The organism is Epilithonimonas zeae (assembly GCF_023278365.1).
Lineage (GTDB): Bacteria > Bacteroidota > Bacteroidia > Flavobacteriales > Weeksellaceae > Epilithonimonas > Epilithonimonas zeae_A.
Genome location: NZ_CP075338.1, coordinates 3,863,077 through 3,920,747 on the forward strand (window position 1 = coordinate 3,863,077; position 57,671 = coordinate 3,920,747).

A 57,671-nucleotide genomic window follows, 5' to 3' on the forward strand; every position below is an offset into this window, starting at 1 on the left:
TAAAATAGAGAATAACGATTTACAAATTAGCAAGCGTATTTGATTTGACATTTTAGTTCGGCATTAGATTTGGGCAGCTTTATCCGCCCTCCGTTCCCGCTATTTTTATTTTTTGATAAAAAATAAAAATGAGCTCCACTCAGGTCGGGCTGCGTGCAATTCAGTGTAAAATCATAAGTTAAAATCAGTGAAATAGAAATATGAAAATAGAAAAAATACAAGTTTTAAGAGGTCCCAATATTTGGAGCATTACAAGAAAAAAACTCATTCAGATGCGTTTGGATTTGGAGGAAACAGAGCATCAGCCGACCAACAAAATTGAAGGTTTCCGGGAAAGGATAGAGCAATTGTTACCATCATTGTATTCTCACAGATGTTCTGAAGGAACCGAAGGCGGATTTTTCAAACGTGTAGAAATGGGAACCTGGATGGGACACGTGATCGAGCATATAGCGTTGGAAATCCAGACATTGGCAGGAATGGATGTCGGTTTTGGAAGAACCAGAGAAACCAAAACACCTGGAACTTACAATGTTGTTTTCAATTATATCGAAGAAAGAGCCGGCGTTTTCGCTGCGGAAGAAGCAGTGAAAATTGCAGAAAGTCTCATCGCAGGAACCGATTATGATATTAATTCTTGTATTCAGACTTTAAAAGAAATCCGAGAAAGAGAACGATTAGGTCCATCTACAGGAAGTATTGTTGAGGAAGCGGCGTCCAGAAGAATTCCTTGGATTAGATTGGGTAAAAATTCTTTAGTTCAATTGGGTTATGGAATTAATCAACAACGTTTTCAGGCCACGATTACAGGAAACACGAGCAGTATAGCCGTAGATATCGCCTGTAACAAAGAACTCACAAAAAAAATGCTGGAAGATGCTGCAATTCCTGTTCCTTCCGGAGGTCTGGTGACAGATGAGGAGGGTTTGCAGGCGGTTATCAGAAAAATAGGTTATCCGTTAGTTCTGAAACCTTTGGATGGCAATCACGGAAAAGGTGCATCCATCAATGTTAAAGATTATGAAACGGCTGTTATCGGTTTGGAGCACGCTCAGAAATATTCCAGAAAAGTTATTGTAGAAAAATATATTACAGGTTTTGATTTTCGGGTTTTAGTCATTAATCACAAAATGGTTGCGGCGGCGAGAAGGGTTCCTGCTCACGTTGTCGGTGATGGCGAACTGAATCTTCAGGAATTAATCGACAAAGAAAATCTTGATCCTAGAAGAGGTTACGGACACGAAAATGTTTTAACCGAAATTGATGTTGATAAAGACACCAACGAACTTCTTGAAAAACTCAATTATACATTAGAAACCGTTCCACAAAAAGGAGAAATCGTCTATCTGAAATCAACAGCAAATCTTTCTACAGGAGGAACATCGATTGATGTGACCGATATGATTCATCCGGAAAATATACAAATGGCAGAACGTGTTTCCAGAATTATTGGATTGGACGTTTGCGGGATCGATATTATGGCGGAAAATTTAACGCAACCTTTGAAAGAAAGTGGCGGCGCCATTTTGGAAGTGAATGCTGCACCCGGATTCAGGATGCATTTGGCTCCAAGTGAAGGGTTGCCAAGAAACGTTGCGGCTCCGGTTGTTGATATGCTTTATCCACCGGGAAAAGAATTCAGAATTCCGATTATTGCGGTGACTGGAACTAATGGTAAAACTACAACGACTAGACTTCTTGCTCACATTGTTAAAAACAATGGTAAGAGAGTAGGGTTTACAACTTCAGACGGTATTTATATTCAAAATACGTTACTTGAAAAAGGTGACACCACTGGACCAATGTCTGCAGAATTTATCCTGAAAGACCCAACGGTAGAATTTGCTGTTCTGGAAACTGCCAGAGGTGGAATTCTCCGTTCCGGATTAGGTTTTGGAACTTGTGATGTTGGCGTTTTAACCAATATTAAAGAAGATCATCTTGGAATCAGTGATATTCATAATCTCAAGGATCTGACAAGGGTAAAACGTGTGGTTCTGGATAGCGTGAAAAAAGATGGCTGGTGTATTTTGAATGCAGATGATGAATATTCTATGCGATTAGCTGGCGATTTACATTCCAAAGTGGCACTTTTCAGTTTGGATGAAAATAATCCTCATATCAAGAAATTTGCGAAAGAAGGAAAAATTACCTGCGTTTACGAAGAAGGTTTTGTAACCATCAAAAAAGGCGAATGGAAAATCCGAATAGAAAGGGTCAAGAATATCCCAATTACAATGGAAGGGAAAGCGAAGTTTATGATTGCGAATGTTTTAGCTGCGTCATTAGCCGCTTACGTTTACGGTTTCGAAATTCCGAATATTGCTTTAGCTTTGACGACGTTCATTCCAAGTGCGCAATTGACACCAGGCAGACTGAATGTTTTCAAATTCAAAAACTTCAAAGTGATGATTGATTTTGCGCATAATCCTGCGAGTTATGAAGCGATTGAAGATTATCTTAAAAATATAGAATCCAATAAGAAAATCGGGATTATTTCTGGAGTTGGAGATAGGCGGGATAATGACATCCGCGAATGTGGGAAGATTGCCGCAAGGATGTTTGATCATATCATTATCAGAAACGAAAAACATTTGAGAGGCAGGCTGGAAGATGAAATCAATGGATTGATTATAGAAGGTATCCAAAGTATCGACAAAAGTGTAAGTTACGAATGTATCCCGAAAGAAATCGATGCTTTGAAACACGCAATGAGTCTGGCAGAAGAAGGTACTTTTATCACGGCGCTCAGTGATGTGATTCATAATGCGATAGAACTGGTTCAGGAATATCAGGCGAAAGAACTTCAGGATGAAGGAACTTATTAAAACTCAAAAAATATAAACAGAAACCGTCATTTGTTGGCGGTTTTTTTGTTGAAGAATTAATGAATTCTTAAATTCAACCATTCAAATTGACATTAATGAAACTATTTAAAATAATAACTGCTGTTCTTACTTTAAGTTCATCACTTGTATTTTCACAGAATTATAAAACATCTTCAACAGCAAAATCTGGTAAAGAATTTCCAAAAATTGATAATGATAGAAAGGCTCGGTTCAAAGTTTATTTTCCAGACGCAAAATCTGTAATTCTGGAAGGCGGCGACGGAATGCAAAATGTGAAATCTACGACAACTAAAGGTAAAGAAGGCTTTTGGAATATCTCAACTTCTCCATTGGAAATTGGTTTCCATTACTATTGGTTCAATGTCGATGGAAAACGAATTAACGACCCGAATACAGAATTGTATTTCGGTTACGGACAACCAACAAGCGGAATTGAAGTTCCTACAAATGAAGATTTTTTCTTCGAAAAAAATGTTAAGCACGGAAAAATTGTTGATGACAATCTAGATTCTGAAATCACGAATGGAAAACGGAATTTCAAAGTGTATTTGCCGCCAAGTTACGGAACGAAGAAATTTCCAGTTTTATACTTGTATCACGGGACTGGCGAAGATATTACAGGTTGGGAAAAGCAAGGTTATATCAAAAATATTCTGGATAATCTTTTTGCAGAAAGAAAAGCTAAAGAGATGATTGTGGTAATGGATTATGGCGTTGCTTTGACTCCTGAACAGGAAAAATTACCAGATGATTATCCAAGAACAGTCCTTTCTGCTAAAAATTTGGACAAAATTGTAGTTCAGGAATTGATTCCGTACATCGATAAAAAATATAAAACCACTCAAAAACAAGCCATTGCAGGGCTTTCGCGGGGAAGTTATCAGGCGATGTTGATTGGCGCTAATCATCCGGATTTATTTTCTGCGATTGGTTCGTTCAGTCCGGTGATTTATGAAGGAACGGAAAGCCAACCTTTCAAAGAGTTGCCGATAGATAATCTTTTGAAGTCGAAGTCAAAGCCTTTCTTTTTTATGGGAATTGGCGAAAAAGAAGACCAGCGTTTTATCAATTATAATAATTTGTTGAGTAATTATTTACATCAAAATAAATATCCGTTCGAACAATACCAATCTGCCGGAACTTACCACGAATGGCTGACTTGGAGACGTTGCCTTTATGAATTTGCTCAGAAAATATTTAAATAAATTGCAAAATAAAACCGCTTGTATTGAGCGGTTTTTTTGATTAATAATTTTCATTTTTTCTAGAATATTCTGGTGTAAAAACTTCTTCCTGTACTTCCTGCGAATATTTTTTAACCCAATCTTTATAATAATATTCAGCAGAGAGTCGATTATTTTCCAGCTTGTATTTGGCAAAAGGTTTTCCAATTTCAGGAACTTTTTTCAGACCAAAGGTTTTGTTGGTTCCATTATCAAATTTGCAATCCATTTCTCGTGCCCAAATCATTTCAAACTCATTAGAATTGATTTTCCTGATAGGGTAGGTGTACATGCATTGCCCATGATATTCAAAATTCAAAGTGGTTTCCGAGATATGAAGAATGACCAATCCATTTTCCCAGTTTCCGGTAAAATCATTTGAAAGTTGGAAACTCCGAACGAATGAATTGTAATCAAAACCTTCCATCGCATTGATTTTCCACTGATTATTTTCTTTTACAGCTTTCAGATTATAAACCATTCCGTCGCCCCAACTCCAATTATAAGAAACTGATTTACCCTCGTTCTTAAGATTCATAATCCAGATTTTATCAAGGAAATCATCTGGTCTGTCCTGGCAGTTGCACCAAGGATTTGCATCATTTCCGTAGGGTGGCAATTCTCCAACTTTATAAACCAAGGCGCCGGATTTCATTTCTTTATCAATTTTCAATGCGATTTTGTTGTAATTATTAATGAAATCTTCGGTGAATAAATTGGTTTTTCTTAATTCTTCCAATCGTTTTTGATGGGCTGTTTTATCAATTTCTGAATAGACAGAATCATTTTCATTCTTTAATAAAACATCAAAATCCTGACCCTTACTTTCTGTTTCATTCCATTGATAAAGCTTCTTTGTTAATGCCAAAGCGCAATACTATCATTGGACTTGGAATCAATTTTTAATGGATTTTCTGATTGTTCAGGTTTAGGTGATTCCACTTTGTTACAATTCAATAGCAAAACAAGGAAGCTGAATAGAATTATTTTTTTCATTGCGCGTTTTTATATTAAACGAAATTATTTTGTTGTCTCTACACTTTCCACAGTGATTCCCAGTCAAAAACAGTTTGGCTGGAAAGGACAAATGAACAATCATATCAGTATATCGGGATTCTAATTATGAAGGTTTTACGCTTGTAGTCCTTCGTGTCCTTCTGGTAGTATTGATTCTTCTATTGAATTTGCATTGCTAAAATAGTTATTATTTTTTGGTTTAAGTATTCTTGTTAAGCAGATTAAGTTTTCTTTTGATTTGGTATATTTGCATTTAAACTCCCAAAGTGAAGCTTCACAACAAGAAAAAATACCTCAGCTTTTTAAAATTCAAAAGAGATTTCCAGCAATACGGACTGGAGAAAGCGAGGAGCTATGAGATCGTTCTCCATTGGTTGAGTAGCAGAATGAGCAGAAGTCAGTTTCTTCTTCTTTCAGGTATTTTAGTTGGTCTCACAGCTGGTTTGGCGGGTGTGATTTTGAAAACTTTGGTTCACAATATTCATTATTTCATCACGCACAAAGTTCACTTTGAGTATCAGATTTTATTCTACATTATTTTTCCTTTTTTAGGAATCGTGTTGACGACAGTCATAGTGCAGACCATATTCAAAGGGCAGGATAGAAAAGGGATTGGTGCAATTCTTTATGAGATTGCCCAAAATTCAAGCATCGTTTCATCCGTTAAGATGTATTCTCAGATTATCCAAAGTGCAATTACCGTTGGTTTGGGAGGTTCTGCTGGTTTGGAAAGTCCAATTGCCGTTACCGGCGCAGCGATTGGTTCCAATTTCGCGCAAACTTACAGATTGAGTTATAAAGAGAGAACACTTTTATTAGCTGCGGGAGCAAGTGCCGGAATCGCTTCAGCTTTCAATGCACCAATTGCAGGTATTATGTTCGCCTTTGAGATTCTTTTGACAGGAGTGGTTTTTACAGATTTTATTCCGTTGGTTGTGGCGGCGGTTTGTGGGAGTTTATTGTCAAGAATATTACTTCAGGAAGATGTACTGTTTAGATTTTATACAAGAGAAGCTTTCAATTATAAAAATGTTCCTTATTATCTTATTTTAGGAATTGTAACAGGTTTATATGCCAGATATTTTGTAATAATATCTCAGAAAGTTGAGCATTTTATACACAAACTCAAGATGTCACCTTTGCGAAGAGCAATGTTTGGTGGCGCCGTTTTATCATTACTTTGTGTCTTGTTTCCGCCTTTGTTTGGCGAAGGTTATGATACGATTAAAGCCTTTACCAATGGCGAGACGCTTGAGATTATGGAAAACAGTTTGTTCCGATATTTTGAAATCAAGAGTCTTACGGTAATTGTCTTTCTTGTTTTAGTTTTGATTCTGAAAGCTTTTGCTACGCCATTCACTATTTTTAGTGGTGGAAACGGCGGTAACTTCGCGCCGTCTTTATTTGCTGGAGGAACAGCAGGGTTTCTTTTCGCTGTGGTTTGTGAGCAGTTGGGTTTCAAAGAAGTTCCGGTTACCAATTTGGTTTTAGTCGGAATGGCAGGTACAATGAGCGGAGTTCTCTATGCGCCACTCACCGCTATTTTCCTGATTGCCGAATCCAGTTTTGGTTACGATTTGTTCATTCCGTTGATGATTGTTTCGGTAATATCTTATTTGATGGCAAAACGATTTTCGTCCATTTCTCCTGAACTAAAATCTCTGGCAGACGAAGGTAAAATCTTTACCAACAAGCACGATAAGAATCTTTTGTTTTCGCTTAATACCAAAGATTATATTGATTATGAATCTCAGACAATTAATGAAAATGCTTCTGTAGAAGAATTGTTTGAGATGATAAAAAACGGCAATAAAAATACATTTGCTGTGATTGATAATGACAAAAAGCTGAAAGGTATTCTGGATCTGGATGACGTTCGCCCTTATCTCTTCAGCAAAGAAACCGAGTCTCTTTCTCTCCGTAAAATGATGAAAGCACCACCTGCAATCATCAATCCTGAAAATAAAGCACAGGAAATATTACAGATTTTTGATGATACTGGTTTTTGGAATTTGCCTGTTGTAGATAACAACAATCAATTCATTGGGTTTATCTCCAAATCAGCCATATTGATTGGTTATAGACAACTATTGAAATTATATTCTGAATAACAAAATTGTTCAGAAAACTAATGTTTCCTTTTGTGATAATTCAAAAGATACTTTCCTTTCTCAGAGCCTTTGGAAAAATTACCACTTAGTTCCCATAGATAACGGGCATTGGCTCTCGCATCTTCGTTACTGAAGTTTTCATACTCGATTCTGTAGATAGAACTGAATAACCGTGAACGCCCAACACCGTGATGACAATGGATGAGTACAGGATAATTCTTCTTATCATCCATAATCTTCAGAAACTTCTGAACTGTGCTATCTTGTGGAATTTGGTCTGTTGGCAGGTTGAAATAATTAACGTCGGAAATTTTATTTATAGCATTTTCTTCGGCACCAACCTGCTTTTTGGTTTCGGGATTCAGTTCGGTCTGTTCTTCACCGTCGCGTAGGTCGATAACTGTTTTTATTTTATGGTCTTTTAGAAATTCTGGTAATTTGTCAGGTGCAACCACACCAGAGTTATAAACTTTATTTTCTGAGATGGTCACCAGATTGTAACGGGCTTTTTTCTGATAAAAAACGAATCCTGAAATAAAGATCGCTATCATTATAAAAAGAAAAATGATTCTTTTCATTGTTGTACTTTTTAATTTCATAAAGTTTAAAGTTTTGAAATAAATCAATCGTGCATTATTCATCATTTAGAGAATCCACGCCATCATCTTTTAGTTTTGCCAAAGCCGTTTTCATACTTTCTACCTGCTCTTTTGGGTGACCCTTCCAAATGCTGACTTCTCCCACAATTCTGAAAGGTAAAGTAGATCGGTAGGATTTTGTTGGATTACCCGGGAATTTTCTATCCGTCAGATCGGGATCGTCTTCTATATCGCCTGTTGGTTCTACGAGGTAAATTCTTTCACGTCCTTCTCCAACTGCTAGTTCTGCACCCCAAATAGCAGCATCTAATGTAGCGCTGAGAAAAATATACTTGGCGTTTTTTCGCTTTCCAAAATTCGAGGTTTTTCCAGGCTCTATCAGTTGTCCCAGTTGTAGGTCAGCTTTTGTTCCGTGGAAATAGGTTTGGGAAAAAGGAGTTGGATTTCCCAAATTGGGAATATTGTGACGCTCTTCAGTCTCCATTATTTAAATATATTGATTTCTATTTTAAAATTAATTTTACTTTAATCTCCACCACCACATCCACCACAGCTACTGCAAGAACTACCACAACTGCTTCCGCAAGATGAACTGCTACCGCTATCATTTCCAAAATAATTGTTCTTTTCTGTGTAACTTATGACTGGAATAAAAGTGGCTGTCAAAACTGCAGCACCTGTGAGAAAATATTGCCATTGCCAAGCGTCTTGGATCTGCCTTGTTGGGAGAATCTCAGTTTTGTATAAATCAGGAATGGTTTTGGTGGAAAACAGTTTCGTAAGTCTGTTCAGATAATAGATAATTAAAACAATCAAAATTACGGTAATCATCAAAATTTGAAAGACAGGTTTTTCTCTCAGAATTCCGGTTATTAATCGGATGAAACCCAGCAATAATAAACTATTTAAAATAACAAAATTGGTGTAAAACAAGTTTCCGAATTTCTTCGATTTGATAATATACTTTTGAAATGCATCAGCCCATTTTGCAGTATTCGAGAATATAGGTTTATTCATCAATTGTCTTAACAAAGCAGTGTAATGTGTCCTTCCTGATTCTTCCAAGGTTGCGATTACTTGTAACTCTTTTTGCGAATTAAGCTTTTTAGATTTCAACAAATCAATGGTTTTATCTGGGTTGATGAAGATGATGTTTCTATCAATTAATTCGTTGACAGTTCCATTGATGATATTATCAAGTCTTTGAGTCTTTAAATAAACCAATTCATAAGGCTCGAGCCGATAAATAAAAGAATTTTTATCGAAGCCTTTTGTTATATTTTTAAGTTTAATTCGATTATAAAATTCCAGTCCGGCAAATGTCAAAATACTTAAACTAATAAATCCAATGACGAAATAAGGATTGTTGATTTCAATATAAATAGGCTTCAAAAAAAAGTAAAAAGGTACAACAAGAGCAATGAAACCAAGAATACCAAAGACCAAAAAAGTTCTGATTTTGAATCTGGCTTTTTCAAGGTTCAGGCTGTCAAACATACCGGGATAGTCCCAAATACTTTTAGGTTGCTCTCCAAAAACATCAGAATATAGTTTCTGAGTTCTTTCTTTTGCCTGACTGAATTTTTCAAATTCTGCTCTATTGTGTGTCGAAGGAATGTGTTGGATTTGCTTACCAATTAAAGTACAAAAGTTTTGATACGATTGTGTGAAAATCAAGTGCTGATGCCAAACCGTATCTACAATTTCAGATGGAGAAACCATCATCTCAGAAGTAGCTGCCAGATACATAAACTTTTTGTACTCCAGAATCGCCAACTCTGTAAAAGCCTCTGTCCAGAAATTTTCATTGGCAAGACGGGTCGTAAATCCATATTCACTCGGTGGATCGTCAAAATCAAACTGAAGTATCTCGTCCCAAAGTTCTTTGTTCATAAAGTTATGGATAATTTATGCAGTAATACTTCTATTTCTCTGCCTTCTTTCTGAAATTTTTCACCAAAACAAAAGCCGCAAACAAAAGCGTGACTGTATAAAGAATAGCCAAAGCGGGTTTTTCGACAGTCATTGTTTTGAAATCGATTTGTTTGTACAATGCTGAGCCAACAATCAGAGCGACAACAAGCATTGTGAAGATGGGAGCTTTATTATTTTCCATAGTTTAGTTTTAACTTATTAAATTCAAATATACAATTAATAAGAATACATATAGAATCATAAAATCTGCCTATCATTTATATCAATTCTTGTTGGATTGGTAAAAATAAAGAAGCGATGCTCGGCTTGTGTGAGTAGAAGTAAATTACAGACCAGACATTTCGCCTTCACAGCAGACAAAGATTATATCCTGAATCTTGCTGTTATTTCCTCAAAAACAAAAATCTAAAACCTTACAATTTTCTGAAAGATGGCTTGGATAAACCCTATGGGTTTCGCGTGGATGCCCGCTTTAGCGGTTTATTTCAACGATCCGGATGGCAATCAATTGGAATCTATTTCAATTTTAGAAAGTAAAAGTAAACCTGAATTAGATATTATGAAGACCGGCTGGTAAAAAGGTAATGAGTATTAAAATGAATTATATATTCCCAATCACAAACATATTTTCCATTGTTGGAACGGCGCTTCCGCCTTCTTTTTCAAGCGTTATGGCAAATGCCTGAGCATTCGGAATATTAGATAGTGCAATTTTGCTGTCTTTATCTTCAGAATACATTCCCGCACTTACAGGTTTTCCATCTACAATGGCCCAAAGCTGATACTGAGTACCATCTTTTGTTTTTGGGAGGCTATTTGCACTGAGGTAAACATCTTTAGACGCCTTATCCCAATAAACAATAGCTTTAGATTCAGGATGTTTTTCTACACCAGCCAATACGATTTTGATCATATTAGGATTGGAGGATATATCTAATCTTTGTTCCAAATCCTTCATCGCAAGATTCTGAGATTCTTTTTGGGATTGGAGTTCAGCAATCTGTTGTTCGTTTTTGGATTGGATATTCATCCAGAAAAGATTAGCTGCCAAACTGAATAGTAATAAAAGCGATGCCGCAACAGTGATAATCTTCCAGCTATTTATTTTTCTGATTTTACGATCTGGTTCATTTCTTACCTCATTGATATCTGTTGGGATTCCGGAAAGATTGGATTCAATAGTTTGTTCTTGTTGAATTTTGTTCCAAATCTTCGATTTCAAATCAGTGGGAGGTTTTACAGCCTGAGCGGTTGCGAGATCTTCCAATGTTTTTTGTGCTTCTTCGAAAGCCGCTTTTACTTCAGCATTGTTCTTCATCACACACTCCAAAATACCTGCTTCCTCGGGAGAAGCAAAACCTAGAATATAAGATTCTATAATTCCGGATGATATGTATTCTTTAGTGTTCAATTTATTGATAATCTTTTAGCAAGTCCTTTAACTTCATCAGTGCGTTCCTCATTTTGGTTTTTACAGTGCCGAGAGGTATTTTCAGCTTTTCAGATATTTCGTTTTGAGTGAATCCTTGATAATAGGCTAAATTAATCAATTCCTGCTTATCTGTTTCAAGAGTTTCCAACACATTTTTAATTCCGATAAAATCAGATTCTTCATTAGTTGTTGAAAGTTCTGCAGTGTTATATACGAAATCCGGCAGAGGTTGGTTTTTGAGTTCATTCTGAAATCCTTTAGACTTCAGATAATCAATTGCTGTATTTCGGGCGATATTGATCATCCAGGTATAAAAACGACCTTTCGAAGCATCATATTGATGAATCGAATTCCAAATTTTCACAAAAACTTCCTGGATAACATCTTCAGTATATTCTTTGGAGCAGACAATTCGGAGGATAACACCATACAAAGCACCCGAATAGTGATCATACAAATGATGAAAACCATTTTCGTTTTTCTCTCTTAGTAAGACGAGAAGTTGCTCTTCCGAATAGTTTGTTTTGATAAATGACGATTTAGTAATTCAAATGTAACAAAATAAAAGCCAACATAAATAAAATGTGAAAATATTTTTAAATCATTAATTATAATCTATATCTGTTCAAAATTTTTTAAATAAAATATCAATGTATTTTGAATTAATTTAAAAATAATCACCTGATTAACAATGATTTAAAATAAAATGTGAAATTTTTTAAATCCAAAAGACCATCGCTGTCGTAAATCATTTTATCAGTGAATAATATTAATCAAAAAATAAACTAAAATGAACAAACAATCAAAAATCGCAGTGCTGGGAATGATGGCTTTATCATTCGCCTTTAGTGGAAATCTTACTGCACAGACAATGAAGGAAAAAACAGTAATGGTGGGCGGAGCAGCAATGTATCCTTCCAAAAACATTATAGAAAACGCAATGAATTCTAAAGACCACAAGACTTTGGTTGCTGCTGTAAAAGCGGCGGGTTTGGTAGAAACATTGGAAGGCAAAGGACCATTTACGGTTTTGGCACCAACAGATGAAGCGTTCTCAAAATTACCAAAAGGAACAGTTGAAAATCTTGTTAAACCGGAAAATAAAACGATGCTGACAAAAATCCTGACTTATCACGTACTGTCAGGAAAATACAATGCGAAACAAATCTGGGCTGCTGTAAAAGCAGGCAACGGAAAAGCAATGATGAAAACAGTAGAAGGACAAGATGTTACTTTTTGGACAAAAGGTAAAGATCTTTATGTGCGAGATGCTAAAGGTATGGACGCGAAAGTGACTATTGCTGATGTTAACCAGTCCAATGGTGTGATCCATGTGATTGATACGGTTTTGATGCCGTAAGTAGTTGATAAGGCGGCGTAATATTTATGCTGCCTTTTCTGATTTCTTAATAGATACCAAATACTAAAAAATAATATTATGAGAAAAACGATTAATGTATCCAATCAGGGAGTAACCCTAGATACAGGAAGAAGAAACTTTTTAAAATTGAGTGGTGTAGGATTAGCTATTGCTGGACTTACGCTTGTAGGATGTAACGATGATGATATGATCATTGGTGGAAACAACGGTAATGTTTTCGACCTTGGAAAAGGTGATGTCGGAGTTCTTAATTATGCTTATGCTTTGGAACAGCTGGAAGCAGATTTTTATACCAAGGTGGTAAATAATTTTTACTCAGGGATATCCAGTGTGGAAAAGGAACTTTTTACAGATTTGTATCATCATGAGGTAATCCACAGAGATTTCTTCAAAGCGGCAATTGGTGGTGCTGCTCCGAACAGTATTCTTCCAACTTTGGAATTCCAGTATCCTAATGTCAATTTTAGTGATAGAAATTCAGTGCTGGCAACGGCAAAAGCTTTGGAGGATACTGGTGTAGCAGCTTATAACGGCGCAGGAAAATATATTACCAATGCAGATTATCTTGTGATTGCAGGTAAAATAGTTTCTGTAGAAGCAAGACACGCTTCGGCCATCAGAAACCTGATTAAACCTGGTTCGGCAGATTTCTCGGGAGACGATGTAATCGATGCTAACGGGTTGGATTTGGCAAAAGAACCAAAAGATATTGTGATGGCTGCGGGCGGATTTATCAAAACACCATTCACCTGGAAAGAAAGAAACATCGGTTAATTTATTCATCTTTTAAATTCAATTATTATGAACATTCTTAAAATATTAGATAAGCTTTCTGATGACAAATTCTTTACTGCAGAAGCTTCAAGATTAGATGCAATTACAAATATTACCAACTTTGGGAAGAAAGCAGCAGTGGCTGCAATTCCTTTAGGATTAGGTGCCTTAATGACAACACCTGTAAAAGGCGAAACCACAAAAGCTGAATCATCATTTGCTTTCAAGAGTACATTAACAGATGCTTTGCAATTGGCTTTGGTTTTAGAATACCTTGAGGATGAGTACTACAGAATGGGATTAGCAACTTCAGGGCTAATTCCAAATGCTGATAGAATCGTTTTTTCACAGATTTCAAAACACGAGACTGCTCACGTTGCTTTTCTAAAGAGTGCTTTAACATCCTTAGGACAAACACCTGGTGCTAAACCAACCTTTGATTTTACAGCAAAAGGCAATTTCTCGCCGTTTACAGATTACAACCAGTTTTTGATTCTGGCTCAGGCTTTCGAAGATACGGGAGTGCGGGCTTACAAAGGCCAGGCTGGTAATGTAATGTCCAACAAAGATGTGTTGACCGCCGCTTTGCAAATCCATTCGGTGGAAGCAAGACATGCTTCTCAGGTCAGAAGAATGAGAGCAAACAAAGGTTGGATAGAGTTGGCTGATGGTGGTAATATGCCGTCAGCTACTAATCCAGTCTATGCTGGAGAACAAAATACCAATCAGGCAGGCTTCAATACAGCAACTGCTTTTGGGGATAAGGCAGGTTCTGCATCGTACGATGAGCCAATGAGCGGAAGCGATGCACAGACTATTGCATCATTGTTTATTGCATAGACCTTACATAGTATATTTTGGTAAATCATTTTTCAGTTTCGGCTGGGAAATGATTTTTGTTTTAAGGGGAAGTAAAGTTTGGTGTTACTTTCAGTAAAAAATAAAACCGCTTTCCTGGAAACGGTTTTTATTTATTATAGTAATTATTCTACAGTCACAGATTTCTTAGGCGATACCGTACATTTTCCCTTATCCAGATTCACATTGGTTTTTACTTCGTAAGTGCCACTGGTGCTATAAGTGTGTGAAATTGTTTTATTGGTTGTGGTAGTTTTGTTACCATCTCCAAAATCCCACTCTACAGAAGTCAGTGTTTTTTCACCGCTGTAACTTATGGTGAAATCTAACTGCTTTGGATTTGTGGTAGAGATATCGTAATGCATAGAAGTGAGTATAGCTTCGCCAAGACAGTCTACAGCAGCTTCCTCAGCTTTTCTGCAGGAGTTGGTTGTTAGTGCAAAGCAGAAAAATAATAACAGGTAAAAAATTCTTAGTTTCATAATGTGAGATTTTAGTTTTAAAAGGTATAATCTTTAGCGTTGTTGTTTGGAAAGATAACTATCACCTTGTCACTTGGTTTTTCAGAAGTCTGAGAAACAATCGAAGGGTTGGAAGGATACTTCCCGTTCTTATAAGTTAAGGCTTTCCATTGGTCACCATCCTGAAGGTACAGGATCTTCCATCCATTTTTCATCTCAGAATCCACATAGATGGGCGGTCTGATAACCGTGAATTTCGTAATAGGCTGCAGATGGTCATTCAGTAAAATCATAGAGCAGCCTCCTGTTCCACAAAAATAAGGCGTTGAAAAACTCACAAACACTTCCATTTTACCTTCATCGTTGAGGTCGATGGTATTGTAGCGGAATTTCCGATCATTCATCCCAATGGATTTCAGGTCTGCAGGAGTCAAATAGTCGTTAGCAATATAATGGGCTATTTTTTCGGTAATAGCTCTCTGATTGTCAGGCTGAATCTGGGGTTTAGCTGTTACGCTGTCACTCAAGGAGATTTTTTGAGGTTCTGACGATGAGGTTTGCTCCGTTTTACTGCAACTGAATACCGAAACCGTAGCTAGAATTAGTCCTCTAATTATGATACTGTTTTTCATAATCTCAATTTATTCCTCTAAGTTACAAGATTTCGACGATTTCGTTAATGTCTGATGTCATATTTGCGTTAATTTTTATAAATAATAAAACCAATTTCTCAGGAAATTATGATTTCAATTTTAATTAACACAACACCCTTGCTCACACGTTCTGCATTAATTATTTTTACATTTATGATTATTCTGAAATTTTACAAACAGCAAGGTAAATGATGCGGAAGAAACTCATAATGTTGTTGATGCTCAGTACAGTTTCTGCTAAAGCACAGACAAGACCGGCAGAAGTAGGAATCATATTGGATAATGATCTCTATGTTTCCACCGTCAATGATCAATATTATACCAATGGTGTAGAGCTTTTCTATCGCCAGATAATTCCGCATAAAAAAGAAATTGTTAATAAAAAAATCCTCGAGTTCAGGCTGGGGCAGTATATTTACAATCCGCAAACCAATAAGGCTCTGGACTTATCCAAGAATGACCGCCCATTTGCTGGTTATCTTTTTGGAGAAGCAGGTATCAATACATTTTATCAGGATCAGTCGGTTCTCAAGATCGGTACACAACTCGGCTATGTGGGACCCAATGCTTTTGGAGAAGAATTTCAGAAAGGTTTTCATAAACTGTTTGGATACAACAAGATTTACGGATGGAGTCATCAGGTCAAAAATGCTTTGGCGGTTCAGGTAAACGTTTTCTATTCCAAGCAGTTGTTTACGGGGCAGCAACGTTTCGTAGATTTTCATATTCAGACAGAAGGAAGTTTAGGAACTGTTTTCACAGGAGTGAGTGTAGGACCGGTAGTGAGATTAAGCCTGATAAAGTTGATCCCCATTTATAATTCCAACCTCTATGATGGGGCATTGCAGAGCGATAAAAATAAAACTGCCGACCGCGAATTCTACTTCTATATCATGCCAAAACTGAATTACCAAGCCTATGATGCTACAATACAAGGCAGTTTGTTTAATGAGGACAGTCCTGTTACTTTTCCTTTGGAACCGATTCGCTTCAATTCAGAAGCGGGATTCAAATTCCGACGAAACCATTGGAATCTTTCCTACGCCTTCATCTACCGAAGCAAGGAGCTGAAAAACAACGATGTCAAATCCTATTACTACGGTTCTATTGGGATTGGTTATCTCTTATATTAAATAACAAACCGCCTTTTCAAAAGCGGCTCCAATATATTTTATCCCATAGGTGTGCAGACTTCTATCAGGAAACCATCAGGGTCTCTCAGGTAGGCTACAGTTTGTCCCCACGGTTTGATCTTAGGTTTCTCTACAAGCGTGGCACCTGCTGTTATTGCTTTTTCAACAGTAGCTTCTACATCATCTGTTGTGAAACCAATCTCAATCCCAAATGGCTTATTACTCAATTTACTTTCCATAAAGCCTTCGAATAGATTAGATTGTGCTAAAGTGATTGAAGCAAAAGCAAGAGTTGTTTCACCCACCAAAAGTTCAGCGTAATCCTGGTCTGGTGTCACAAATTTTCTCGTGAAACCAAATCCATTCTCATAAAACGAAATGCTTTTCTCTACATCCTGAACGTATAGAATGGTGTAAGCAAATTTTATCATAGTCTTGATTATTTAATTTAACTCAATCCCTGCCGTCACTTCGAATGTTTTTTCCCAGCACAGCGCAGAAAAATTGTATCGAAAACCTTAGTGATTCTTACATCCAACTCTCAATATGCTACTCGAAATGCCAAACAATCATTCATCATTTATAATTCATCATTAATTTAAACTCTCTCATCCTTAATCTCATCCACAATCTCAGGATTCAATAGAGTAGAAGTATCCCCAAAGTTAGAGAAATCGCCTTCAGCAATCTTTCTCAAGATTCGACGCATAATTTTCCCTGATCTTGTTTTCGGTAACCCAGACACAAACTGTATTTTATCCAACTTCGCAATTGGTCCGATCTGTTCAGAAATCAACTGGTTAATTTCTTTTGCCAAGTTCTCTTTGTTTCGGACTTCTCCGGATTCTTTCAGAATGACGAAACCATAAAGAGCATTTCCTTTGATATCGTGCGGGTAACCAACAATCGCAGATTCGGCTACAGCAGGATGCTCATTGATGCTATCTTCAATTGGTGCTGTTCCAAGATTATGCCCGGAAACAATCACAACATCATCCACACGCCCGGTGATTCTGTAATAACCAACCTCATCTCTCAAAGCACCATCCCCAGTGAAATATTTCCCAGGAAATGCAGAGAAATAGGTCTCCTTATAACGCTGATGATCACCCCAAATCGTTCTGGCAATGCCTGGCCAAGGAAAACGGATACAAAGATTCCCGGTGACTTGATTGCCGGAGATTTCGTTGCGTTTATCATCCATCAACACTGGCTGAATTCCGGGTAAAGGCAAAGTCGCATAAGTGGGTTTGGTAGGCGTCACAAAAGGAATTGGTGAGATGAGGATGCCGCCGGTTTCAGTTTGCCACCACGTATCGACAATTGGACATTTTTTCTTGCCGACGTTATCATTGTACCAGTGCCACGCCTCATCATTAATTGGTTCACCAACAGAGCCGATGACTTTCAAAGAATCCAGATTATGTTTCTGAACCCATTCCACACTTTCCTTTGCCAATGACCGAATCGCCGTTGGTGCTGTGTAAAACTGAGTTACCTTATGTTTCTCAATCACTTCCCAGAATCTTCCCGCATCAGGATAAGTTGGCACCCCTTCGAAGATCACTGTTGTTGCGCCATTCAGTAACGGACCGTAAAGAATATATGAGTGCCCCGTAATCCAGCCAATGTCTGCCGTACACCAATAGATGTCATTCTCCTTATAATTAAAAACATTCTTGAACGTGTAAGCCGTATAAACCATATAACCAGCGCAAGTGTGAAGCATCCCTTTTGGTTTCCCTGTAGAACCGGAAGTGTAAAGAATGAACAATGGGTCTTCCGCATCCATAATTACCGTAACAAAATCCGAAGAAGCTTTATCATAATAATCCGACATCCAGTGGTCTCGCCCTTCTTTCATCTTTACATCATTATGTGTTCTTTTAACAACCAAAACATTTTCTACGGTTGGAGCTTTTTCTAAAGCTTCATCCACAATACTTTTCAGGTCAAGGACTTTGTTTCCTCTATAACTTCCGTCTGATGTGATAACCATTTTTGCACCACAGTCATTCACTCTGGAAGCAACAGCCGATGCGGAAAATCCTGCAAATATCACAGAATGAACCGCGCCCAATTTAGCACAGGCCAGCATCGTTATTGCTAATTCCGGAATCATCGGAAGGTAGATGCAGACTCTGTCGCCTTTCTCAACACCCATTTCACGTAGGATATTGGCGGTTTTATTCACTCTTTCATAAAGTTCATTGAAGCTGATATGTTGCGCTTCTTCTTTTGGGTCATTCGGTTCCCAGATGATAGCGGTTTTGTCACCACGCACGGAAAGATGTCTGTCCAGGCAGTTTTTGGTAATATTCAGTTTTGCGTTCTTGAACCATTTGATGTTGGCTTCCTCCATATTATAATCCACGACTTTGGACCAACGTTGATACCACACAAAATTCTCGTCCGCAATCTTGTCCCAAAACTTTTTCGGATTTTTAATAGACTTCTTATACTCCTTAAAATAATCCTGTAAATTCTGAATGTGATAATTTCTCATATATATTTTGATTAGGTTTTTAACTCTTGTTACGTTCAAGCCAATTTACATAAAATTGAGCAAATATGAACTGAATATGACTCAGTTTCAGGATTAAAATTATTGTTAATATAAATTTAACAGATAATATTATCTTTTTAATTTGTTTTATAAAGATAATTATTTCTATTTTTGCATCTTAATTTAGATAATATCAATGAAATTAGAAGTTTCTTCAGAGAAACATTTGGTTTATGTAGAAGAAATCAGAAACGAAATGGAGGATTCTGCGAAAAAACGCGGAACTGGTATCGCAAAACGTTCTTCCGACTATCTGAGCAAAAAAATCTCAGAAGGCAATTCTATTATAGCAATTGACGAAAATGGTACCTGGGCAGGCTTCTGTTACATAGAAACCTGGACAAACGGTGAGTATGTAGCCAATTCAGGATTGATAATTTCGCCTCAATTCAGGAATGCCGGTCTGGCAACTCAGATTAAGGAAAGGATTTTCCAATTATCCCGTGAAAAATATCCGAATGCGAAAATTTTTGGATTGACAACAGGAATGGCGGTGATGAAAATCAACAGCAGTTTAGGTTACAAGCCGGTTATTTATTCTGAACTGACTCAGGATGAACAATTCTGGAATGGCTGTAAAAATTGTGTGAACTACGATATTCTGATGATGAAAGAACGCAAAAACTGTCTTTGTACGGCAATGCTTTTCGTTCCCGAAAATCTGAATCAAGAGAAAAAGAAAAATTTTGAATCCATAAATAATAATAATGAGTAAGAAAGTAGTTTTGGCATTTAGCGGAGGTTTGGACACTTCTTATTGCGCAAAATATCTGAGTGAAACTTTGGCTTATGAAGTTCACGCAGTCACGATTAATACAGGAGGTTTTGATAAGGAAGATGAAGTTTTGCTAAAAGAAAAAGCGGAAAAATTAGGTGTGGCTTCTTACAGGTTTGTTGATGCTTCGGAAAAATATTATAATGATTGTGTCAAGTATTTGATTTTTGGTAACGTTTTGAAAAACAATACTTATCCATTGTCTGTGAGTGCGGAAAGGACGATTCAGGCGCAGACGATTGCGGAAGTAGCTTTGGAAATCGGAGCGGATGCGATTGCGCATGGAAGCACAGGAGCAGGAAATGACCAAGTTCGTTTTGATTTGATGTTCCAGGTAATGTGTCCGAAAATAGAAATCATCACACCAATTCGTGATTTGAGTTTGTCACGTGAAGATGAAATCCAATTTTTGAAAAATCACAATTACGAAATGGATTTTGACAAAGCAAAATATTCCATTAACAAAGGACTTTGGGGAACTTCGGTTGGTGGAAAAGAAACTTTGACATCTCAGAATTACCTTCCGGAAGAAGCATTTCCTTCTCAAATCGAGAAAACAGAGCCTTCTCCATTGGAAATCGAGTTCAAAAACGGAGAATTGTTTTCTGTAAATGGCGAGATGTTTTCTCATCCGGTTTTGGCGATTCAGAAGATTGAGGAATTAGCTTCTCCTTATGGAATCGGTCGTGATATCCACGTCGGAGATACGATTGTCGGCATCAAAGGACGTGTCGGTTTCGAGGCTGCTGCAGCGTCAATCATCATCAAAGCGCATCATTTGCTGGAGAAACACACTTTATCAAAATACCAGCAGACGATAAAATCACAGTTGTCGGATTGGTACGGAAACTGGCTTCACGAAGCGCTTTTCCTTGACCCGGTAATGAGAAATATCGAATCATTTTTGCAGGATTCTCAGAAAACCGTTAATGGAAAGGTATTCATCACGCTTCATCCGTATCGTTTCATTCTGAACGGAATCGCGTCTGAAAATGATTTGATGTCTTCAAAATTTGGAAGTTACGGCGAAGAAAATCTCGCTTGGAGTGGCGAAGATGTGAAAGGTTTTACAAAAATCCTTAGCAATTCGCTCAATATATATCATCAAGTTAACAAATTAAATTAAAAATTTTTGCTGAGCGTAAGCACCTTTGCGAACCTTAAAACAGTTAGTAGTTAAAAAATCTTTGCGCTCTTTGCGTTCAAAAATATTAAAAAATAAAAATGAAAAAATCAGTTGGAATTATCGGAGCCAACGGTTACACAGGAAGCGAACTTGTTCGATTGCTGGCTTTTCATCCGAATATAGAATTAAAGTTTTTGTTCAGCCGTTCCAATTCCGGAGTGAAGATTTCAGAATTATATCCGGATTTGGATTCAATTTGCGATTTGGTTTTGACGAAGGAAATTTCACAAACCGACATTCTTTTCCTTTGCCTACCTCATAAAGAAAGTCAAAATTGGCTGAACGAAAACAAAGTGTCAGAGGAAACTTTGATTATTGATTTAGGAAACGATTTTCGATTGGATGGTGATTTTGGAAACAGAAATTTTATCTACGGTTTGCCGGAAATTTTTTTTAATGAAATCCAGAATTCGAAAAGTATTGCTAATCCGGGATGTTTTGCGACTGCGATTCAGTTGGCATTATTGCCTTTAGCGAAAGAAAATCTGTTGAAAGATGTTTACACAACGGGAATCACTGGTTCAACCGGAGCTGGACAGTCGTTGCAGGCGACAACGCATTTCACTTGGAGAAATGACAATATTTCCGCTTACAAAACCTTGAATCATCAGCACGTTGATGAGATTTTAAAACAAGTCAATTCGCTGAATAATCAAGAAGTAGAGCTCAATTTTGTTCCGTGGCGCGGCGATTTTGCAAGAGGGATTTTCACAAGCTCTATTATCGGATGTGATTGGGAATTGGAGAAGATTTACTCTTTATATAAAGACTTTTACAAGGATTCATCTTTTGTGAAAGTTTCAGAAAAACCGATTGATATGAAACAAGTTGTTAATACCAATTTCTGCGTCATACAAATAGAAAAACAAGGAAACAAAATAGCAGTCCATTCTGCAATCGACAACCTTCTGAAAGGAGCATCAGGACAAGCTGTTCAAAATATGAATATTGCCAATGGCTGGGAACAAAATTTAGGCTTGAATTTAAAACCTTTAGCATTCTAAACTTCGCGACTTAAAAGCAGTTTGAAATTAAAAAAAATCTTTGCGCTCTTTGCGTTAAAAATAAAAAGTAAAATGAATTTATTCAACGTATATCCACTCTTCAACATCAATCCAGTAAAAGCCCAAGGTTCTTTTCTCTGGGACGAAAACGGTCAGCAATATCTCGATTTTTATGGCGGTCACGCTGTGATTTCCATTGGTCATAATCATCCGCATTATGTTGAAAGGTTGAAAAATCAATTGGAGAAAATCAGTTTTTATTCCAATTCTGTGGAGAACAAGATTCAGCAAGAACTGGCTGAGAAATTGGGATTATTGTCTGGGTACGAAGATTACTCGTTGTTCTTATGCAATTCCGGAGCGGAAGCGAATGAAAATGCTTTGAAGCTGGCTTCATTTCATAACGGGAAAAAGAAAGTGGTTTATTTCTCAGAAGCTTTTCACGGACGAACTTCTGCCGCAGTTGCCGTAACAGACAATACAAAAATTGTTGCGCCAGTCAACGAATCTGAAAATTTTGTCAAATGTGAATTCAATAATTCAGAAGAATTGGAGAAGATTTTTGCAGAAAATCAAAACGAAATTTCTGCTGTGATTGTAGAAGGAATCCAAGGTGTTGGTGGAATCAATTTATTGACGGAAGATTTCATTTTAAAGATTGAAAAATTGTGCAAAGAAAACAATTCGATTTTGATTTTGGACGAGGTTCAGTCAGGTTACGGACGTTCCGGGAAATTCTTTGCGCATCAGGAATTTGACATCAAACCGGATTTGATTACAGTTGCCAAAGGAATGGGAAATGGCTTTCCGATGGGTGGCGTTTTGATTAGCCCAAAATTCGAAGCGAGTTACGGATTATTGGGGACCACTTTTGGAGGAAATCATTTGGCTTGCGTCGCTGGTTTAGCGGTTTTGGAAGTCATCGAAAAAGAAAATTTAATCCAAAATTCAGAAAAAATAGGAGCTTATATCGAAGAAAAAATCAAACATTTTCCTCATATCAAAAACATCAAAAGGCGCGGTCTGATGATTGGAATTGAGCTCGACCAAGCTTGTGCAGATGTCAGGAAAGCATTGCTGTTTGAGCATTTTATTTTCACGGGCAATGCCAATGACAAGAATGTTCTGCGGATTTTACCGGCGCTTAACATTTCGGAAAAAGAATCCGATTTGTTCATCAATGCTTTAGAAAAAACTTTGAAAGCAATTGATGTAGAAATAGTAGAATTAAAATAATGCAAAGGCACAAAAAGTCAATAATTATAATGTTGTAAAGTCGCAAAAACGGTATGTTGAAATTTGCGACTTATAAAAGTTGAATTACACAAATAATTAGCGCCTTTGCGATAAAATTAAATAAAATGAAAAATTTCACTTCGGTTTACGATATAGATAATTTGCAGGAAATCATTGCAAAAGCTCTAAAAATAAAAAAAAATCCATTAGAAAATCCAACCAAAGGAAAAGGAAAAACGATTGGTTTGGTTTTTCTCAATTCAAGTCTCAGAACAAGATTAAGTTCACAAATCGCCGCTCAGAATTTGGGACTGAATGTCCTGGTTCTCAATGCTGCACAAGAAGCCTGGAATCTGGAATTTGCTGACGGAACCATAATGAACGGCGATACAGTCGAACACATCAAAGATGCGATAGAAGTTCTGAATCAGTATTGCGATATCATTGCCGTGAGATGTTTTGCGGGAATGAAAAACAAGGAAGACGACGTGAATGAAAGCATTCTCAGTCAATTTCTGAAACACGCTAAAGTTCCTGTTGTTTCTCTGGAATCTGCGACTCGGCATCCATTGCAAAGTTTGGCGGATTGCATAACGATTACAGAAAACTGGAAGGAAGATAGAAAACCTAAAGTCGTTTTGACTTGGGCGCCTCATATCAAACCTATTGCACAGGCTGTCGGCAATTCTTTCACAGAATGGATACAACAGATGGATGTTGACTTTGTGATTACCAATCCGGAAGGCTATGATTTGGACAAAAATTTCACAAAAGCAACACCTGTGATTCACAATCAGGACGAAGCGTTGAAAGATGCGGATTTTGTTTATGTGAAAAATTGGTCTTCGTTTGATGATTATGCAAAAGTGCTGGAAGTTGAAGATAATTGGATGTTGACGAATGAAAAATTAGAATTAACCAATCAAGCGAAAGTTATGCATTGTCTGCCGGTTCGTAGAAATCTGGAACTGAGCGATGAAGTAATGGATGGCGAAAACTCAGTCATTTATCAGCAGGCTAAAAACAGAATATTTTCTGCACAAGCGGTTTTCAGTGAAATTTTAGACGAATTAAATAAAAATTAGAATAAATATTTGCTGATCGTAAGCGCCTTTGCGAACCTTAAAATATTTTCAATAATTAATAAAAACCTTTGCGCTCTTTGCGTTAAAAAAAATGCAAAAACTATATATCATAAAAATTGGCGGAACTCTTATCGATGACAAAAAATCATTGAAGGCTTTCCTTGAACAATTTTCAAAAATCAAAGGCGCTAAAATCCTGATTCACGGCGGTGGAAAAATTGCTGAAACTTTAGCTGAAAAGTTAAAAATAAGGCAAACAATGATTGACGGACGAAGAATCACGAATAAGAAAACTTTGAAACTCGTAACGATGGTTTATGCGGGCAGAATCAACAAAAACATCGTGGCAAAACTGCAAAGTTTCGATTGCAATGCGATTGGATTTTCTGGTGCAGACGGTAACGTCATCAAAGCCGAAAGAAGACAACATCCGGAAATTGATTTTGGATTTGTTGGCGACATCAATGAAAAAAGTATCAATCACGAATTGATTATTAATATAATAAATCTGGGTCTGGTTCCGGTGTTTTCTGCAATCACTCACGATAAAAAAGGAAATCTGTTCAACACCAATGCAGACACGATTGCCGGAACTATCGCTCAGGCTTTATCAAAATATTTCGATACAGAATTGCTGTTCTGTTTCGATAAAAATGGGGTTTTGGAAAATATTGAAGACGAAAATTCAAATTTGAAAACAATCAACAAACAAGAATTTTCTGAATTAAAATCCCAAGGAAAGCTACACAAAGGGATTTTACCAAAATTAGAGAATGCTTTCAAGGCCAAAGAAAATGGCGTTCAGAAAGTGGCTTTAATCAAAGAAGAAAAATTATCAGACCAAATAAAACTACGAAATGAAGGAACTGAAATCTGTCTTTAGCAGAGAAGAATTAACGGAAAATGCAGTCAAATTGCTGAAAAAACTCATTGCAACGCCCTCTATGAGCCGAGACGAATATAACGTTTCGCTCATCATAGAAGGATTTTTCAATGAGCATCAGTTAACTGTCAACCGATTCAAAAATAACATTTGGGCAACCAACAAACATTTTGATGCAGGCAAACCTTCAATTCTTCTTAATACGCATCACGATACGGTAAAACCGAACAAAGCTTATACTTTGGACCCGTTTATTCCTGTAGAGAAAGATGGGAAATTATTTGGTTTGGGAAGTAACGATGCAGGCGCGTCTTTGGTGGCGATGGCGCAGACATTTCTGTATTTTTATGAAGCTGAAGATTTGACTCATAATCTGGTAATTGCTCTGACAGCTGAGGAAGAAATCTCTGGTTTGGACGGTATCGAGGCCTTGTTCCCACAACTCCCGAATGTAGAATTAGCAATCGTAGGCGAACCAACCAAAATGAATCTTGCTATCGCTGAAAAAGGTTTATTGGTGATTGATGGTGAAATGACCGGAACGCCTTCTCACGCCGCGCATCCTAACAATGACAATGCGATTGTGAAGTGTATGCAGGATTTGCAGAATATTTTAGATTTCAAATTTCCAAAAGTTTCCGATTATCTGGGTGAAGTGAAAGTGACTTTGTCGGTTATCAATGCGGGAACTCAGCATAACGTAGTTCCGGAAAAATGTCAATTCACTTTGGACGTGCGTGTGACAGACGAATACACGAACCGGGAAGTTTTCGAAATCATCCAGTCCCAGATGAAATCGAAACTCACGCCGAGGTCATTCCGTCTCAATTCCTCAAAAATAGAGGTCAGTCATCCGTTTGTTCAGGCTGGATTGGCGTTGGGAAGGACAACTTACGGTTCACCGACATCTTCCGACCAGGCGATTATTCCGTGCACGTCGGTCAAGTTGGGCGTTGGCGAAAGTCTGCGTTCTCACACTGCGGACGAGTTTGTTTATATCGACGAAATCCGAGAAGGCATCGATATTTACATCAAAATATTAGAAAAAATATTATAAATAATTTTAAAGGTTTGGGCAGCTTAATCCGCCTTCCGCTCCCAATCTTTTTTGCTGACAATTTCAGTTTGAATAGAACTTTAAGGTTGGCAAAAAAGGATTTCCGCTCAAGTCGGGCTGCGCTTCGCAAAGTTGAAGATTTGTCTTCAATTAAAAAGAATTTTAAAAGTTAATCTTAGCTGGGCGTCAGCGCCTTTGCGAACCTTTGTTTTCAATAAAATAAAAAATCTTTGCGCGCTTTGCGTTCAAAATATCAAAATATTACAGAATGAAAAAAATCTGGCAAAAAGACAATACAAAAACCAATGATTTGGTCAACCAATTCACAGTCGGGAAAGACCTGGATTTTGACGACAGATTAGCAAAATACGATGTGTTGGGTTCTATTGCTCACGCAAAAATGCTGGCAGAAGTTGGTTTGATTCGTTTGGATGAAGAGCAGGCGATTGTTGCAGTTTTGGAAGAAGTTCTTATCGACATCGAAAAAGGAAGCTTCGAAATTGATAAATCGGCAGAAGATATCCATTCACAAATCGAAACGATTCTCATCGAGAAACTTGGCGAAACTGGGAAAAAAATTCACACCGCAAGGTCAAGAAATGACCAGGTTTTGACGGATATAAAACTATATTTATTAGATGAAATCAGAGAAATCACTGAACTGACGAATTCGTTTTTTCAAATACTGAAAGACAAAGCGAATCAGCATAAAGATGTTTTGTTGCCGGGTTACACACATTTGCAGGTGGCGATGCCTTCGTCTTTTGGGTTGTGGTTTGGCGCATATGCAGAATCTCTAGTTGACGATTTAGAATTATTGTTTGCAACGAAGAATATCATTAATAAAAATCCATTGGGTTCGGCTGCCGGTTACGGTTCATCTTTCCCGATTGACAGAGAGAGTACAACTTATAAATTAGATTTCAGAACACTGAATTATAATGTAGTTTATGCACAAATGACTCGAGGAAAGTCGGAAAAATTATTGGCTAATTCTTTATCGGTTTTGGCTGGAACTTTGTCTAAATTTTCTTACGATGTTTGTCTTTACTTAAGTCAGAACTTCGATTTCATAAGCTTTCCTAAAGAATTTACAACGGGAAGCAGCATTATGCCACACAAGAAAAATCCTGATATTTTTGAATTGGTAAGAGCAAGATGTAATAGAATTCAAGGATTGCCAAACGAATTGATTTTGGTGACAAACAATCTGCCGTCAGGTTATCACAGAGATTTGCAGTTGACCAAAGAAATTCTGTTTCCTGCCATTGATTCTTTAAAAGAATGTCTCGAAATTTTGATTTACACACTTCCGAATATAGAAGTGAAGGACAATGTTCTAGACGATGAAAAATATAAATACATCTTCAGTGTAGAAAAAATCAACGAAGAAGTGAAGAACGGAAAATCATTCCGAGATGCTTACATTCAAATCGGACAAGAAATTGAAAACGACCTTTTCGAATACGATTACAAAGAGCTGAATCATTCTCACCAAGGCAGTTTAGGAAACCTTTGTCTCGGCGAAATCGAATATCAGTTTAATAAAGTTAGAGATAAGTTATTAGGATAAAATTAAAATAATATTGAATTTGTTTCTCGCTGATCACGCAAATTTTGCAGATAATTTATCTTGAAAATTTGCTGAATTTGCAAAATCTACGAGAGATTTGAAAATTAATCCAGTTTAAACTTAGTCGTCTTTTTAACTTCGGCTAGAACAATAGAACTGTGATATTGCCCGATATGCGGTCCGTTTGAAATCACATTTACCGTGAAATTATTATAAGAATTGATGTCGTTTGCAAGAATTTTCAGCATATAATCATATTCGCCGGAAAGACTGATGATTTCCTGTACTTCATCGTATTTGGAAATATAATCTTCGAATTCTTTCAGTGTTTTTTGAGACTGTTCTTTCAGGCGGATATTGCAATAAACCACGATGTTGATGCCGAGTTTTTCTCGGTTCAAAATCGCAACATATTTTTCTACAACGCCTTGTTTTTCAAGGTTTTTGATTCTTTCATAAGTTGGCGTGAAAGTGAGTCCGATTTTTTCGGAAATTTCTTTTACAGATAACGTAGAATCCTCTTGTAGAAGCGAAAGTATTAATTTGTCTTTTTTATCCAATCCCATAATGGCAAATCATTCTTTCAAATGTAAAGAAAATTTTTGATTGTAAAAATTTTAGAGCAGAAGTTCATTCATTTAACATAAAAAATTATGAATAAGATTTCATAGTATAGAAAATATTGGTATCTTTGCACCCAATGAATCTGGTACAGAATTTAGCGATAGAAACAATTGGCAAATTTGCCGACAACAACAATATTTTTTATATTTAACGAAGTCTTTTAGGCTTCGTTTTTTTTATTTAAAAATTTGAGATATGATTAAACTTTCCCGCACCTCTACAGAGAGTATAGAGAAAATTTTACAAGAAGCACAACAGTTTGCAGATGGAAAAATCAGCAAAATTGATGGTGATGTTTTCGCAGCGAATCTCTTTTTTGAGAACAGCACAAGAACCAAAACAAGCTTTGAAGTCGCTCAGAAAAAGCTGGGACTTCACGTTATCGACTTCGAAGTTGATAAAAGCTCGATTGCTAAAGGCGAAACAATGTTGGATACGATTAAAACTCTGGAAGCAATTGGTGTAGAATTAGCGGTTATCAGACATTCGGAAAAGCGTTATTATGATGCTTTGCAAGACGCAAAATTAAGCATCGTCAATGCTGGTGACGGCGTGGGAAGTCATCCTTCACAAGCGATTTTGGATGCGCTGACAATCATTCAGGAATTTGGAAAAATCGAAGGTCTTAAAATCGGAATTGTAGGCGATGTGAAACACAGCCGTGTCGCAAATTCTGATGCAGGATTATTCAGAAGATTGGGTGCGAAAGTTTATTTCTCCGGGCCAGAATTTTGGTTTGACGAAGGAATGCTGGTGAACGGAACTTATTTGCAATTCGATGATCTTGTAAAAGAAGTGGATGTTTTGATTTTATTGAGAATCCAGCACGAGCGTCACGAGAGAAACTTCAATTTCAAATCTGAGGATTATTTGAAGAAATTCGGATTGACAAAAGAAAGAGAAGCGAAAATGAAACCGACATCCATCATTATGCACCCGGCGCCAATTAACAGAGGTGTGGAAATTGATTCGGAATTGGTTGAATGCGAAAGGTCTAGAATCTTTAAGCAAATGCAGAACGGTGTTTTTGCGAGAATGGCAATCCTTAAATATGATTTAGAAAACAGAGGATTCAAATTCATCGACTCCAAAAATTAAAATATTGATTCACGCTTTTCGGGCGTGTTTTTTTTGAGATAAAAAGAAAGGAAGAGAGAAGCAGGGGGATGGAAGACTCTAACATCCATCCTCCAGCTTCCAACATAAAAAGTAAAAATGAAAAAGAAATTAATATTAGAATCCGGAGAAGTTTTTCACGGAACAGGATTCGGAGCAGAGCAGGAAACTGCTGGAGAAGTGGTTTTCAACACAGGAATGACAGGTTATCAGGAACTGATTTCCGACCCGAGTTACTGCGGACAAATCGTTTGTATGACTTATCCTTTGATTGGAAATTACGGAATTAATCGTGATGATTACGAAAGTATTGAACCAGCAATCAAAGGACTAATTGTGAAGGAATTGTGCGATTTGCCCTCCAATTTCAGAACTCAAATCACTCTGGACGAATTGTTCAAAAAGAAAAACTTGTCGGGAATTTCAGGAATTGATACCAGAAGACTGACAAGAATCCTAAGAAGTAAAGGTGTTACGAAAGGAAAAATAGTGAATACAGATGTGGATGAAAAAGCAGTAATCGAAGAACTAAAGGCGACTAATTTTCCGACCAATCAAGTAGAGCAAGTTTCAACAAAAACGCCTTACGCCAGTCCGGGAAGAGGATTGAAAGTTGTCTTGGTAGATTTTGGGTCCAAATTGGGAATCATCCGCGAATTGTCTCAAAGAAACTGCGATATCATCGTAATGTCCCACGATACAACTGCCGAGGAAATTCTTCTGATGAATCCAGACGGCATAATGCTTTCCAACGGTCCCGGCGACCCGGAAGATAATGCGGAGGCTTTGGTAATGATTCAGAAATTGTTGGGAAAAGTTCCGATTTTTGGGATTTGTCTAGGTCATCAATTGATTGGTCTGGCTTGTGGAGCAAAAACTTACAAACTGAAATTCGGACATAGAGGTGGAAATCATCCTGTTTTGGATTTAGAGAAAAACAAAGTTGCAATCACTTCGCAAAATCACGGTTACGCGATTGACCAGGAATCTTTGAAAAATACAGATTTGGTAGAAACCCATATCGCTCTGAATGACAGAACAAACGAAGGAGTGAAACACAAAATCCATCCTTGTTTTTCAGTTCAATACCATCCAGAAGCAAGTCCGGGTCCTGAGGATGCGAATTATCTTTTTGATGAGTTTGTAGAATTAATGGAAAATTTTAAAAAGTAATTATTTTGAAATCCTCTTTTCTAGTTTTAACTGCGGGTATTTTATTAAGCTGTAACACTACAAAAGTTGCTGAAAAGGAACAGTTGTCTCACAAGATTGACAGTTTGATTCAGACTAAAAATCCAAGAGCATTCAATGGAGTGGTTGTGATTACGAAAGATGGAAAAAACATTTACGAAAAAGCTTACGGATTTTCCAATGTTGATAATCAAACAAAGTTGACTCTTGAGGACAAATTTTCATCAATGTCCATAGCAAAACAGATTACCGCGACTTTGGTAATGTTGGAAGTTGAAAAAGGAACAATTAATCTTAATCAGCCAATCAATACTTATCTGAAGGATTTGAAATACAATTGGGCGAATAAAGTGACAGTTCATCATCTTTTGAACAATTCTTCAGGAATTGATGCCTGGGAACTAAAAGACGAACTGCTTTTTGAACCAGGAACTCAATTCAAATATTCGAATATCGGTTATGGAACACTTGGGAAAATTCTGGAAAGTGCAACCGGAAAGTCCTATGAACAATTGGTTACTGAGCTTTTTGCAAAGTATGGATTCAACAACTGCTTTTATCCTAATACGGAAAATCAAAAAAAACTGGTTAACAGCTTTGCGATTACGAAAAATGGGACGAATTTGGTTGAAGAATTTCCCTACTCAAAAGAATTTTATCCGGGAAGTCATTTGATTATCACAGCCAGGGATTTGGCAAAATGGAATGACCTTCTTCATAACGGGAAAATTCTGAAAAACGAAAGCTATCAGAAAACGATTTATTATTCTGTTACCAATATTCATACACTTTTTAGTGAGAAGGAAATTGGTTACGGCTACGGATTAAGAATCAATGATAAAGCAGATGTTTTTGAAATTGGACATACTGGATTTTCTCCGCCTGCCGGATTTACAGCGGTTAATTTATATTATCCTGAGAAAAAAGTTTCGGTCACAGTATTAGAAAATCAGGCAACAGACGATTTTGACATTGCTTATTATTTTGAGCAGGAAATCAGAAATATGGTTATCAAAAGTGACCTTGTGAAATAAAATTTGAAATAAATGTAAGTCTAGAATTTTGATTCTCGACTCTAATATCTAATAGAAAATGAAAAGAACAGATATACAAACCATTTTAGTAATCGGCTCAGGTCCAATCATTATTGGTCAGGCGGCGGAATTTGATTATTCGGGAACACAGGCTTGTCTTTCGCTGAAGGAAGAAGGCTACAAAGTGATTTTGATTAATTCCAATCCTGCAACCATTATGACGGATGTGGAGATCGCCGACAAAGTTTATATTGAACCGATTTCTTTGGAATTCGTTTCCAGAATTATCCGTAAAGAACGTCCGGATGCGCTTCTTCCGACTTTGGGAGGACAAACCGGACTTAATATGGCGGTGGAATTACAGAAATCCGGAATTCTTGAAGAATGTAAAGTAGAAGTTTTAGGAACGAAACTTTCAGCAATCAATCAGGCGGAAGACAGAGATTTGTTCCGTGAACTGATGCGAGAACTGAACGAACCGGTTCCGGAATCGGACATCGTAACCACAGTTCAAGGTGCTTTGGATTTTGCAGACAGAATCGGTTATCCTGTGATTGTTCGTCCTGCTTTTACAATGGGAGGAACTGGTGGTGGAATTGCTTCTACTGAAGCAGAATTAAAAGAAATTGCCGAACTGGGATTGAAACATTCGCCCGTAACACAATGTCTGATTGAACGATCCATCGCTGGTTTCAAAGAAATCGAATACGAAGTAATGCGAGATTCCAACGACAACGCCATCGTGGTTTGTAATATGGAAAACATCGATCCGGTTGGGGTTCACACAGGAGATTCTATTGTGGTGGCGCCTTCGCAGACACTTTCTGACAGAGAATATCAGTTGTTGAGAAACGCTTCCCTAAAAATCATCAGAGCTTTAGGAATCGAAGGTGGATGTAACGTTCAGTTGGCATTAGACCCACATTCATTCAATTATTATATCATCGAGGTAAATCCAAGAGTTTCGCGTTCATCGGCTTTAGCGAGTAAAGCAACCGGTTACCCTATTGCAAAAATCGCGGCGAAAATTGCAGTTGGTCTGACATTGGACGAAATCAAAAATCCGGTAACAGGAACATCTTACGCTTGTTTCGAGCCAGCTTTGGATTATGTGGTGACGAAATTCCCAAGATTCCCTTTTGATAAATTTGAAACGGCGGACAGAAGATTGTCAACTCAGATGAAAGCAACAGGCGAAGTAATGGCAATTGGTAGAAACTTCGAAGAGTCTCTGCAAAAAGCCATTCGTTCTTTGGAAACAGGATTGAGACATCTTGGACTTAAGAAAAAACAGGCGGATGCTTTGACTGATGAGGAAATCGAGAGAAGAATCCGAGTTTGCGATGACGAAAGATTATTCATCATTGGCGATGCCCTACGAAGAGGTTACGATTGGGAACAGATTGTGGAATGGAGTAAAATTGACAAATTCTTCATCTGGAAAATCAAAAAACTGATTGACTTCGAAACAACAATCAAAGAAAATAAATTCAACAAAGAAATTCTTCTCGAGGCTAAGAAATTAGGTTTCGCAGATTTGAATATCGCGCATCTTTGGGAAACCACTCAGAAAGAAGTGTTCCAGTTCAGAAAAGATAACGGAATAATGCCGGTTTACAAAATGGTGGACACTTGCGCCGCTGAATTCGAATCGGAAACGCCTTATTTCTACGGAACTTATGAAGAAGAAAATGAAAGCGTGGTTTCTGAAAAAGAAAAAATCATAGTTTTGGGTTCAGGACCAATCAGAATTGGACAAGGAGTTGAGTTTGACTATGCAACCGTACATTCGGTTTGGGCAATTCAGCAGATGGGTTACGAAGCGATTATCATCAACTCCAATCCGGAAACCGTTTCCACAGACTTCTCGATTTCGGATAAATTATACTTCGAACCTTTGGCGGAAGAAGATGTGATGAACATCATCGAACTTGAAAAACCAAAAGGTGTTGTGGTTCAGTTTGGAGGACAGACAGCGATTAATCTGGCAGATAAATTAGCTGCTCACGGCGTTCAGATTTTGGGAACTTCTCTTGAAGATTTGGACAGAGCAGAGAACAGAGATAAATTTGAAAAAGCACTTCAGGATTTAGGAATTCCACAACCATTGGGGAAAACTTCGACTTCAAAAGAAGAAGCAATTGTGATTGCTAATGAAATCGGTTATCCGGTTTTGGTTCGTCCGAGTTATGTTTTGGGAGGCCGTGCTATGGAAATCGTTTACAACGAGAAAGAACTCGCTCATTATATGGAAAATGCGGTGGATGCCAGTCCGGAACATCCTGTTCTGATTGACCGTTACCTGACCGGAAAAGAAGTGGAAGTGGATGCGATTTCTGACGGCGAAACCGTAGTGATTCCGGGAATTATGGAACATATTGAAAAGGCAGGTGTTCACTCCGGAGATTCGATTGCAGTTTATCCGCCTCAGACTTTGACGGAAACTCAAATCAAAACATTAGAAGATTACACGATAAGATTAGCAAAAGGTTTGAATGTCATTGGATTAATGAATATCCAGTACGTGATTTCCAACGGCGAAGTTTTCGTCATCGAGGTGAATCCACGTTCGTCCAGAACCGTTCCTTTCTTATCGAAAATCACGGATGTTCCGATGGCAAACTTGGCAACCAAAGCAATTCTCGGATCGTCATTGAAAGATTTAGGATACAAATCCGGATTGGTTCCTAACAAGGAAGGCGTTTATGTGAAAGTTCCGGTTTTTTCTTTCAGTAAGTTAACGAAAGTAGACATCTCTCTAGGACCGGAAATGAAATCAACTGGAGAAGTAATGGGGAAAGATTTGACGTTGGAAAAAGCTTTGTACAAAGGCTTAATCGGTGCTGGAAGAAAAGTGCCGACTTTCGGAGCTATTCTCTTTACTGTTGCTGATGCGGACAAAGAAGAAGCTTCTGAATTGGCAAAACGTTTCAACAACGCAGGCTTCAGAATTTGGGCAACGGAAGGAACGGCGAAATTCTTTGAAGAAAAAGGAATTCAGACAAAAATCGGTTACAAAATTGGGGAAGAAGATGTGAACCTGATAGATTTGATTCAGAAAGGAAAAGTACAATACGTTGTTAATACGATGACGAAAGGCAAACAGTCCGAAAGAGACGGTTTCCAAATCCGAAGAATGTCCGTAGAAAACGGCGTTCCTTGTCTGACATCGATGGACACGGTGGAAGCTATTTTGAAAGTGATTGAGAGTATGACGTTTAAAATGGAGGCGATGTAATTTCAACCTAATAAAATAAAAAAGCGAAAAAATAAAATTTTTCGCTTTTTTTTATGGATACTTTTCAGGACTTTGTGAGGTGTGGAAGATTCTGAAAATCTTTATAATTTCGTTTTCTTTATCTACTTTATAGATGATGATATACGGAAATATTTTAAGTGGAAGCCTATGAAAATCATTGTGAATTTTTTGAAAAAAAGAAATTGATTTTAAAGTCTTTTCGGCTTCAATCAGCTTACTATAAAATGATTTTGCAATTTTACGGGATGTCTTTTCAATGTAATAATCAACAGCTTTTACAACATCAATTTCAGCTTGATGTGTATATTCAATTTTAAAAGCCATATTTTTCTTTCATATTTCTGTGGAATTCTTCAGCAGGCATAAAATCTTCATCCGCTAAATTTTCCATTGCATCCAATTCATGTTTTTGTTGTTCTGTGAGTTGGTAATTCATATTATGCTCCAGCCAGTTTTTATCCTTTTTGTTTTCCAAGATTCCATCCAAATATCCTAAAACCTGTTTGAGGATTTCTTCAGGTTCATTTTTCAATTTTTCGGTAATGGTATGTAATGTTGTAGAACTCATCGTAACAGATTTTTATCAAAGTTAGTAAAATCATTATAATATGATAATTTAAAATTGTACTTTTAGCTTCAAATAAAAATCTATGAAAGTATCACACATTTTATCTCTAGGGATTTTCTCAACACTATTGTTTTCCTGCGCTACTGTTCATGACAGACTGAATACAGGAACCATTGTAAGAGACTGTACAGGAACGTATCTGAGAGTTGCCGAGAATGAAGATCATCTGGTTTGTAATGCCGAAATTCTGGAATCTAAAAAGGATGGCGAGAAAGTATCTTTGGTCTATGATAATACGGATAAATGCCCGGAAAGAGACGGCAAAATTATGTGTATGATGTATCACGAGAACAAAGGAATGATTAGAGTCAAAACCGTAAAATAAACCTTGAACATTATAATAAAACCTCATATTTTTATGAGGTTTATTTTTTTTGTGATAGCTATGATTCAGATTTTACTTGGGAATTTAGATTGGGAAACAAGAAAATTAAAACGAAATGAATTTCTCAAAACTTCCGGAACGATTGATACAAATGTATATTTTGTAGAAGAGGGAAGTGTCCGGATTTTTATCGAAGATGAGGATGAAGAACGGATTATTCGTTTCGGTTATCAGGGCAATATCATTGTTTCATTGGATTCTTTTTTGTCAGATAAACCTTCGGAGTTTTATATTCAGGCAATCAAAGCTTCAACGGTAAAGGTGGCTTCCAAAAAGGATTTTTATGAATTTATCAATTCCAGTAATGAGAATCTGAAATTATGGAATTCGATTCTGGAAGATTTGGTTTTGCAACAGATTGAGCGTGAAAAAGATTTGCTGTACAGTTCGCCTAAAATTCGATACGAAAGAGTTCTGAAACGAAGTCCGAAATTGTTTCAAGAAATCCCGAATAAATACATTGCCAACTATCTCAGGATGTCGCCGGAAACATTATCGAGGTTGAAAAAATCTTGACTTCAATCAATCTTTTAATGAACGAAGTTTTGGACTTTTGTGAAAAATATTGACAATGAAAATTTTAATTAATCAATTACTTAACGAACTTAAAATCATCACAGAAAATAGTATTGATTTTGCTAAATCATTACTCTATCAAAATAATGATACTTTAAATTTTCGAACGTCAGAAGACAGCTGGAGTATTTTGGAATGTCTGGAACATCTTAATTTTTACGGACAATTTTATCTTCCTGAAATTGAAAATCGAATTAAAAAAAGTCAATTTTCAGCAACCAAATCTGATTTTAAAAGTGGGCTTTTAGGAAATTATTTCGCCAATATGATGCTTCCGAAAGAGAAACTCAATAAGATGAAAACTTTGAAAATATCCAATCCAATTCATAAGCAATTGAACAAATCTGTTATTGAAGAATTCATCAATCAACAAAATAAAATGCTCGAACTTCTCGAGAAAGCAAAAGTGGTTGACTTGGAAAAAACGAAAACTTTAATCAGTATTTCAAAACTCATTAAACTGAAATTAGGCGATACTTTCCGCTTTGTGATTTACCATAATTTGAGACACGTCAAACAAGCGGAAAATATTCTGAACAATATTTAGATTAAGATAAATCGATTGATTATTCTTGTAATTTGATAATATAATCTTGGTAGATTTTTTGAAAATTGGCTAAATTTTCTTTTCCTGATTTGATTATTTTTCCGTTTTTATAGATGTTGTAAGAATTGATTTCCTTGGAGTTTTTATTTTGATAATCTAAAGTAATTCCATCAGTAATTATCCCCGATTCATTAGTTTTTAAATAGGTCAAAATCTTTGGCGCAAATTTTTCCGCATAACTTCCATAGAAAATTTTCAAAAGCGCATCTTCTTCACTGAAGAATTCTCCAATATTTTCAAAAATTGCGTCCAGATTATCCAAATCGGGACGGATATTCAATCCATAAAAAAGTTTGAAAGTCTTGTCTGGATTATCATCACCAAAAACTTCATAATTGGTTTTGATGCTCACATTTTGAATGATATTATTTGACAAAGAACGAGTTATAGTTTTGTTTTTCGGTAATTGATTAATATCAAAATCAATAGTTTCTACAACAATTGCAGGTTTGTCTTTATAGAAAAAAGTTCTGATTTGTTTTTTATTTTTTAATTCGATTTTGATGACAGAATTTTCGTCTGAAGCGTTTGTAATTTTGATTTCGTTGTCCAGTTTAGCAAAGATGAGCGCATTGCCATAATTGACAGCTTGCATTGTCACAACAATGCTGTCCAATTTGTTGTTATTGTATTTTTTATAGACTGTTCCACTTTCAATTTTATTTTCAGTAAAACCTTGAGGGTCGCCAACTTGGCCGAAAGTGTAAAGACTGTAACTCATGAAAGCAAATAAAGACCAAAATTTTTTCATTTTTAATATTTATAATTCTTGAAGATAAGAATTAAATCTTTTCCCTCTGGTTATTAAAAGCAAAGTATTATCTTTTCAAGAGATTGATACTCACGGTTGCCAACTCAGAATCAGGAAATTTCTTGAAAAGATTCGTGTCCGGTTCCAAGCCAGATTCTTTACAAATCCTGTGGAAAACATCCACTTCCACGATGTATTGGTCAGAAAATCCATGTGTTGCGTCATAAGCGGTAGCTGCAGTTAATCCTAAATTTTTGGAAGTAATTTCTGGCGAAATCGTATGTAATTCGATCAATAACAATCCGAATTTTTCTACATAAGGCGTCCATTTTTTGAGGTGATTCAGAAGATTTTCTTCCACATCTTTGTTGGATAATCGTTTTCCACGGAACGCAAAAGCTCCGGTTGATGTGCTGATTCTGTCAGAATTAATATCCAAAACATCTTCCCAAATCCTATTGTGGTCAAGGAAAGTTCGGATGTTGAGCAAATCTCCTAATTCAATATTGTAATCCGATTGTAAGTCTTCTGCCAGTTGTTTTGGATTTCCAATGTCGCCCCAAATCACTTTGGCCCAGATATCATTTTTAATGAGATTCGCTCTCGTAACTTTCAACGCTGCTTGGTTGTAATCTGCGCCAACCAGAAATAACGGATGTTCTTCTAAGTGTTTTCCACGCAGAGTCTGTCTTTCTATAATCTCGTAAAGATGTTGTAATAGCGCGCCATTGCCACAACCCATATCCAGAATTCCTTTTGGCTGCTCGTTTAATGGACGATTGAAAATCTCTATGATAAACTCATCAATTACTTTAAAATAAGTCAAATGCGCGCCACCACTTCCCCAGACATTCATTTCTCGGTTCACGTGGATTTCGTCTTCGCCATCTTCGATTTCTCTGATTTCTGAAGCTTTCCCGAAAATCAATTGATTCAGTTTTGAGAACATTGGAAGATAAGAAACCGTTACGCCATAAGCCGTTGCGCGTCTTGCGAAAAATAATCCGGTTTCGGTGAACTGGAAGTTTTTCCCTTTCTTGGAAAACCAACCAAGTTCAGAAAGATAATCAAGGATTTTTCCAAAATATTCCGGGTTCTTATGGAATTCTTCTGCGCTGAAACTGGCCTCCATAAAGTACTTGTGGAACATTCCGCTCATCCCCAGTTTAATGATAATTGGCCCTATTAATGCACCTTCGATATGTTTTTGAATTTGGTAATTCAGAGAAGATTCGTCAACAATCTCATTCAGAAAAGATTTGTATTTCTCAAAAATCTGAATCCATTTTTTGCAGAGATTTTCAGTCAGTTCTTTAGAGTTAATGACATCATAATCTGCCAAAAACTCTGCTAAATCAACATAAATATTCTGATGAGAAAAAGCTTCTTCAGTTTTGTTGTTTTTTGAAATTTTGACAATATTAGATTCGTTATTCAAATCATAATTCAAGAAACCTTGTGAAGCCAAAACCCGCAATGCGACATTCAGATAACCTTCGTTAGCTTCAAATTTTTCATTGATTTCGGAAAGTTCCAGATCATCATTAGCCAAAATAAAATCCAGTACTTTTTTCTTTGACAAAGCCGAAATTACGGGCGCTGTAACAATCCCGTCGAGATGTCTGAAAATAGATTCACGAAGTTTTCTCTTATCCATAAAACTGTTGATTTTGTGTTTTGGAAGATAAAAATTTTCCATTAATCTTAGACAAAAAAATACTTGTTCAGTTTTCGGTTGTTTGTAAAGAAGGTGTGAAACTAACTTTGTCAAAAAAAGAAGATGACAAAGATTCAGGATTTTAAAAATTTACATCAAAACGAACAACCATTTTTAATTGGAAATGTCTGGAATGTCCAAAGTGCTAAAGTCTATGAAAGTTTGGATTACAAAACTATTGCGACTTCTAGTTCTGCGGTTGCACACAGTCTGGGTTACGAAGATGGAGAACAGATGTCTTTTGAAGAATATTTTTATATTATCAAAAGAATTATTAAGTCTATTCACCTTCCATTATCTGTTGATTTGGAGTTTGGTTATGGCGAAAATCCTAACGAGATTGTTGATAATATTTCTAGACTTTCAGAGATTGGAGTGGTTGGAATTAATCTGGAAGATAGTTTTGTGATTAATGAAACTAGAAAGTTATTAGATAAAGAAATTTTCTACGAGAAACTGAAAGCTATTATTGATGGATTAAATGGAAAGGGAATAGAAATGTTCATCAATATCAGAACCGATACTTTTTTGTTAGGATTGAAAAACGCTTTAACTGAAACTTTAGAACGAATTAAAATCTTTGAAGAACTTAATATTGATGGCGTTTTCGTACCTTGTATTACTTTAGAACAAGATATTGAAACGGTTGCAAAATCTACCAAACTTCCAATTAATGTGATGGCTATGAAAGATTTGCCTAATTTTGAAACGCTACAGAAATTGGGTGTTAAAAGGATTTCATCAGGAAATTTTTTAAATGATTATATTTATAAAAATTTGAAAGAAATCAATCAGGAGATTCTTTTGCAACAAAATTTTTTACCTGTATTTTTATGATTATGGAACTGACGGAAGCAATAATGTATCAAGCCTCTTTTGATAAAAACTCTGAGTTCGAAGGGGTTTTTTGGATGGGCGTAAAAACGACAGGAATCTTTTGCCGACCAACTTGTACAGCCAGAAAACCAAAGCCTGAAAATGTAGAGTTCTTTGATAATACAAAAGATGCAATTTTGAAAGGTTACAGACCTTGCAAAGTTTGTAAACCGCTGGAAAATCCGGATGAAACACCTGAGGAAATCCAGAAACTGATGGATGAATTATCTATAGATCCAAGTTTAAAATTCAAAGATATCGATTTGGTTGAAAGAGGAATGCAACCAATTGCTGTGAAACGTTGGTTTCTGAAACATCACGGGATGACTTTTCACGCTTTTCAGAGAATGTTCAAAATTAATTCTGCTTTTAAGAAGCTTCAACAAGGAGAGAATGTTTTGGATGTGGCTTTGGATAATGGTTACGAAAGTTTAAGCGGTTTCAATGAGAGTTTCAAATCAATCATCGGAACATCTCCTAAAAATTCGAAAATGGAAAAAATTGTTGATCTCAAAAGAATCGAAACACCACTTGGAGCAATGATTGCCTGCGCCAACGAAAACGGAATCTGTATGCTGGAATTCTCCGATAGAAAATCATTAACCAAAGAATTGGAAGAAATCTCAAAATATTTTAAAGCTAATGTGGTGCAAGGTGAAAATGCCCATTTCAAAACTTTGGAAAAAGAATTAGAAGAATATTTCGACGGTAAAAGAAAAGATTTTACAGTTCCTCTTGCGCCTATTGGAACAGATTTTCAGAAGAATGTCTGGGAAATCCTGAGGACGATTCCGTATGGAACCACGAGAAGTTACCAGCAACAAGCCGATATTCTGGGTAATCCAAAAGCAGTGAGAGCAGTAGCCAACGCCAACGGACTTAACAAAATCTCCATCATTATTCCTTGTCATAGAGTGATTGGAACTAATGGAACTTTAACAGGTTATGGAGGTGGAATCTGGCGAAAACAGAAACTACTGGAACTGGAAAAAGCTATACTTTTTTAATTGATTGAAACACAGGTGACTTATGATAATTGACTATCAGAAAATTGATTTGTATGAAAAATCATTCATTCAGAAAATAGTGTTGAAACCGCCTTTTGAATTTGTGTTTCCTGTTTCTGAACAAGCTTGCTTTTTGTATGTTAAAAATGGTGTAATGCAATACAAAACGGACGAAATTCATTTGGATATTCCTCAAAATTATTCGTTGTTTTTAAATTGTATCCAGTCCGGAAAAAAGATAGAACAACTAGATGCAGACAAAAACAGCGAGATTGTAATTGTGACTTTTCACGCAGATATTCTGAAAAAAATCTACGAAAGAGAGTTTCCATCTTTGCTACAATCACCGAAGAATACTATCAGCAATCAATCAGGCGGAAAAATCAACAATGATTTCCTGATTCAGAAATACATTGAAGGACTTTTGTTTTATTTTGAAATGCCAGCGCTTGTAAATGATGATATCTTGATTCTGAAATTGAAAGAAATTATTATTCTCCTATCCCAAACCCAAAATGCAGAAACCGTCAATGTTATCTTATCACAGCTTTTTTCGCCTATAACTTATACTTTCAAACAAGTCATAGAAGCCAATTTGTTTTCCCAGGTTACTGTAGAAGATTTGGCACAGAAGACCAATTTGAGCGTTTCTTCTTTCAAAAGAGAATTTGCAAAATTGTATAATAATTCTCCTGCCAATTATATCAGAAATAAAAGGCTTGAGAGAGCATCGGAGCTACTTTTGACTTCGGATAATCGCATCACAGACATCGCTTTTGAATGTGGTTTTAATGATCTTGCGAATTTCACCAAAAGCTTTCACAATAAATATAATACCTCTCCAACTAATTTTCGCCTGAACCAAATGCACAAATAATTGGCCTTTTTTGCAAAACGTTTCTTTTTTTCATACCTCAAATTTGCAATGTCAATAGTGACAAACAATTTGAAATTAAAACAAAAATGGGACTATCTGGTTTAGGGATTTTTCATACCATCATTGGTATTATAGCGATTGTATCTGCAATCATCGGATTTGTAAAATATGGAAAAATCGATTTGAAAAAGCTTACAGGCAAAATTTATTTTTATAGTACACTTGTGACATCGCTCACAGCTTTGGGATTGTTGAAGCACGGTTTCAATCCGGGACATATTTTTTCATTATTTATTGCAGTATTGATTGTTGTTGCTTTTTATTTGTCAGAAAAAAAATCTACCAGTCACACGGCCCGGTATTTTGAAAATTTTCTACTGTCTTTCAGTTTTTTTCTTTCACTGGTTCCGACGGTCAATGAGACTTTTACGAGAGTTCCGATAGGACATCCGTTAGCAAAAGCACCAACTGATCCAATCATTGCCAAGACTTTGCTGTTCTTTTTGATACTTTTTATTGTAGGGTCAATTTATCAGTTTAGAAAACAGCGTACAACTAATAAGTCAGAAATCAGTTAGAATAATCTGTGTTTAGAAATTAATAATGTTGATGAATAGCTTTTTGTTTTAAATTTGGTATCAGTAAACAGAATATGACACCACAAAACCTGAAAGATATCGCAATGCTTTGGTTTAAAGCTTTCAATGAACATGATTTGGATAGTTTGCTTGAACTTTATAATGATTCAGCACAACATTATAGTCCGAAACTTAAAATCCGAGAACCAGAAACCAATGGTTTGATAAAAGGTAAGGACGCTTTGAGAACTTGGTGGAAAGATTGCTTTGAAAGGCTCCCGACTTTGCAATATGAAGTCAATAAGCTGACCGCAGATTCTGAACAGATTTTTATGGAATATACCAGAAAAGTTCAAGGAGAAGAAGATATGAAAGTAGGAGAGGTTCTGGAAATCAAAAATGGGAAAATAGTCTTTTCCAGAGTCTATCACGGCTGAAAATAATTATAAGGTTTCGAGAACTTTAGCCTGGCTTAGAATATATCATTTATCAATTATCAAATATTATTTATGAACATCCAACCTACCTTAGAGAACGACTTTGTAAGATTAGTTCCATTAGAAGAGAATGACTTTGAGCCATTATTCTCAGTGGCTTCTGACCCAAAGATTTGGGAACAACACCCGAATAAAGATCGATACAAAAGAGAGGTTTTTCAAAACTTCTTCCAAGGTGCGATGGAAAGTCGAGGTGCTTTCAAGATCATAGAGAAAAATACTGGTGAGATTGCCGGAAGCACAAGGTTCTATGATTATAACCCGGAAGATCATTCGATATTCATTGGTTATACATTTTATGCAACCAAATTCTGGGGTTCCAAACTGAATCCACAAGTTAAAAAACTGATGCTGGATTATATTTTTCAGTTTGTAGATAAAGTTAATTTCCACGTTGGAAAAGGTAATATCCGTTCTCAGAAAGCAATGGAAAAATTAGGTGCAAAGAAAGTAGATGAAGTTAATGTAGCTTACTTTGGCGAACCAGAACGATTGAATGTCGTTTTTGAAATTACAAAAGAAAATTATCTGATATGAAAAAGTACAGAATCCAGGCAAACCCTTTTGTTGTGCCGACAACAGATGGGAAATTAATTGAAGAACATTGGGGAAATTCGACCAGAAACTCAGAAATCTCCATTGCGCATATGGTTGCACCGCCCAACTGGAGTGAACCACACCAAACACCCGAGTTTGATGAATTTACATTGATCATCTCAGGCAAAAAGCATTTTGAGATTGATGGCGATTCGGTAATTCTGGAAAAAGGACAAAGTATTCTGATAGAAAAAGGAGCCAGAGTCCGTTACTCTAATCCTTTTTATGATCCTTGTGAATATATTGCGATTTGCCTGCCTGCTTTTTCTATGGATTTGGTAAACAGAGAGTAATGATGATGTATGTAAATTCTATTATATTATTTTATGAATTAAATATGCATAATTTATTTGATGTTTTTATGAGAATATTGTATTTTTGAAAGGGTTTTGGTTGGGTAAGCAGAGCTCATTTGCAAAATAAAACGATAGTTCTATGAAAAAGTCGCTCTACTTAATGCTTATTCTTTTTTCTTTTTATACGGTTTCTTATTCTCAAACCAGCAGGGAAACTCAAAGAAACATCATCAATAGTTACAATAGGATTGAGATTGATGATAAAGAGATTGCCAGTATGGATAAGGTTAAAAAACTGGCTGATCAATCCAAGAAGATAGACTTTCAGCAAGGTGTTTTGAGAGGTTTGACGATGCTTCAAAAGATTGCCTTGATGAAAAATGATTACATCCTGTCCGGAAAATACAGTGACGAGGCAGAAGTGTTGGCTGAAAAACTGAAAAATAACTCTGCTCTTAGTGCAATCTATTTGTACCGAGGAAAAATCAATATCATTTTAGATAAATTACCCGAAGCAGAAGTAATTCTAAACAAATCCCTTGGGTATGCTGAGAAAATAGAAAATCCTGCAGATAGACATATTCAGCTTTGTCGTATTTATGCAAATTTTGCAGGGATGTACGAGGGGAAAAATGATCCCAAAAATTGGTATGTTTCAACTAAAAAGAGTCTTGATGCTATAGAAACTACACCAACCAATAATCTTACGGAATATCAGAAATCAAAATACTATTATCTCTATATTTTTGAACTGATGAATATGGGGAATTACTATGGTTATGCTGTGAATCCGCCCAAGCCGGAGCTTGCGGAACCTTATTTTAAAAAGATGATGGCTTTTGAAAAATCGGCACCAGAATATTTTAAAATACTGGATTTGGAAGCCTATGAATCTATGAGTAGTTTTTATCTTGTAAAAGGGGATTATCAGCAATCGATAGATTATGCTCAAAAACTTCTGTTAACTGAGAAAACAAAAAGTAATCACCGTGAAAGATTGATGGCATACAGAAATATTAAGGATGCATATCGATTGTTAAAGGATGATGTTAAAGAGAATCAATATTTAAGATTATATACTGCCCTCAATGATAGCATCATACAATCTGAGAAAAAAGCAATTGTTCATCAGTCCAGAGATGAAATTAAAAAAGCTAATGTCAAAAATGAGCAATCAAAAAAAACGCTTTTGTTCTATGGCGGGATTGTGATTGTAATTATAGCGTTTGGGTCTTGGGTCTTGGTTCGCAGAAATAACAGGATACTGCGCAAGAATTATGAGGCGATGATAGATAGGCTTAAGGTTGAATCGGTTCAAACTGAAAATTCAATCAATGTCATTCACGAAATTGAAGATAATACTCAAATTGAGCCAGATTTTACTGATGAATTTGAAGCTTCTAACAAAAACTTGATCTCCGCCGAAACAGAAGCCCGAATTCTCAGAAGGTTATCAGCTTTCGAAAAATCTGACAAGTTTCTTAGAAAAGATTTTACAGTCAGTCACTTGGCGACTCATCTTAATACCAATTCCAAATATCTGGCAGAAATTATCAAAAATAACAAGTCCCAGAATTTTAGCAATTATATCAATAATCTAAGAATTAATTATATTGTCCATAAGTTATATAATGATCCTAAATATAGAGAATACAAGATCAGTTATCTGGCTGAGGAATGTGGTTACGCTTCGCCTCAGGTGTTTGTATTGGCTTTTAAAAAGATCAATGGTGTTACGCCGTCTTATTTTATCCAGAGTCTGAAAGAAGATGAAGTCTTGGTGTACAATTAATTTTACAAAACCAACTCTTCAAACAATCTTTCAAAAGTTTTTTCCAAATCCTGGCTTGATCCGGGATGAGGTCTTGAGGTTTGAATAATAGAACTTTTCACGGCAGTTAACCATCGGAAACGTTCCGGAATATCCAGTTGAGCAATAGAACCTGCGGATTTTTCACCTTTGGCAATGCTGACAAAAGATTCCAAATGTTTTTTCACATCATCATAATCTATTTTCGAATGGATGATACGAAATTTCTCCTCACAAAGATGAATTTTTACCTGAATGAATTTTTCTCTTTTGGAAAACATGATTAATCCTACGTTGAAGAACTCTTCACGTTCAGGCTTCGGAACCAGGCGTATTACCGCGTACTCATATAACTTTTGCTCTTGCATTTTTGGCTTCATTTAAAAAGTTATCAGAATTATCACGTCTCAGAATTAGGAATTGGAAATAAACGTCTTTGATTTCAGTTGGAGTCAACTCATTGTCATTCCATTGCAGCCAATCTTCAGGGATCAGTTCTACGATTTCTCTCAAAACATCATCTGTCAATATTGCTTTGAAGCGTTGGTTCACTTCATCTAATTCTGAAGCTTGCGGAAGGAGAACGTGATCTTTTATCATCACAAAAGGGCTCACGGCATTCTTCTCCCAATTGTCCCAGTTGTGGTGGAAATATAAAGAAGCGCCGTTGTCTATAAGCCATAATTCCTGATGCCACATCAACATATTGGAATTGCGGAAAGTACGATCGATGTTGGTAAGAAATGCATCCAGCCAAACAATCTCCGAGGACAGTTTCGGATCGATTTTCACTGCGCCTGGATCATAAGTGATGGCGCCGGAAAGATAATGAAGAGCGAGATTCAGTCCACAGCTGTTTTTCAATAAGTCTTGAATTTCTTCATCCGCCTCACTTCTTCCAAAATCCTCAGAAAGATTAGCAAACACCAACTCCGGAATACGGAATCCTAAAACTTGAGAAACCTTGCCTCCGATTAATTCAGAGATCAAAGCCTTCACGCCGTGTCCTGCGCCACGGAACTTTAACACATATTTGAAGTCGTCATCCGCCTCAGCCAAAGCTGGTAAAGAACCTCCTTCTCGTAATGGAAGAATGTAGCGTGTGACGGTAACTGTTCTTAAAGATAAGTCCAATTTGTAATTTTTTGTAAAAATAGGGATTTACAAAGGAAATATCTGTAAAAGTTCTAAAATCTACTATTATGAAATTCGGAATAAAGTGAATTTATTATTAATGCCTAATGGTGTTTTTTGCGTTAGGTATTTTTACGTAATTTTTATTTAAATGAATAATTTAATTATATTATGTTAAATATTTAATTACATTTGTGAGTAATGTGTTCGGATATGTTGTTATTGTTGAATTTATTTTAAAACTACTATGAATAACCTCAAAAATAATATATATGAGAAATTTTTACAGAAAAATTGGTATTCTCTTAATTGTGCTTTGGGCAAAATTGTTTTTTGCACAGGGTTTTACTGAGAATTTTGATGACATTGCCACACTAGCTAGCAATGGATGGACTTTGCAAAACAACAGTTCTCCTGTGGGAGCTCTTGGTTGGTTTCAAGGTACTGCTACAACAGCAACACCAACACCTGGACCGTTTAATTCTTACAATGGAGCAGCTAATGCATATATAGCAGCTAATTTTAACAGTACAGGAAGTTCCGGAACTATTTCTAACTGGATAATAACTCCTAACAGGACTTTAAGAAATGGCGATGTTTTTAGTTTTTTTACTAGGAAACCAACGATTGGTGCAGGACAAACGGACTATCCAGATAGGTTGGAAGTCAGAATGAGTACCAATGGAGCAAGTACCAATGCAGGGAGTAGCGCCGCAACAGTTGGAGACTTTTCTACACTTTTGCTTAGTATAAATCCTACTTTGGTTGCAAATGTCTATCCGCAGGTTTGGACTCAGTATACTATTACTATCTCTGGTTTATCAGCCCCCACATCTGGCAGAATTGCGTTTCGATACTTTGTTACTGGTGCAGGTTCTTTAGGAATCAATTCAGATTATATAGGAATAGACAATGTGGTTTATACGCCTTATATTTGTCCTGCGTTTACTATGACACCTGGCGGAGCTTTAACAGCTGGTGCTGCGGGCAGTCCTTACAGTAAAACGCTTACGCAGACAGGGGCTTTAGGAACTCCTAATTTTGCTATTACAGCAGGTGCGCTTCCTCCGGGATTGACTTTGTCTACTTCAGGAACTATTTCGGGAACGCCAACTGCTACGGGGACATTTAATTTTACAGTCACTGTTAACGATACCAGCGGATGTTCGGGGTCTCAGGCTTATTCTATTACAGTACTATGTCCGTCAAACCCGATTACTATTGCTAATTTCCCAGCACTTTGTAGTAATAGTGGTTTATACACTTTAACAGAAGCTTCTCCCGCGGGTGGAACATATAGTGGAACTGGCGTTAGTGGTGGTCAATTTGATCCGGCTGCGGGTACGCAAACCATTACTTACGATTATACAGATGCTTACGGCTGTGCACATTCCATGAGTAAAACTATAACGGTTAATCCTGAACAAAATATTACAACCCAACCAAATGCCAGCACAATTTGTATGGGTGCTAATACCACATTCAGTGCTACAGCTAACAATGCTACAGGGTATCAATGGCAGGTTAATACTGGTTCAGGCTTTACGAATATCAGCAACACTGCACCATATTCAGGTGCAACTACATCAACCTTAACTGTTACAGGAGCGACTGCCGCTATGAACGGTTATGTCTATCGTGTAGTAATTTCAGGCTCTACGGGATGCGATCCTAAAAATTCAAACAATGCAGCCCTGACCGTTAATTCTGCTCCGTCAATTACGACCCAACCGACTGCAAGTACGATCTGTGCAGGTTCTAATACGACATTTACTGCTTCTGCAAGCAATGCCACCGGTTATCAATGGCAGGTTGATTCAGGCTCCGGCTTTACGAATATCAGCAACACTGCACCATATTCCGGAGCAACGACAGCTACGTTGACTATTACCGGAGCAACAGCTGGCTTGAATGGTAATGTATATCGAGTTGTGGTAACAGGATTGTGTACACCGGTTGCAACTTCAAACAGTGCAGCCTTGACCGTTAATTCTGCTCCGTCAATTACGACCCAACCGATTGCAAGTACGATCTGTGCAGGTTCTAACGCTACGTTTACTGCTGCCGCAAGCAATGCTACCGGTTATCAATGGCAGGTTGATTCAGGCTCCGGCTTTACGAATATCAGCAACACTGCACCATATTCCGGGGCAACGACATCTACGTTGACTATTACCGGAGCAACAGCTGGCTTGAATGGTAATGTATATCGAGTTGTGGTAACAGGATTGTGTACACCGGTTGCAACTTCAAACAGTGCAGCCTTGACCGTTAATTCTGCTCCGGTAATTACGACCCAACCGATTGCAAGTACGATCTGTGCAGGTTCTAACACGACATTTACCGCTTCTGCAAGCAATGCTACCGGTTATCAATGGCAGGTTGATTCAGGCTCCGGCTTTACGAATATCAGCAACACTGCACCATATTCCGGGGCAACGACAGCTACGTTGACTATTACTGGCGCAACAGCTGGCTTGAATGGTTATTTGTATCGAGTTGTGGTAACAGGATTGTGTACACCGGTTGCAACTTCAAACAATGCAGCCTTGACCGTTAATTCTGCTCCGGTAATTACGACCCAACCGATTGCAAGTACGATCTGTGCAGGTTCTAACACGACATTTACCGCTTCTGCAAGCAATGCTACCGGTTATCAATGGCAGGTTGATTCAGGCTCCGGCTTTACGAATATCAGCAACACTGCACCATATTCCGGAGCAACGACAGCTACGTTGTCTATTACCGGCGCAACAGCTGGCTTGAATGGTTATGTTTATCGAGTTGTGGTAACAGGATTGTGTACACCGGTTGCAACTTCAAACAATGCAGCCTTGATCGTATCATCAGTAATTGGTTCAACAACTAAAACTGATGTTACTTGTAATGGAAGCTCTAATGGAACGATAACCCTTACACCTTCGGGTGGCGTATCTCCTTACACTTTTGCTTGGAATGATGGCGCAGATACTCAAAATAGAACAGGTCTTGCAGCAGGAACTTATACAGTGACTATAAAAGATGTTAATGGTTGTACAGGATCTGCTTCTGTAACGATTACGGAACCAGATGCATTGGTTGCTACGGCAGGAGCGCAAACTAATGTTGCTTGTAATGGTAGCGCGACGGGTGCAGCAACAGTTAATGTTACTGGAGGAACGGGTAATTATATTTACAGCTGGAATACAACACCGGAACAGACAGGGATGACGGCGACAGGATTAGCTGCAGGAACTTATATTGTAACGGTGAAAGATGCTAACCAGTGTCAGACAACACAATCATTTACAATTACAGAAGCAGAAGCGGTAGTTGCTCCTACAGGTGCGGCAACACAAAGCTTCAATGCCGGAGATACGCTGAGTGTTTTAGTTGCTAATGGTCAGAATATCAAATGGTATGCAACAGCAGGTGATGCAACCAATCATATTAATAATTTACCAATGAGTACTTTGATTGTTAATAATACCACTTATTATGCAACGCAAACTGTTGGCGGATGCGAATCTAAAACATCATTAGCAGTTTTAGCCTGGAATGAAGATATGGGTGTGATAAATAATGATGGTAAGACCAAAATCCAAATTTATCCAAATCCGGTTAAAGAAGTCTTATACTTCGGTGGCGAAGAGAAAATCAATAAGATTGTAATTATGTCAATTGATGGTAAGAAAGTCTCAGAGAAAACAATGTATGGCGAAAGGAAACTGAATGTTCATACTTTGATACAAGGTACTTATCTGATTAATATCTTTACAGATAAAGGTATTCAAACCATTAAGTTTATCAAAAACTAAAACTTAAATTATAATTCTGTAAGGGCCATCACAAATTTGTGATGGCCTTTTGTTTTTATGATATTCAGAACAAAAACCAACGCTTTCATAACATTTTTAACGAGGCGGTCAAGGAAGATTATATATTTGAATTTGATGAAAAATACCATTAATAATTTTAAAAAAAATCGGAAACTGCATTTGTTTATCTTTGTTATTATGAAAAAATCTTCTAATTTTTTCCTGCTTTTTCTAATGGTTTTTTGTTCCGGGCAAAATGCTTTCCACGTATTGCGGAAAGAACTAGATAAAAAGATTCAAAATTCGGATTATCCAACTGCTTTGGAACTGATTAATCAAAATAGGGAACATTATAATTCCGATGAAAAGACAAATCTGGATGTTTCGAAAGTAAAAATCCTGACGGAATTGGGACTCTACGATGAGGCTTTCAAACTGTCTCAAAATCTCATCAATTCTAAATTAACGCCTGAACAGCAACTCAAAATCCATATCGAAAGAGAACTCATTTTTGAAATTAATAATGATGAAAAATCTTCCAAAATCGAAATTGATAAAGCAGAACAGTTAATCAAAAATCATCCTGATCTTAAACCTAAAAATTATACTCATTTTCTTATTAGGAAATCTTCGTATTACAGGGTGAATGGTCATCGGGAAATTGCATTTGAAATAGCTAACGAGGCCAAAAAATATGCGATGTCAGTCAATGATGAATCGAATCTTCCTGATGTAGAACTGATTCTGGGATTGGGAAACCGGAACAATCCAGAGAAGAGATTAGCACATTTTCAGCGTGCACTTTATTTGTACAAAAGACTTCATCACAACGAGGCGATTAATTCTATGTACAATAATATTTCGTTTTTATATTTCTCAAAGCAGGATTATAAAATGGCTGATGTTTATATAGATTCTGCAATTGCCAATTCCAAAAATTCAAGAGTTTTAAATTACAGAGCGGATATTTTTCAATTGAAAAGCGAAATTATGGAAAAGCAAAATCAACCTGATTCCGCTTTACACTATTATAAACTGACTTCAGGCTTATATAATCAGTTCAACAATCAGCAAATAGATCTTAAAGTTAAAGAACTGGGAATTCAGTTTAATTTTCAGAAGGAAAAAACAGAGAAAGAACAACTACAAAAGAACATTGCGGGAACTCGAAAGCTTAATATCACATTATTTATTTCTGTTTTCGTTTTAGCGTGTTTAATTTGGTTGATTCTTAAAAATAAAAAGAAAATAGAAGTTCAAAAACAAGAAATTTCTGATAATAACCTTGCTTTGAAAAACAATCTTGAGCAGAAACAATTCTTGGTTCAAGAGCTTAATCATCGTGTCAAAAATAATCTGGCTGTGATTCTCAGTCTGATAGATTTTCAGAAAGACCAGGCTGATAGTTCCGAGTATAAAAATAGATTCGAAGATCTTCATCAGCGGATAAAAACGATAATGATTGTGCACGAACTCTATTCTTACAGCGTGAATCATAATGATAATGCACTTATCGAGGTAGAAAGTTATACTAACCGGATTTTCGAAACGCATCAAAATAGTTCACAAAGAGTTATTGATTATAAAATTGATATCGAAAATAGCACTCTGAAAGTAGACAAAGCATTACCATTTGGTTTGATTCTTAATGAGTTGATTACTAATTCTATAAAACACGCAAAAACAGAATCGCTAATATTAGATTTAAAATTAAATTTGATTGATGATAAGATAGAATTGTCATATTCGGATAACGGAACCAATTTCGATTTTGAAAATAAGAAAGATTCACTCGGGCTTTTGATTATCGAAGGAATGGTAAAACAACTGAAAGGGAATTACACAAGAGATAAAGCTAATTATAAAATCACATTTCCCAATGACTGAGCATAAAAACAGAATACTGATTGTAGAAGATGAGGTCTTGATTGCGTTCTCTGTCAAAAGGATGCTGGAACCGTTTTTCTTGTCCGAAATTGCTCACGATTATGAAGAAGCAAAACTGTTGTTGTCTCACAAATTATTTGATTTGGTTTTGATTGATATTTCGCTTTCCGGAGAAAAAACAGGGCTGGATTTGGCGCAATTCATCAATGATAATATTTCGATTCCATTCATTTTTACAACCGCTTTGACCGATCCAGGGACACTCGAAAAAGTGACTGACCTGAAACCTTCTGCTTACCTTTCAAAACCTGTTGAAAATGTGAATTTGATCACAGCAATTAATCTTGCATTGGCCAATCAGGATAATATCTTCAAGATAGAGATTGGCAAACAGGTCTATTATTTCCAATCCAAAGATTTTCTTTTTGCAGAAGCTGACCATATCTATGTCGAAATCTATTTGAAGTCCGGTAAAAATCAAATTCTAAGAACAACAATGTCCTATCTGGAAGAGGTTTTTCCTTCGAAATATTTTAAACGCATAAATCGAAGTGTAGCTGTCAATCCCTATCATATTTCAAAAATCGTGAATGATAAATTGTATTTGGAGGATAAGGTTTTCAAGATTTCCAAACATTTCTAATTTCACTTTAGAACAAAAAAGCATAGTTTCAGAACATTTTTTCGGATAAAATTTTCATCATTTCTAATTTTAATGAATGAATGCTAAATCATTGTCATGCAATTCTAATTTGTTAAAACTGAAATTATGAAAACACTTCTATTTTTTCTTTCTTGTTTGTTGATTCCTGCTTTTGTTGATGCACAGATTTTGCCAAGTCTTAATGGTATTGTGTATGTCAATACGGCTGTAATTGGTGGTGCAGAAACCGGTTCTTCGTGGTCCAATGCTTCTAAAAATTTAAAGCAGGTCATTACGGCTGCCAACTCTAATCCAGCAATTAAGGAAATCTGGGTTTCCAAGGGAACTTATTATCCGTCTACGATTTCCAACAGAGATGATTTTTTCTATATCACCCGAAATAATTTGAAGGTCTATGGAGGCTTTTCAGGATCAGAAACATCTTTATCCGAAAGAGATATCCAGACCAATGAAACCATTCTGAGTGGTAATATCGGAGCGGCAAATTCGGCTAATGATAACAGTTACCATATAATGGTTATCGATGCGTATGATTCAGCGATTGACAATTCTACGCAGATAGATGGTTTTACCTTTCAGGATGGGAATGCAAACGCCGGATCTGTTTTGAATAATTATTTTCCAAGATACACAGGGAGCGCAATTCTAGTTTATCCCTCGATTGATAATAATTCTCCGTTGATATCCAATAATATATTTAAGAATAATTCGCAGTTTCAGTTAGGAGCTTTGGCAATCGAAGCTAATACCTCAGGAACTAATGTCACGCGAGTAGAGAATTGTTCTTTTTATAACAATTACTCAAAATACGCAGGTGGAGCACTTGATGTTTTTAATCATTATGGAACAGTCCAAAATATTGAGATCAAAGGCTGTCTTTTTCAAGAAAATGTTGTGGATAATGGTTCTCAAGGCGGACCAAATGGTGGTCTTGGGGCAGCGATTTTTACTTATGGGAATAATAATGTTTTGATTAATAAAAGCAGATTTGTAAACAACAAGATTGGTAATTATACTCAATATTCTGGTACGTACAAAGGAACGGCAGTTGCGGCAAGAGAAGGTTCTGAAGTTACTATTGTTAATAGCCTAATTTATTCTGACCAGATTTATATTCCTTTTTATAATAGTGCTTCTTCCCTCAGTTTTATTAATTCCACGGTCTACAACCCAGATAGCGGGACAATTCTTTCAACTGTAAATCCGGTCCTCAATTCGATTCAGAATTCTATTTTCTGGATGGGTGGCAATTCTGTGAATACAATTGATGGTGCTGGGACAACTGTAACAGCGAACAATTCTATTATTCTTCCAAAATACAATGTGACTTTAACTGGTTCTAATAATTACACTACAGATCCTTTATTTAAAGATGTTGCTTCTAAGGATTTTGGTTTGCAAAATTCTAGTAATGGGATTAATAATGGAAATAATTCGTTTTACGATGTGTCAAAGTATGGAAATTTTGATCTGGCAAATAATAGTCGAACCGAGGAAACAACAATTGATATCGGAGCTTTTGAAAAACAACCGACCTTATCTGTCTCGGACATTAATAATGAAAAATCAATTACAATCTATCCAAATCCTGTAAAGGATATTCTGAATCTGAAAACCAGAGAAAAAATCTCCATGGTGGAAATCATATCGATGGATGGAAAAAAAGTATTGACGAGAAATATAGTTGATGAAACGAAATTAGATTTGGGATCATTATCAAAAGGAATTTACTTCATTCATATTTCTACTGAAAAAGAAACACAATCCTTGAAATTCATCAAGGAATAATAAGGTTGGTTAATCAGCCTGATTAATTTTAATCATTGGTTAATCAGGCACCACATTTATCAAAAAATAATTTCTAACAATCCTAAAAGTAAACATTATGAAAAAAATCAATCCTTTATTGGCTATGATTGTATTAATCTGTTCCAATTCTTTCTATGCGCAGAGCAGTACAGAGTCTTTCGAAACAGAATCGCACGGCAGTACTTCTTTCACAGACAATGGTGTGATTTTCAACATTCTTTCCCACGTGGGTACGTTCCGAGTGCAGGGTAATTTTCCCGGAACAGGTTGGAACGGAACTGCAAATGATAACAGGTACATTGACAATTCAAACTCGTCAGAAAGCCCGGCCTCTTTTAGCATTAGAACAACATCTAATTTGTTCAAAGTTAATAGATTTTGGATATATCTGTCAGCATTTAATCTTGATCTAAACGTTGACGGAACCCTTACGATTACAGGCAAATTATCCGGAGTTACCAAATTTACGCAGACCAAAACTACAGGATTTGCTACTTCTTTAGGAAGTACGAATGGTTTTACATTAATAAATTTGGTAAATCTGAATGGACAGAACTATTCCAATATAGTTATAGATCAGCTACAGCTTACGTTGGGTGGAGCTTTCAGGTATGCTAGTTTAGACGCCTTCACTTGGGTCAAAGACTCAAATATAGTCTTGGCTGTTGATGACACTCAGAGTAAGGTGAATGATTATTTGGTTTATCCTAATCCGGCATCAGATTTTATCAGTTTTAATAATGCTAAGGATATTCAGAAAGTGGAGATTTATGATTTAAGCGGAAAGCTAATTATCAGTTCCGATAAAGCGGAAAAAGTAAACGTTTCTCAATTGGAAAAAGGAACTTATGTGACAAAACTCAAAATGAGTAATGAAACCGTAAATTCAAAATTTATCAAAAAATAAAGGAAACATAAAAACTTGAATTTTGCCGGGAGATTTTCTTCCGGCTTTTTTATTCTCAATCCGAATCGCTATTTTTGGAAAAAATATAAAATGTCCAGTTTCATAGATTTCGGAATCGCCCAAAAACAGTACAACAGAATGAATAGAATCACGCAGCTTTTCGGAACAAAATATCCAATCGTCCAAGGTGGAATGATCTGGCATTCCGGATGGCGACTGGCTTCGGCGGTTTCTAATAATGGCGGATTGGGATTGATTGGTTCGGCGAGTATGTATCCCGACATTCTGAGAGAAAATATCAGAAAATGTAAAACGGCGACGGATAAACCTTTCGGAGTGAATGTCGCTTTGCTTTATCCTAATCTTGAAGAACTCATCAATATCATTTTGGAAGAAGGCGTAAAAATCGTTTTTACATCGGCTGGTAATCCGAAAACTTATACCGAGACTTTAAAAAAAGAAGGCATCAAAGTTGCTCACGTTGTATCAAGTGTTAAGTTTGCTGTGAAATGTCAGGAAGCTGGAGTTGATGCAGTTGTAGCAGAAGGTTTTGAAGCAGGCGGACATAACGGACGAGATGAAACGACAACACTTTGTTTGATCCCGAATGTCAGGAAACATATCGATATTCCTTTGGTTGCTGCGGGAGGAATTGGTTTGGGAAGCCAGATGCGTGCCGCGATGACTTTGGGCGCAGATGGTGTCCAGATTGGTTCTCGTTTTGCGGCAACAGTTGAAGCAAGTTCTCACGATAATTTCAAAAATAAAATCGTTGAACTGAAAGAAGGCGATACGCAATTAACATTAAAGGAATTAGCACCCGTTCGTTTGGTTAAAAATAAATTCTTCCACGACTTAGAAAGTCTTTACGAAACGGGCAGAAATATCGAAGCTCTGAAAGAAACGCTCGGAAGAGCCCGTGCAAAACGTGGAATGTTCGAAGGTGATTTGGTAGAAGGCGAATTGGAAATCGGACAGGTTTCTGCTTTGATAGATGAGATTCTTCCTGTTGAAAAAGTCTTCGAAAACCTAATCAAAGAATTTAACGAAGCAAAAGTCGATTTGAGTTTGTAAGAAACAAATTTAAAGACAGAAGAGACAAATTTGAAAGGCTTCGAGAGCCTCAGCCTGACAAGTATTAACATTACACCAAAAGAAGCCGAATTGCTCATCATTTATAATTCATCATTAATCATTTATAATTAACCACGTGTTTTCCAAACAAGAAGCTCAAAAATTGAAAACAGAATTCTGGA

The 57,671-nt window shown here is 36.6% G+C and carries 56 protein-coding genes (1 of these 56 running past the window's edge); 38 read left to right on the top strand and 18 right to left on the bottom strand.

Annotation, left to right across the window (positions count from 1 at the left end):
* Positions 1-200: 200 nt before the first annotated feature.
* Both cphA and KI430_RS17635 read left to right on the top strand, forming a co-directional pair.
* Entirely contained in the window at positions 201-2,828 is a 2,628-nt protein-coding gene (cphA, locus tag KI430_RS17630) for a cyanophycin synthetase (protein ID WP_248876187.1), read from the top strand.
* Between the two features lie 95 nt (positions 2,829-2,923).
* On the top strand, positions 2,924-4,054 hold the full coding sequence (locus KI430_RS17635) for an alpha/beta hydrolase-fold protein (protein ID WP_248876188.1): 1,131 nt from the start codon (positions 2,924-2,926) through the stop codon (positions 4,052-4,054).
* 40 nt (positions 4,055-4,094) lie between these two features.
* On the opposite strand, the gene KI430_RS17640 is transcribed toward KI430_RS17635, so the two are convergent.
* The gene (locus KI430_RS17640) at positions 4,095-4,940 is read right to left on the bottom strand and encodes a hypothetical protein (protein WP_248876189.1); all 846 of its coding nucleotides are present in this window, start codon (positions 4,938-4,940) and stop codon (positions 4,095-4,097) included.
* A gap of 415 nt (positions 4,941-5,355) precedes the next feature.
* Here KI430_RS17640 and KI430_RS17645 point away from each other — a divergent pair, with 415 nt between their 5' ends.
* Entirely contained in the window at positions 5,356-7,200 is a 1,845-nt protein-coding gene (locus KI430_RS17645) for a chloride channel protein (protein ID WP_248876190.1), read from the top strand.
* Positions 7,201-7,217: 17 nt separating this feature from the next.
* On the opposite strand, the gene KI430_RS17650 is transcribed toward KI430_RS17645, so the two are convergent.
* Genes KI430_RS17650 through KI430_RS17665 form a run of 4 tightly spaced genes read right to left on the bottom strand, consistent with a single transcriptional unit; the run spans position 7,218 to position 9,915 of the window.
* Entirely contained in the window at positions 7,218-7,778 is a 561-nt protein-coding gene (locus KI430_RS17650; RefSeq protein WP_248876191.1) for a dual specificity protein phosphatase family protein, read from the bottom strand.
* Positions 7,779-7,833: 55 nt separating this feature from the next.
* Positions 7,834-8,283, bottom strand: coding sequence for an NAD(+)--rifampin ADP-ribosyltransferase (arr, locus tag KI430_RS17655; RefSeq protein WP_248876192.1), 450 nt, complete (start codon positions 8,281-8,283; stop codon positions 7,834-7,836).
* Between the two features lie 41 nt (positions 8,284-8,324).
* On the bottom strand, positions 8,325-9,692 hold the full coding sequence (locus KI430_RS17660) for a DUF1399 domain-containing protein (RefSeq protein WP_248876193.1): 1,368 nt from the start codon (positions 9,690-9,692) through the stop codon (positions 8,325-8,327).
* 31 nt (positions 9,693-9,723) lie between these two features.
* On the bottom strand, positions 9,724-9,915 hold the full coding sequence (locus tag KI430_RS17665; protein WP_248876194.1) for a hypothetical protein: 192 nt from the start codon (positions 9,913-9,915) through the stop codon (positions 9,724-9,726).
* A gap of 249 nt (positions 9,916-10,164) precedes the next feature.
* Here KI430_RS17665 and KI430_RS17670 point away from each other — a divergent pair, with 249 nt between their 5' ends.
* Entirely contained in the window at positions 10,165-10,311 is a 147-nt protein-coding gene (locus tag KI430_RS17670; RefSeq protein ID WP_248876195.1) for a hypothetical protein, read from the top strand.
* 24 nt (positions 10,312-10,335) lie between these two features.
* On the opposite strand, the gene KI430_RS17675 is transcribed toward KI430_RS17670, so the two are convergent.
* Both KI430_RS17675 and KI430_RS17680 read right to left on the bottom strand, forming a co-directional pair.
* Positions 10,336-11,145: an anti-sigma factor domain-containing protein gene (locus KI430_RS17675; RefSeq protein WP_248876196.1), complete on the bottom strand. Its 810-nt coding sequence runs from the start codon at positions 11,143-11,145 to the stop codon at positions 10,336-10,338.
* Position 11,146: 1 nt separating this feature from the next.
* Positions 11,147-11,623 carry an RNA polymerase sigma factor gene (locus tag KI430_RS17680; protein ID WP_120213776.1) on the bottom strand — a complete coding sequence of 159 codons (477 nt, stop codon included), beginning with the start codon at positions 11,621-11,623 and terminating at the stop codon, positions 11,147-11,149.
* A 333-nt stretch (positions 11,624-11,956) separates the two neighbouring features.
* Between KI430_RS17680 and KI430_RS17685 the strand changes: the two genes are divergently transcribed.
* The 3 genes from KI430_RS17685 (at position 11,957) to KI430_RS17695 (ending at position 14,161) form a co-directional block, all read left to right on the top strand.
* Positions 11,957-12,526, top strand: a complete 570-nt coding sequence (locus KI430_RS17685) for a fasciclin domain-containing protein (RefSeq protein WP_248876197.1) — start codon at positions 11,957-11,959, stop codon at positions 12,524-12,526.
* Positions 12,527-12,604: 78 nt separating this feature from the next.
* Positions 12,605-13,321, top strand: a complete 717-nt coding sequence (locus KI430_RS17690) for a ferritin-like domain-containing protein (RefSeq protein ID WP_248876198.1) — start codon at positions 12,605-12,607, stop codon at positions 13,319-13,321.
* Between the two features lie 27 nt (positions 13,322-13,348).
* The gene (locus KI430_RS17695; RefSeq protein WP_248876199.1) at positions 13,349-14,161 is read left to right on the top strand and encodes a ferritin-like domain-containing protein; all 813 of its coding nucleotides are present in this window, start codon (positions 13,349-13,351) and stop codon (positions 14,159-14,161) included.
* Between the two features lie 143 nt (positions 14,162-14,304).
* On the opposite strand, the gene KI430_RS17700 is transcribed toward KI430_RS17695, so the two are convergent.
* Positions 14,305-14,661, bottom strand: a complete 357-nt coding sequence (locus tag KI430_RS17700; RefSeq protein ID WP_248876200.1) for a PKD domain-containing protein — start codon at positions 14,659-14,661, stop codon at positions 14,305-14,307.
* Positions 14,662-14,678: 17 nt separating this feature from the next.
* Complete coding sequence (locus KI430_RS17705) at positions 14,679-15,272, bottom strand: hypothetical protein (protein ID WP_248876201.1); 594 nt, start codon at positions 15,270-15,272, stop codon at positions 14,679-14,681.
* Positions 15,273-15,481: 209 nt separating this feature from the next.
* On the opposite strand from KI430_RS17705, the gene KI430_RS17710 reads away from it, so the two are divergent.
* Positions 15,482-16,426, top strand: coding sequence for a lipid A deacylase LpxR family protein (locus KI430_RS17710; RefSeq protein ID WP_248876202.1), 945 nt, complete (start codon positions 15,482-15,484; stop codon positions 16,424-16,426).
* 38 nt (positions 16,427-16,464) lie between these two features.
* Here KI430_RS17710 and KI430_RS17715 read toward each other — a convergent pair whose 3' ends face one another.
* Both KI430_RS17715 and acs read right to left on the bottom strand, forming a co-directional pair.
* Complete coding sequence (locus tag KI430_RS17715) at positions 16,465-16,857, bottom strand: VOC family protein (RefSeq protein WP_248876203.1); 393 nt, start codon at positions 16,855-16,857, stop codon at positions 16,465-16,467.
* A 167-nt stretch (positions 16,858-17,024) separates the two neighbouring features.
* Positions 17,025-18,932, bottom strand: coding sequence for an acetate--CoA ligase (acs, locus tag KI430_RS17720; protein ID WP_248876204.1), 1,908 nt, complete (start codon positions 18,930-18,932; stop codon positions 17,025-17,027).
* A 196-nt stretch (positions 18,933-19,128) separates the two neighbouring features.
* On the opposite strand from acs, the gene KI430_RS17725 reads away from it, so the two are divergent.
* From KI430_RS17725 to argH, 8 genes are all read left to right on the top strand, one after another.
* Positions 19,129-19,707, top strand: a complete 579-nt coding sequence (locus tag KI430_RS17725) for a GNAT family N-acetyltransferase (protein WP_248876205.1) — start codon at positions 19,129-19,131, stop codon at positions 19,705-19,707.
* Positions 19,700-20,893 (top strand): argininosuccinate synthase, encoded by a 1,194-nt coding sequence (locus tag KI430_RS17730; protein WP_248876206.1) that lies wholly within the window; start codon positions 19,700-19,702, stop codon positions 20,891-20,893. Before KI430_RS17725 ends, KI430_RS17730 begins: the two co-directional genes overlap by 8 nt.
* A 98-nt stretch (positions 20,894-20,991) precedes the next feature.
* Positions 20,992-21,957 carry an N-acetyl-gamma-glutamyl-phosphate reductase gene (argC, locus tag KI430_RS17735; RefSeq protein WP_248876207.1) on the top strand — a complete coding sequence of 322 codons (966 nt, stop codon included), beginning with the start codon at positions 20,992-20,994 and terminating at the stop codon, positions 21,955-21,957.
* A gap of 72 nt (positions 21,958-22,029) precedes the next feature.
* Positions 22,030-23,193 (top strand): aspartate aminotransferase family protein, encoded by a 1,164-nt coding sequence (locus tag KI430_RS17740; RefSeq protein WP_248876208.1) that lies wholly within the window; start codon positions 22,030-22,032, stop codon positions 23,191-23,193.
* A 125-nt stretch (positions 23,194-23,318) separates the two neighbouring features.
* The gene (locus tag KI430_RS17745; RefSeq protein ID WP_248876209.1) at positions 23,319-24,278 is read left to right on the top strand and encodes an acetylornithine carbamoyltransferase; all 960 of its coding nucleotides are present in this window, start codon (positions 23,319-23,321) and stop codon (positions 24,276-24,278) included.
* Between the two features lie 91 nt (positions 24,279-24,369).
* A complete protein-coding gene (gene argB, locus KI430_RS17750; protein ID WP_248876210.1) occupies positions 24,370-25,161 on the top strand; it encodes an acetylglutamate kinase in 792 nt (263 codons plus the stop codon).
* Positions 25,136-26,218, top strand: coding sequence for a M20 family metallo-hydrolase (locus KI430_RS17755; protein ID WP_248876211.1), 1,083 nt, complete (start codon positions 25,136-25,138; stop codon positions 26,216-26,218). Before argB ends, KI430_RS17755 begins: the two co-directional genes overlap by 26 nt.
* A gap of 268 nt (positions 26,219-26,486) precedes the next feature.
* Positions 26,487-27,791 (top strand): argininosuccinate lyase, encoded by a 1,305-nt coding sequence (gene argH / locus KI430_RS17760; RefSeq protein ID WP_248876212.1) that lies wholly within the window; start codon positions 26,487-26,489, stop codon positions 27,789-27,791.
* A 104-nt stretch (positions 27,792-27,895) separates the two neighbouring features.
* Here argH and KI430_RS17765 read toward each other — a convergent pair whose 3' ends face one another.
* Positions 27,896-28,357: an Lrp/AsnC family transcriptional regulator gene (locus KI430_RS17765; RefSeq protein ID WP_317231436.1), complete on the bottom strand. Its 462-nt coding sequence runs from the start codon at positions 28,355-28,357 to the stop codon at positions 27,896-27,898.
* Between the two features lie 253 nt (positions 28,358-28,610).
* Between KI430_RS17765 and KI430_RS17770 the strand changes: the two genes are divergently transcribed.
* The 4 genes from KI430_RS17770 (at position 28,611) to carB (ending at position 34,994) form a co-directional block, all read left to right on the top strand.
* A complete protein-coding gene (locus tag KI430_RS17770; protein WP_248876213.1) occupies positions 28,611-29,513 on the top strand; it encodes an aspartate carbamoyltransferase catalytic subunit in 903 nt (300 codons plus the stop codon).
* A gap of 117 nt (positions 29,514-29,630) precedes the next feature.
* A complete protein-coding gene (locus KI430_RS17775) occupies positions 29,631-30,704 on the top strand; it encodes a carbamoyl phosphate synthase small subunit (RefSeq protein ID WP_248876214.1) in 1,074 nt (357 codons plus the stop codon).
* Between the two features lie 5 nt (positions 30,705-30,709).
* Entirely contained in the window at positions 30,710-31,756 is a 1,047-nt protein-coding gene (locus KI430_RS17780; protein WP_248876215.1) for a serine hydrolase domain-containing protein, read from the top strand.
* A 58-nt stretch (positions 31,757-31,814) separates the two neighbouring features.
* Positions 31,815-34,994, top strand: coding sequence for a carbamoyl-phosphate synthase large subunit (gene carB / locus KI430_RS17785; RefSeq protein WP_248876216.1), 3,180 nt, complete (start codon positions 31,815-31,817; stop codon positions 34,992-34,994).
* Between the two features lie 51 nt (positions 34,995-35,045).
* Here carB and KI430_RS17790 read toward each other — a convergent pair whose 3' ends face one another.
* A complete protein-coding gene (locus KI430_RS17790) occupies positions 35,046-35,339 on the bottom strand; it encodes a type II toxin-antitoxin system RelE/ParE family toxin (protein WP_248876217.1) in 294 nt (97 codons plus the stop codon).
* Positions 35,329-35,583 (bottom strand): hypothetical protein, encoded by a 255-nt coding sequence (locus tag KI430_RS17795; RefSeq protein WP_248876218.1) that lies wholly within the window; start codon positions 35,581-35,583, stop codon positions 35,329-35,331. The genes KI430_RS17790 and KI430_RS17795 overlap by 11 nt, the downstream gene beginning before the upstream one ends.
* Positions 35,584-35,665: 82 nt before the next feature.
* Here KI430_RS17795 and KI430_RS17800 point away from each other — a divergent pair, with 82 nt between their 5' ends.
* Genes KI430_RS17800 through KI430_RS17810 form a run of 3 tightly spaced genes read left to right on the top strand, consistent with a single transcriptional unit; the run spans position 35,666 to position 37,151 of the window.
* Positions 35,666-35,968, top strand: a complete 303-nt coding sequence (locus KI430_RS17800; protein WP_248876219.1) for a hypothetical protein — start codon at positions 35,666-35,668, stop codon at positions 35,966-35,968.
* A 60-nt stretch (positions 35,969-36,028) separates the two neighbouring features.
* On the top strand, positions 36,029-36,544 hold the full coding sequence (locus KI430_RS17805; RefSeq protein WP_248878374.1) for a Crp/Fnr family transcriptional regulator: 516 nt from the start codon (positions 36,029-36,031) through the stop codon (positions 36,542-36,544).
* 55 nt (positions 36,545-36,599) lie between these two features.
* Positions 36,600-37,151 carry a DinB family protein gene (locus KI430_RS17810; RefSeq protein WP_248876220.1) on the top strand — a complete coding sequence of 184 codons (552 nt, stop codon included), beginning with the start codon at positions 36,600-36,602 and terminating at the stop codon, positions 37,149-37,151.
* A 19-nt stretch (positions 37,152-37,170) separates the two neighbouring features.
* Here KI430_RS17810 and KI430_RS17815 read toward each other — a convergent pair whose 3' ends face one another.
* Together KI430_RS17815 and KI430_RS17820 are read right to left on the bottom strand one after the other, a co-directional pair.
* Positions 37,171-37,962 (bottom strand): hypothetical protein, encoded by a 792-nt coding sequence (locus KI430_RS17815; protein WP_248876221.1) that lies wholly within the window; start codon positions 37,960-37,962, stop codon positions 37,171-37,173.
* A gap of 67 nt (positions 37,963-38,029) precedes the next feature.
* A complete protein-coding gene (locus KI430_RS17820) occupies positions 38,030-39,619 on the bottom strand; it encodes a class I SAM-dependent methyltransferase (RefSeq protein ID WP_248878376.1) in 1,590 nt (529 codons plus the stop codon).
* Between the two features lie 123 nt (positions 39,620-39,742).
* Here KI430_RS17820 and KI430_RS17825 point away from each other — a divergent pair, with 123 nt between their 5' ends.
* The 8 genes from KI430_RS17825 (at position 39,743) to KI430_RS17865 (ending at position 46,199) form a co-directional block, all read left to right on the top strand.
* On the top strand, positions 39,743-40,516 hold the full coding sequence (locus KI430_RS17825; RefSeq protein WP_248876222.1) for an isocitrate lyase/phosphoenolpyruvate mutase family protein: 774 nt from the start codon (positions 39,743-39,745) through the stop codon (positions 40,514-40,516).
* A gap of 2 nt (positions 40,517-40,518) precedes the next feature.
* Positions 40,519-41,562: a bifunctional transcriptional activator/DNA repair enzyme AdaA gene (locus KI430_RS18090; RefSeq protein WP_317231437.1), complete on the top strand. Its 1,044-nt coding sequence runs from the start codon at positions 40,519-40,521 to the stop codon at positions 41,560-41,562.
* 22 nt (positions 41,563-41,584) lie between these two features.
* Complete coding sequence (locus KI430_RS17840) at positions 41,585-42,439, top strand: helix-turn-helix domain-containing protein (RefSeq protein ID WP_248876223.1); 855 nt, start codon at positions 41,585-41,587, stop codon at positions 42,437-42,439.
* A gap of 86 nt (positions 42,440-42,525) precedes the next feature.
* Positions 42,526-43,017, top strand: a complete 492-nt coding sequence (locus KI430_RS17845; protein WP_248876224.1) for a hypothetical protein — start codon at positions 42,526-42,528, stop codon at positions 43,015-43,017.
* A 74-nt stretch (positions 43,018-43,091) separates the two neighbouring features.
* Positions 43,092-43,454, top strand: coding sequence for a nuclear transport factor 2 family protein (locus KI430_RS17850; protein WP_248876225.1), 363 nt, complete (start codon positions 43,092-43,094; stop codon positions 43,452-43,454).
* A 72-nt stretch (positions 43,455-43,526) separates the two neighbouring features.
* Positions 43,527-44,051 carry a GNAT family N-acetyltransferase gene (locus tag KI430_RS17855; RefSeq protein ID WP_248876226.1) on the top strand — a complete coding sequence of 175 codons (525 nt, stop codon included), beginning with the start codon at positions 43,527-43,529 and terminating at the stop codon, positions 44,049-44,051.
* Entirely contained in the window at positions 44,048-44,404 is a 357-nt protein-coding gene (locus KI430_RS17860; protein ID WP_248876227.1) for a cupin domain-containing protein, read from the top strand. The genes KI430_RS17855 and KI430_RS17860 overlap by 4 nt, the downstream gene beginning before the upstream one ends.
* A 142-nt stretch (positions 44,405-44,546) precedes the next feature.
* The gene (locus KI430_RS17865) at positions 44,547-46,199 is read left to right on the top strand and encodes a helix-turn-helix domain-containing protein (RefSeq protein ID WP_248876228.1); all 1,653 of its coding nucleotides are present in this window, start codon (positions 44,547-44,549) and stop codon (positions 46,197-46,199) included.
* A 2-nt stretch (positions 46,200-46,201) separates the two neighbouring features.
* On the opposite strand, the gene KI430_RS17870 is transcribed toward KI430_RS17865, so the two are convergent.
* Together KI430_RS17870 and KI430_RS17875 are read right to left on the bottom strand one after the other, a co-directional pair.
* Positions 46,202-46,585 carry a DUF3037 domain-containing protein gene (locus KI430_RS17870; protein ID WP_248876229.1) on the bottom strand — a complete coding sequence of 128 codons (384 nt, stop codon included), beginning with the start codon at positions 46,583-46,585 and terminating at the stop codon, positions 46,202-46,204.
* Positions 46,563-47,351 (bottom strand): HipA family kinase, encoded by a 789-nt coding sequence (locus tag KI430_RS17875; protein ID WP_248876230.1) that lies wholly within the window; start codon positions 47,349-47,351, stop codon positions 46,563-46,565. Before KI430_RS17875 ends, KI430_RS17870 begins: the two co-directional genes overlap by 23 nt.
* 272 nt (positions 47,352-47,623) lie before the next feature.
* Here KI430_RS17875 and KI430_RS17880 point away from each other — a divergent pair, with 272 nt between their 5' ends.
* The 7 genes from KI430_RS17880 to KI430_RS17910 all read left to right on the top strand — a co-directional run.
* Positions 47,624-51,148 (top strand): T9SS-dependent choice-of-anchor J family protein, encoded by a 3,525-nt coding sequence (locus KI430_RS17880; RefSeq protein ID WP_248876231.1) that lies wholly within the window; start codon positions 47,624-47,626, stop codon positions 51,146-51,148.
* A 198-nt stretch (positions 51,149-51,346) separates the two neighbouring features.
* Positions 51,347-53,035, top strand: a complete 1,689-nt coding sequence (locus KI430_RS17885; RefSeq protein WP_248876232.1) for a sensor histidine kinase — start codon at positions 51,347-51,349, stop codon at positions 53,033-53,035.
* Complete coding sequence (locus KI430_RS17890; protein WP_248876233.1) at positions 53,028-53,678, top strand: response regulator transcription factor; 651 nt, start codon at positions 53,028-53,030, stop codon at positions 53,676-53,678. Before KI430_RS17885 ends, KI430_RS17890 begins: the two co-directional genes overlap by 8 nt.
* A 126-nt stretch (positions 53,679-53,804) precedes the next feature.
* Complete coding sequence (locus tag KI430_RS17895) at positions 53,805-55,487, top strand: T9SS type A sorting domain-containing protein (RefSeq protein WP_248876234.1); 1,683 nt, start codon at positions 53,805-53,807, stop codon at positions 55,485-55,487.
* Positions 55,488-55,584: 97 nt separating this feature from the next.
* Positions 55,585-56,415 carry a T9SS type A sorting domain-containing protein gene (locus KI430_RS17900; protein WP_248876235.1) on the top strand — a complete coding sequence of 277 codons (831 nt, stop codon included), beginning with the start codon at positions 55,585-55,587 and terminating at the stop codon, positions 56,413-56,415.
* A 138-nt stretch (positions 56,416-56,553) separates the two neighbouring features.
* On the top strand, positions 56,554-57,489 hold the full coding sequence (locus tag KI430_RS17905) for an NAD(P)H-dependent flavin oxidoreductase (protein WP_248878379.1): 936 nt from the start codon (positions 56,554-56,556) through the stop codon (positions 57,487-57,489).
* A 136-nt stretch (positions 57,490-57,625) separates the two neighbouring features.
* Positions 57,626-57,671 carry the 5' end (the start) of a DUF4268 domain-containing protein gene (locus KI430_RS17910; protein WP_248876236.1) on the top strand. It continues 383 nt past the right edge of the window, so only the first 46 of its 429 coding nucleotides appear in the window; the start codon lies at positions 57,626-57,628; its stop codon lies beyond the right edge, outside the window.

Bases quoted from the DNA above. Each gene is read 5' to 3' on its own strand.
- cphA (WP_248876187.1), top strand. From the start codon at position 201: ATGAAAATAGAAAAAATACAAGTTTTAAGAGGTCCCAATATTTGGAGC.
- KI430_RS17635 (WP_248876188.1), top strand. From the start codon at position 2,924: ATGAAACTATTTAAAATAATAACTGCTGTTCTTACTTTAAGTTCATCA.
- KI430_RS17650 (WP_248876191.1), bottom strand. From the start codon at position 7,778: ATGAAAAGAATCATTTTTCTTTTTATAATGATAGCGATCTTTATTTCA.
- arr (WP_248876192.1), bottom strand. From the start codon at position 8,283: ATGGAGACTGAAGAGCGTCACAATATTCCCAATTTGGGAAATCCAACT.
- KI430_RS17660 (WP_248876193.1), bottom strand. From the start codon at position 9,692: ATGAACAAAGAACTTTGGGACGAGATACTTCAGTTTGATTTTGACGAT.
- KI430_RS17665 (WP_248876194.1), bottom strand. From the start codon at position 9,915: ATGGAAAATAATAAAGCTCCCATCTTCACAATGCTTGTTGTCGCTCTG.
- KI430_RS17670 (WP_248876195.1), top strand. From the start codon at position 10,165: ATGGCTTGGATAAACCCTATGGGTTTCGCGTGGATGCCCGCTTTAGCG.
- KI430_RS17685 (WP_248876197.1), top strand. From the start codon at position 11,957: ATGAACAAACAATCAAAAATCGCAGTGCTGGGAATGATGGCTTTATCA.
- KI430_RS17690 (WP_248876198.1), top strand. From the start codon at position 12,605: ATGAGAAAAACGATTAATGTATCCAATCAGGGAGTAACCCTAGATACA.
- KI430_RS17695 (WP_248876199.1), top strand. From the start codon at position 13,349: ATGAACATTCTTAAAATATTAGATAAGCTTTCTGATGACAAATTCTTT.
- KI430_RS17700 (WP_248876200.1), bottom strand. From the start codon at position 14,661: ATGAAACTAAGAATTTTTTACCTGTTATTATTTTTCTGCTTTGCACTA.
- KI430_RS17705 (WP_248876201.1), bottom strand. From the start codon at position 15,272: ATGAAAAACAGTATCATAATTAGAGGACTAATTCTAGCTACGGTTTCG.
- KI430_RS17710 (WP_248876202.1), top strand. From the start codon at position 15,482: ATGATGCGGAAGAAACTCATAATGTTGTTGATGCTCAGTACAGTTTCT.
- KI430_RS17715 (WP_248876203.1), bottom strand. From the start codon at position 16,857: ATGATAAAATTTGCTTACACCATTCTATACGTTCAGGATGTAGAGAAA.
- acs (WP_248876204.1), bottom strand. From the start codon at position 18,932: ATGAGAAATTATCACATTCAGAATTTACAGGATTATTTTAAGGAGTAT.
- KI430_RS17725 (WP_248876205.1), top strand. From the start codon at position 19,129: ATGAAATTAGAAGTTTCTTCAGAGAAACATTTGGTTTATGTAGAAGAA.
- KI430_RS17730 (WP_248876206.1), top strand. From the start codon at position 19,700: ATGAGTAAGAAAGTAGTTTTGGCATTTAGCGGAGGTTTGGACACTTCT.
- argC (WP_248876207.1), top strand. From the start codon at position 20,992: ATGAAAAAATCAGTTGGAATTATCGGAGCCAACGGTTACACAGGAAGC.
- KI430_RS17740 (WP_248876208.1), top strand. From the start codon at position 22,030: ATGAATTTATTCAACGTATATCCACTCTTCAACATCAATCCAGTAAAA.
- KI430_RS17745 (WP_248876209.1), top strand. From the start codon at position 23,319: ATGAAAAATTTCACTTCGGTTTACGATATAGATAATTTGCAGGAAATC.
- argB (WP_248876210.1), top strand. From the start codon at position 24,370: ATGCAAAAACTATATATCATAAAAATTGGCGGAACTCTTATCGATGAC.
- KI430_RS17755 (WP_248876211.1), top strand. From the start codon at position 25,136: ATGAAGGAACTGAAATCTGTCTTTAGCAGAGAAGAATTAACGGAAAAT.
- argH (WP_248876212.1), top strand. From the start codon at position 26,487: ATGAAAAAAATCTGGCAAAAAGACAATACAAAAACCAATGATTTGGTC.
- KI430_RS17765 (WP_317231436.1), bottom strand. From the start codon at position 28,357: ATGGGATTGGATAAAAAAGACAAATTAATACTTTCGCTTCTACAAGAG.
- KI430_RS17770 (WP_248876213.1), top strand. From the start codon at position 28,611: ATGATTAAACTTTCCCGCACCTCTACAGAGAGTATAGAGAAAATTTTA.
- KI430_RS17775 (WP_248876214.1), top strand. From the start codon at position 29,631: ATGAAAAAGAAATTAATATTAGAATCCGGAGAAGTTTTTCACGGAACA.
- carB (WP_248876216.1), top strand. From the start codon at position 31,815: ATGAAAAGAACAGATATACAAACCATTTTAGTAATCGGCTCAGGTCCA.
- KI430_RS17790 (WP_248876217.1), bottom strand. From the start codon at position 35,339: ATGGCTTTTAAAATTGAATATACACATCAAGCTGAAATTGATGTTGTA.
- KI430_RS17795 (WP_248876218.1), bottom strand. From the start codon at position 35,583: ATGAGTTCTACAACATTACATACCATTACCGAAAAATTGAAAAATGAA.
- KI430_RS17800 (WP_248876219.1), top strand. From the start codon at position 35,666: ATGAAAGTATCACACATTTTATCTCTAGGGATTTTCTCAACACTATTG.
- KI430_RS17805 (WP_248878374.1), top strand. From the start codon at position 36,029: ATGATTCAGATTTTACTTGGGAATTTAGATTGGGAAACAAGAAAATTA.
- KI430_RS17810 (WP_248876220.1), top strand. From the start codon at position 36,600: ATGAAAATTTTAATTAATCAATTACTTAACGAACTTAAAATCATCACA.
- KI430_RS17815 (WP_248876221.1), bottom strand. From the start codon at position 37,962: ATGAAAAAATTTTGGTCTTTATTTGCTTTCATGAGTTACAGTCTTTAC.
- KI430_RS17820 (WP_248878376.1), bottom strand. From the start codon at position 39,619: ATGGATAAGAGAAAACTTCGTGAATCTATTTTCAGACATCTCGACGGG.
- KI430_RS17825 (WP_248876222.1), top strand. From the start codon at position 39,743: ATGACAAAGATTCAGGATTTTAAAAATTTACATCAAAACGAACAACCA.
- KI430_RS18090 (WP_317231437.1), top strand. From the start codon at position 40,519: ATGGAACTGACGGAAGCAATAATGTATCAAGCCTCTTTTGATAAAAAC.
- KI430_RS17840 (WP_248876223.1), top strand. From the start codon at position 41,585: ATGATAATTGACTATCAGAAAATTGATTTGTATGAAAAATCATTCATT.
- KI430_RS17845 (WP_248876224.1), top strand. From the start codon at position 42,526: ATGGGACTATCTGGTTTAGGGATTTTTCATACCATCATTGGTATTATA.
- KI430_RS17850 (WP_248876225.1), top strand. From the start codon at position 43,092: ATGACACCACAAAACCTGAAAGATATCGCAATGCTTTGGTTTAAAGCT.
- KI430_RS17855 (WP_248876226.1), top strand. From the start codon at position 43,527: ATGAACATCCAACCTACCTTAGAGAACGACTTTGTAAGATTAGTTCCA.
- KI430_RS17860 (WP_248876227.1), top strand. From the start codon at position 44,048: ATGAAAAAGTACAGAATCCAGGCAAACCCTTTTGTTGTGCCGACAACA.
- KI430_RS17865 (WP_248876228.1), top strand. From the start codon at position 44,547: ATGAAAAAGTCGCTCTACTTAATGCTTATTCTTTTTTCTTTTTATACG.
- KI430_RS17870 (WP_248876229.1), bottom strand. From the start codon at position 46,585: ATGCAAGAGCAAAAGTTATATGAGTACGCGGTAATACGCCTGGTTCCG.
- KI430_RS17880 (WP_248876231.1), top strand. From the start codon at position 47,624: ATGAGAAATTTTTACAGAAAAATTGGTATTCTCTTAATTGTGCTTTGG.
- KI430_RS17885 (WP_248876232.1), top strand. From the start codon at position 51,347: ATGAAAAAATCTTCTAATTTTTTCCTGCTTTTTCTAATGGTTTTTTGT.
- KI430_RS17890 (WP_248876233.1), top strand. From the start codon at position 53,028: ATGACTGAGCATAAAAACAGAATACTGATTGTAGAAGATGAGGTCTTG.
- KI430_RS17895 (WP_248876234.1), top strand. From the start codon at position 53,805: ATGAAAACACTTCTATTTTTTCTTTCTTGTTTGTTGATTCCTGCTTTT.
- KI430_RS17900 (WP_248876235.1), top strand. From the start codon at position 55,585: ATGAAAAAAATCAATCCTTTATTGGCTATGATTGTATTAATCTGTTCC.
- KI430_RS17905 (WP_248878379.1), top strand. From the start codon at position 56,554: ATGAATAGAATCACGCAGCTTTTCGGAACAAAATATCCAATCGTCCAA.